The sequence below is a fragment of the Geobacillus sp. YHL genome, assembly GCF_022341265.1.
GTDB lineage: Bacteria > Bacillota > Bacilli > Bacillales > Anoxybacillaceae > Geobacillus > Geobacillus thermoleovorans.
This window is the reverse complement of the sequence record NZ_JAEIGB010000023.1, coordinates 1-46067: the sequence shown is the minus strand read 5'-3', so window position 1 is coordinate 46067 and position 46067 is coordinate 1. Positions and strand designations below refer to the sequence as shown.

At 49.8% G+C, this 46067-nt stretch carries 38 protein-coding genes and 5 pseudogenes; 32 read left to right on the top strand and 11 right to left on the bottom strand.

Annotation, left to right across the window (positions count from 1 at the left end):
- The first annotated feature begins 290 nt into the window (after positions 1-290).
- From JCR24_RS15185 to JCR24_RS15165, 5 genes are all read left to right on the top strand, one after another.
- Positions 291-1985 (top strand): M3 family oligoendopeptidase, encoded by a 1695-nt coding sequence (locus tag JCR24_RS15185; RefSeq protein WP_011230464.1) that lies wholly within the window; start codon positions 291-293, stop codon positions 1983-1985.
- Positions 1986-2205: 220 nt separating this feature from the next.
- Entirely contained in the window at positions 2206-2724 is a 519-nt protein-coding gene (locus JCR24_RS15180; RefSeq protein ID WP_011230465.1) for a GNAT family N-acetyltransferase, read from the top strand.
- 129 nt (positions 2725-2853) lie between these two features.
- Positions 2854-3582, top strand: coding sequence for an ABC transporter ATP-binding protein (locus tag JCR24_RS15175; protein ID WP_033024957.1), 729 nt, complete (start codon positions 2854-2856; stop codon positions 3580-3582).
- Entirely contained in the window at positions 3579-4604 is a 1026-nt protein-coding gene (locus tag JCR24_RS15170) for an ABC transporter permease (RefSeq protein ID WP_238980900.1), read from the top strand. The genes JCR24_RS15175 and JCR24_RS15170 overlap by 4 nt, the downstream gene beginning before the upstream one ends.
- 11 nt (positions 4605-4615) lie before the next feature.
- Positions 4616-5269: a TetR/AcrR family transcriptional regulator gene (locus tag JCR24_RS15165; protein WP_033015860.1), complete on the top strand. Its 654-nt coding sequence runs from the start codon at positions 4616-4618 to the stop codon at positions 5267-5269.
- Between the two features lie 27 nt (positions 5270-5296).
- On the opposite strand, the gene hepT is transcribed toward JCR24_RS15165, so the two are convergent.
- The 4 genes from hepT to JCR24_RS15145 form a co-directional block, all read right to left on the bottom strand.
- Entirely contained in the window at positions 5297-5716 is a 420-nt protein-coding gene (gene hepT / locus JCR24_RS15160) for a type VII toxin-antitoxin system HepT family RNase toxin (protein ID WP_238980899.1), read from the bottom strand.
- Positions 5706-6101: a type VII toxin-antitoxin system MntA family adenylyltransferase antitoxin gene (gene mntA, locus JCR24_RS15155; protein ID WP_238980902.1), complete on the bottom strand. Its 396-nt coding sequence runs from the start codon at positions 6099-6101 to the stop codon at positions 5706-5708. Before mntA ends, hepT begins: the two co-directional genes overlap by 11 nt.
- 198 nt (positions 6102-6299) lie before the next feature.
- Positions 6300-6899 carry a hypothetical protein gene (locus JCR24_RS15150; RefSeq protein ID WP_238980898.1) on the bottom strand — a complete coding sequence of 200 codons (600 nt, stop codon included), beginning with the start codon at positions 6897-6899 and terminating at the stop codon, positions 6300-6302.
- A gap of 360 nt (positions 6900-7259) precedes the next feature.
- Complete coding sequence (locus JCR24_RS15145; RefSeq protein WP_238980897.1) at positions 7260-9395, bottom strand: ATP-dependent Clp protease ATP-binding subunit; 2136 nt, start codon at positions 9393-9395, stop codon at positions 7260-7262.
- A 267-nt stretch (positions 9396-9662) separates the two neighbouring features.
- Here JCR24_RS15145 and JCR24_RS15140 point away from each other — a divergent pair, with 267 nt between their 5' ends.
- The gene (locus JCR24_RS15140; protein WP_015374266.1) at positions 9663-10409 is read left to right on the top strand and encodes a FixH family protein; all 747 of its coding nucleotides are present in this window, start codon (positions 9663-9665) and stop codon (positions 10407-10409) included.
- Between the two features lie 171 nt (positions 10410-10580).
- Positions 10581-11621, top strand: coding sequence for a YkvI family membrane protein (locus JCR24_RS15135; protein ID WP_081212641.1), 1041 nt, complete (start codon positions 10581-10583; stop codon positions 11619-11621).
- Between the two features lie 58 nt (positions 11622-11679).
- Here JCR24_RS15135 and JCR24_RS15130 read toward each other — a convergent pair whose 3' ends face one another.
- The gene (locus JCR24_RS15130; RefSeq protein WP_238980896.1) at positions 11680-13290 is read right to left on the bottom strand and encodes a methyl-accepting chemotaxis protein; all 1611 of its coding nucleotides are present in this window, start codon (positions 13288-13290) and stop codon (positions 11680-11682) included.
- Between the two features lie 140 nt (positions 13291-13430).
- On the opposite strand from JCR24_RS15130, the gene JCR24_RS15125 reads away from it, so the two are divergent.
- The 8 genes from JCR24_RS15125 to JCR24_RS15090 all read left to right on the top strand — a co-directional run bounded on the left by JCR24_RS15125 (position 13431) and on the right by JCR24_RS15090 (position 20480).
- On the top strand, positions 13431-14945 hold the full coding sequence (locus tag JCR24_RS15125) for a spore germination protein (RefSeq protein ID WP_238980895.1): 1515 nt from the start codon (positions 13431-13433) through the stop codon (positions 14943-14945).
- Positions 14946-14956: 11 nt separating this feature from the next.
- Positions 14957-16042 carry a Ger(x)C family spore germination protein gene (locus tag JCR24_RS15120; protein ID WP_238980894.1) on the top strand — a complete coding sequence of 362 codons (1086 nt, stop codon included), beginning with the start codon at positions 14957-14959 and terminating at the stop codon, positions 16040-16042.
- 26 nt (positions 16043-16068) lie between these two features.
- Entirely contained in the window at positions 16069-17181 is a 1113-nt protein-coding gene (locus JCR24_RS15115; protein ID WP_238980893.1) for a GerAB/ArcD/ProY family transporter, read from the top strand.
- A 178-nt stretch (positions 17182-17359) separates the two neighbouring features.
- Positions 17360-18025: a 7-cyano-7-deazaguanine synthase QueC gene (gene queC, locus JCR24_RS15110; RefSeq protein WP_238980901.1), complete on the top strand. Its 666-nt coding sequence runs from the start codon at positions 17360-17362 to the stop codon at positions 18023-18025.
- On the top strand, positions 18022-18459 hold the full coding sequence (gene queD, locus JCR24_RS15105; RefSeq protein WP_238980892.1) for a 6-carboxytetrahydropterin synthase QueD: 438 nt from the start codon (positions 18022-18024) through the stop codon (positions 18457-18459). Before queC ends, queD begins: the two co-directional genes overlap by 4 nt.
- On the top strand, positions 18459-19193 hold the full coding sequence (gene queE / locus JCR24_RS15100) for a 7-carboxy-7-deazaguanine synthase QueE (RefSeq protein ID WP_238980891.1): 735 nt from the start codon (positions 18459-18461) through the stop codon (positions 19191-19193). The genes queD and queE overlap by 1 nt, the downstream gene beginning before the upstream one ends.
- 52 nt (positions 19194-19245) lie before the next feature.
- Positions 19246-19743, top strand: coding sequence for a preQ(1) synthase (queF, locus tag JCR24_RS15095; protein ID WP_011230479.1), 498 nt, complete (start codon positions 19246-19248; stop codon positions 19741-19743).
- A 53-nt stretch (positions 19744-19796) separates the two neighbouring features.
- Entirely contained in the window at positions 19797-20480 is a 684-nt protein-coding gene (locus tag JCR24_RS15090; protein WP_014195299.1) for an NAD-dependent epimerase/dehydratase family protein, read from the top strand.
- 30 nt (positions 20481-20510) lie between these two features.
- Here JCR24_RS15090 and JCR24_RS15085 read toward each other — a convergent pair whose 3' ends face one another.
- The 3 genes from JCR24_RS15085 to JCR24_RS15075 form a co-directional block, all read right to left on the bottom strand.
- Positions 20511-20690 (bottom strand): YkvS family protein, encoded by a 180-nt coding sequence (locus tag JCR24_RS15085; RefSeq protein WP_013145942.1) that lies wholly within the window; start codon positions 20688-20690, stop codon positions 20511-20513.
- 303 nt (positions 20691-20993) lie between these two features.
- Positions 20994-21578 (bottom strand): cell wall hydrolase, encoded by a 585-nt coding sequence (locus tag JCR24_RS15080; RefSeq protein WP_014195301.1) that lies wholly within the window; start codon positions 21576-21578, stop codon positions 20994-20996.
- Positions 21579-21778: 200 nt separating this feature from the next.
- Positions 21779-21973, bottom strand: coding sequence for an abortive phage infection protein (locus tag JCR24_RS15075; RefSeq protein WP_238980890.1), 195 nt, complete (start codon positions 21971-21973; stop codon positions 21779-21781).
- 170 nt (positions 21974-22143) lie between these two features.
- Here JCR24_RS15075 and JCR24_RS15070 point away from each other — a divergent pair, with 170 nt between their 5' ends.
- The 5 genes from JCR24_RS15070 to JCR24_RS15050 all read left to right on the top strand — a co-directional run bounded on the left by JCR24_RS15070 (position 22144) and on the right by JCR24_RS15050 (position 26964).
- Positions 22144-22818: a hypothetical protein gene (locus JCR24_RS15070; protein ID WP_238980889.1), complete on the top strand. Its 675-nt coding sequence runs from the start codon at positions 22144-22146 to the stop codon at positions 22816-22818.
- A 269-nt stretch (positions 22819-23087) separates the two neighbouring features.
- Positions 23088-23837 (top strand): SDR family NAD(P)-dependent oxidoreductase, encoded by a 750-nt coding sequence (locus tag JCR24_RS15065; protein WP_013523280.1) that lies wholly within the window; start codon positions 23088-23090, stop codon positions 23835-23837.
- Positions 23838-23902: 65 nt separating this feature from the next.
- Positions 23903-24148, top strand: a complete 246-nt coding sequence (locus JCR24_RS15060; protein WP_011230486.1) for a YueH family protein — start codon at positions 23903-23905, stop codon at positions 24146-24148.
- Between the two features lie 55 nt (positions 24149-24203).
- Entirely contained in the window at positions 24204-25496 is a 1293-nt protein-coding gene (locus JCR24_RS15055; RefSeq protein ID WP_238980888.1) for an ATP-binding protein, read from the top strand.
- 319 nt (positions 25497-25815) lie between these two features.
- Positions 25816-26964: a cation:proton antiporter gene (locus JCR24_RS15050; RefSeq protein ID WP_014195304.1), complete on the top strand. Its 1149-nt coding sequence runs from the start codon at positions 25816-25818 to the stop codon at positions 26962-26964.
- A gap of 188 nt (positions 26965-27152) precedes the next feature.
- On the opposite strand, the gene JCR24_RS15045 is transcribed toward JCR24_RS15050, so the two are convergent.
- Positions 27153-27974: an alpha/beta fold hydrolase gene (locus JCR24_RS15045; RefSeq protein WP_238980887.1), complete on the bottom strand. Its 822-nt coding sequence runs from the start codon at positions 27972-27974 to the stop codon at positions 27153-27155.
- A 142-nt stretch (positions 27975-28116) separates the two neighbouring features.
- Between JCR24_RS15045 and glcT the strand changes: the two genes are divergently transcribed.
- The 4 genes from glcT (at position 28117) to ptsP (ending at position 33319) form a co-directional block, all read left to right on the top strand.
- A complete protein-coding gene (gene glcT / locus JCR24_RS15040) occupies positions 28117-28974 on the top strand; it encodes a glucose PTS transporter transcription antiterminator GlcT (protein WP_011230491.1) in 858 nt (285 codons plus the stop codon).
- 232 nt (positions 28975-29206) lie between these two features.
- Positions 29207-31225, top strand: coding sequence for a glucose-specific PTS transporter subunit IIBC (gene ptsG / locus JCR24_RS15035; protein WP_238980886.1), 2019 nt, complete (start codon positions 29207-29209; stop codon positions 31223-31225).
- Between the two features lie 106 nt (positions 31226-31331).
- Positions 31332-31598, top strand: coding sequence for a phosphocarrier protein HPr (locus tag JCR24_RS15030; RefSeq protein WP_011230496.1), 267 nt, complete (start codon positions 31332-31334; stop codon positions 31596-31598).
- A complete protein-coding gene (gene ptsP / locus JCR24_RS15025) occupies positions 31598-33319 on the top strand; it encodes a phosphoenolpyruvate--protein phosphotransferase (RefSeq protein ID WP_238980885.1) in 1722 nt (573 codons plus the stop codon). Before JCR24_RS15030 ends, ptsP begins: the two co-directional genes overlap by 1 nt.
- Before the next feature lie 84 nt (positions 33320-33403).
- Here ptsP and yyaC read toward each other — a convergent pair whose 3' ends face one another.
- Together yyaC and JCR24_RS17620 are read right to left on the bottom strand one after the other, a co-directional pair.
- Complete coding sequence (gene yyaC / locus JCR24_RS15020; protein WP_063192288.1) at positions 33404-33955, bottom strand: spore protease YyaC; 552 nt, start codon at positions 33953-33955, stop codon at positions 33404-33406.
- A 159-nt stretch (positions 33956-34114) separates the two neighbouring features.
- Positions 34115-34225: pseudogene (locus JCR24_RS17620) on the bottom strand (GNAT family N-acetyltransferase); the annotation flags it as partial.
- Between the two features lie 391 nt (positions 34226-34616).
- Here JCR24_RS17620 and JCR24_RS15010 point away from each other — a divergent pair.
- The 8 genes and pseudogenes from JCR24_RS15010 to JCR24_RS14985 all read left to right on the top strand — a co-directional run.
- On the top strand, positions 34617-41606 hold the full coding sequence (locus tag JCR24_RS15010) for a DNRLRE domain-containing protein (protein WP_238980884.1): 6990 nt from the start codon (positions 34617-34619) through the stop codon (positions 41604-41606).
- A complete protein-coding gene (locus tag JCR24_RS15005; RefSeq protein WP_238980883.1) occupies positions 41596-42336 on the top strand; it encodes an immunity 26/phosphotriesterase HocA family protein in 741 nt (246 codons plus the stop codon). The genes JCR24_RS15010 and JCR24_RS15005 overlap by 11 nt, the downstream gene beginning before the upstream one ends.
- A gap of 54 nt (positions 42337-42390) precedes the next feature.
- Positions 42391-43308: pseudogene (locus JCR24_RS15000) on the top strand (RHS repeat-associated core domain-containing protein); the annotation flags it as partial.
- A 58-nt stretch (positions 43309-43366) separates the two neighbouring features.
- The gene (locus JCR24_RS14995) at positions 43367-43846 is read left to right on the top strand and encodes a hypothetical protein (RefSeq protein ID WP_015374290.1); all 480 of its coding nucleotides are present in this window, start codon (positions 43367-43369) and stop codon (positions 43844-43846) included.
- A 180-nt stretch (positions 43847-44026) separates the two neighbouring features.
- Positions 44027-44254: pseudogene (locus JCR24_RS17615) on the top strand (RHS repeat-associated core domain-containing protein); the annotation flags it as partial.
- A gap of 750 nt (positions 44255-45004) precedes the next feature.
- Positions 45005-45376: a hypothetical protein gene (locus tag JCR24_RS14990; RefSeq protein WP_238980882.1), complete on the top strand. Its 372-nt coding sequence runs from the start codon at positions 45005-45007 to the stop codon at positions 45374-45376.
- Between the two features lie 143 nt (positions 45377-45519).
- Positions 45520-45780 (top strand): annotated as a pseudogene (locus tag JCR24_RS17605) (RHS repeat-associated core domain-containing protein); the annotation flags it as partial.
- Between the two features lie 108 nt (positions 45781-45888).
- Positions 45889-46067 (top strand): annotated as a pseudogene (locus JCR24_RS14985) (IS982 family transposase); the annotation flags it as partial.

Below are 46067 nucleotides of genomic sequence, written 5' to 3'. Positions count from 1 at the left end.
TTACGATATTAATTCCTGAAAATGGTTCGCTAACTAGTGATTGACAACGCCCGTAGTGAACCGAAAAAATGTTCTCCACAAAGTCTTGACTGACTCATACCAGACATGATCATTGCTTCGTATTGTTTGTGTGGGGTAAAATGGAAGTGTATTTAAGGGGTTGGAAAAGGAGGATATTTTTGAAGTTCGACGAATATACAATTGGTCAGTGAAACATGGAAAAGGTTCATTTCACTGGGGATGGATCTTTTCCCATCATCATATTCCGTGAAAAAAAGAAGGGGATGAGCATGAAGTTTTCTGAGTTTCGTTATGAGCGGCCGGACATCACTCAATTGCAGGCATCGTTTCAAGAAGCGCTTGATTCGTTCCGCCGTGCGGGGAGCGCCGCCTTGCAACACGAGGCGATGAAGCGGATCAATGAGCTGCGCCGCCGCTACAGCACGATGGCGAACCTTTGCCATATTCGCCATACGATCGATACAAACGATGAGTTCTATAAGAAAGAACAAGACTTTTTCGATGAAACGGAGCCGATCGTCAAGGGGCTTGTCAACGATTATTACCGCGCGCTTGTTTCCTCGCCGTTCCGCGCTGAATTGGAACAAGTGTGGGGGAAACAGCTGTTTGCGTTGGCCGAAACACAGCTGAAAACATACGCACCGGCGATTGTAGAGGACTTGCAAAAAGAAAACAAGCTGGCAAGCGAATATACGAAGCTCATCGCATCGGCGAAAATCATGTTTGAAGGGGAAGAGCGGACGCTTGCCCAGCTGCAGCCGTTTGTTGAGTCGCCGGACCGCGCGATGCGCCAACGGGCGAGTGAGGCACGATTTTCGTTTTTCATGGACTATGAAAAAGAACTCGATGAATTGTATGATGAGCTTGTCCACGTCCGCACGGCGATCGCCCGCAAGCTCGGTTTCCAAAACTTTGTGGAACTCGGCTATGCCCGTTTAGGCCGGACCGATTACAATGCCGATATGGTCGCAGGCTACCGCCGGCAAGTGAAAACGCACATCGTCCCACTCGCAGCAAAGCTGCGCGAGCGCCAGCGGCAGCGGATTCAGGTCGACCGGCTTACGTATTATGATGAGCCGTTCATGTTTCCGAGCGGCAACCCGGCGCCAAAAGGGGACGCCGCTTGGATTGTTGACAACGGCCGGCGCATGTATGAAGAGCTGTCGCCGGAAACAGGCGAGTTTTTCCGCTATATGGTCGAACATGAATTGATGGACCTCGTCGCCAAAAAAGGAAAGGCGGGCGGCGGCTATTGCACCTATATCGATGACTATAAGGCGCCGTTTATTTTCTCGAACTTTACCGGAACGTCCGGCGACATTGACGTACTGACCCATGAAGCGGGGCATGCGTTCCAAGTGTATGAGAGCCGCCATTACGACATTCCGGAATACAACTGGCCGACGCTTGAGGCGTGTGAAATCCATTCGATGAGCATGGAATTTTTCACATGGCCGTGGATGGAGCTCTTTTTCGGCGAAGACGCCGACAAATACCGGTTCGCCCATTTGAGCGACGCACTTTTGTTTTTGCCGTACGGCGTTGCGGTCGATGAATTTCAGCACGCTGTCTACGAGAACCCGGATATGACGCCGGCTGAGCGGAAGAGTGTCTGGCGCAACATCGAAAAAGCGTATTTGCCGACAAGAGACTACGCCGGCCATGACTACCTTGAGCGCGGCGGATTTTGGCAGCGGCAAGGGCACATTTACACCGACCCGTTTTATTACATTGATTATACATTGGCGCAAGTGTGCGCGTTCCAGTTTTGGAAGCGGGCGCAGGAAGACCGGGAATCAGCCTGGCGCGACTATGTGGCGCTTTGCCGATTGGGCGGCAGCCGGCCGTTTACCGAGCTCGTCAAAAGCGCCAACCTAAAGTCGCCGTTTGCTGACGGGGCGGTCGCTTCGGTCGTCGGCCATATCGAGCGGTGGTTGGACAGCGTCGATGACAAAGCCTTGTAAAAAGAAGCAAAGAAGGCGGGCGGGAACAGCACCGCCCTGCTTTTCTTTATCATCTCGCGCCGAGAAGACCCCCACTTCCACGTGTTGGGCGGGGATGGCTTGGTTGACAGCCTGCTGTGGGGCGGGTGTTTCCAACAATCTCTCACCTCAAAGCTCAAGCGTAGGTGGGAGAGCGTTCAATTTGAAAACTTCTATCAAACTGGGGAAAAGGGGGAAAACGATGATCCGTAAAGCCACATGGGTCGACGCACTGGCCATCGCTTCGGTCCACGTCGAAAGTTGGAAGACGACGTACAGCGGCATCGTGCCGGACGCGTACTTGGAGACGTTGGCAGTGGGAGAAAAACAAACGTTATGGGAGAAGGTGCTCAGCCAATCGGACCATTCCGTGTTTGTCGCTGAGGAAAACGGACGCGTCGTTGGATTCGTCTCCGGCGGACCAAATCGGGCAGCCGACGGTCTGATAGCGAAGTATGACGGGGAGCTGTATGCGATTTATTTGCTTAAAGAGGTGCAAGGAAAAGGGCTCGGCCGGCAACTCGTTCAAGCGTTGATCCGCCATTTGGCGCAAAAAGGCATTCATTCGCTGGTCGTCTGGGTGCTTGCCGACAATCCGTCACGCGGTTTTTACGAACGGCTTGGCGGTGAAAAACTGGCCGAGGAAAGGGTGGAAATCGGTGGAAAAGCATTATGGGAGTGGTGCTACGGCTGGCGAGACGTCCAATTGATGGAACAGTAGGTGGACTGCCGAACCGTCGGCAGCTTAAAAAATGTATTTTGTGAGTGATTACTCACTTTACAAAAAGGTTTATCTTTTTTATACTATATATGAGTGATTACTCACTACTATGCAAAGGGGAGAAAAGCAATGACCGCCAATCCATGTATTCAAGTCGAGCGTGTCTCCAAGCGGTTTGGAAAAAAAGTGGTCATCCACGATGTGTCGTTAGATGTCCGCGCGGGAGAAATTTTCGGTCTGCTCGGCCCGTCGGGTGCAGGAAAAACGACGTTGGTGCGCATGATCGCCGGCATTGATCAAGCGAGTGAAGGGACGATTCGCGTGCTCGGCGTGAATATGCCCAATCTTGGCGCCATGAAGCGGATCGGCTTTATGGCCCAGTCGGATGCCCTGTACGGAGAATTGACCGCGCTGGAGAACATGCAATTTTTTGCTTCCATCTACGGGTTGCGAGGGAAAAAACAAAAAGAGCGGATCGATGACATGTTGGCGCTTGTCAACTTAACGAATGATCGAAAAAAGCCGGTGCACCAATATTCAGGAGGGATGAAGCGTCGGTTGTCGCTGGCGATCGCCTTGCTTCATGAACCGGACGTGCTTATTTTGGATGAGCCGACGGTCGGCATCGATCCGGTGCTGCGCCAATCGATTTGGGCGGAGCTTGAGCGGATTCGCCAGCGCGGCACAACCATTGTCGTCACGACCCATGTGATGGATGAAGCGGAAAAGTGCGGGCGGCTTGGCATGATTCGCGAAGGCCGTCTGATCGCCGTCGGCCGCCCGGATGAATTGAAACAGGAAGCAGGCGCGGAAACGATTGAGCAAGCGTTTTTGACGTTTGGAGGTGTCCGTCGATGAGAGTGTTGGCCATTGTCGTCCGCATCATCCGCCAGTTTTTCCGCGACAAGCGCACGCTGGCGCTCATGATTGTCGCGCCGATGTTCGTCTTGTTGTTAATGGATTTGGTGTTTAATGGCGAAGAATACAAACCAGCCATTGCCGTCAGCGAACACGTGCCTGAGGTGGTTGTTGACAAGTTGAAAGAAGCAGGAGCGAACGTGAAAGAGCTGTCAGCAAAACAAGCGCGAAAGCAGCTGGACGATCAAGACATTGACGCGTGGCTTGACATGAGCGGAAGCGCTCCGCACCTTACGCTGGAAGGAAGCGACCCGACGGCCAATCAGGCGGTGATGGCCGCGGTGCAAAAGGCGTTTCAGTCCATGGCGCCCAAGCCCCCGTTTCAGCTGAAAACAACGTATTGGCACGGATCAAGCGACATGGCGTCATTTGATTATTTCGGCCCCGTGCTGATCGGCTTTTTCGTCTTCTTTTTTGTCTTTTTGATTGCTGGAGTGTCATTTTTGCGCGAGCGGACGAACGGGACGCTCGAGCGGCTGATGGCGACGCCGCTCAGGCGCTGGGAAATGGTCGCCGGCTACATGATCGGGTTCGGATTGTTTACCACGATTCAAGCGAGCTTAATTTCATGGTTTGCCATTGATGTGTTGGACATGATGATGGAAGGTTCGTTTTGGTATGTGCTGCTCATTACGTTTTTGCTGGCGATGACAGCGCTGGCGCTTGGGATGCTGCTGTCGGCGTTCGCCAACAACGAGCTGCAAATGGTGCAGTTTATCCCGCTTGTCGTCGTGCCGCAAGTGTTTTTCTCCGGCTTGTTCAATCTTGACACGATGGAAGAATGGCTTCGCTCGCTGAGCGTCATCATGCCGCTCACCTACGGGGCGGATGCGCTGCGCGATATTATGGTGCGGGGAGAGGGCTTTGGCGCCATCGCCGTGGATGTGTACGTGCTGCTTGGCTTTACGATGCTGTTTATGCTATTAAATGTAGTAGCATTGAAAAAATACCGCAAGCTGTAAGGAGTAGAGTCATGAGCGAGCATTCATGGATTCAGGAATTGCTGCAAATCGGCGGCAAGGAAGGGCAGTTCAGCGAAAAGCAGCTAAAAATTTTGGAAGCTGCCGTTGAAATGTTCGCCGAGAAAGGCTATGCGGCGACTTCCACGAGTGAAATCGCCAAAAAGGCCGGGGTGGCGGAAGGCACGATCTTCCGCCATTATAAGACGAAAAAAGATTTATTGCTGGCCATCGTCACGCCGACGTTGTTTCATTCCGTCGCCCCGTTTTTGGCGAAAGAATTCGTCCGCGAAGTGTTTGACAACGAATATGAGACGTACGAACAGTTTTTGCGCGCGGTGCTCGCCAACCGCTACACCTTTGTGAAAACGTATTTGCCGGCGATTCGCGTGCTTTGGCAGGAGGTTGCCTTTCATTCCGAGATTAAACAGTGCTTTCAACGCGTGTTTACCGAGCACGTGTATCCAAAATTCGCCCGCATTGTCCGCCATTTTCAAGAAAAAGGTGAGTTGGCCGAGCTGCCGGTTGATTCGGTCATCCGCTTGACGATCACATCGCTCGCCGGCTTTTTGGCCGCCCGCTTTCTCCTTTTGCCTGACCACAATTGGGACGATGAGGCGGAAATGGAGCGGACGATTCACGTGTTGATGAACGGTCTGCGGCGCTAACCGGCCGGCTTCCGCACTGAAGCCGGCCTAGTTGTTTTCTTTCGCATAACGGAGGATAGCTTCGGCAAATTGTTTGAAATCATCAAGATGGTGTTCGACGATGGCTTGCAAGATGCCAAGGTTCAGTTGTTGATAGTCGTGAACGGCGATGTTGCGGAATCCGACCATGGCCTTCATGTTTTTGCTTATGGCAGGAGAGATTACGCCGTACTCTTCGAGGAGAGCGAATGCATCGCGGCTATGCTGCGGCAATCCGAATTTCTGCTCGGCCACAATATGCATGGCCAAATCGATGCATGCCTCGCACGCCCGCTGTAAATTCAGAACGATCGAATCTTGTTTTGTGTAATTTTGTAAATTTTTTGGATCGCCGTTATATTCTTCACGAATTCGTTTCAGGCAGCGTTCGATCACGCTGATCTTGTTTAAAATGACATCACTTTTCATATATGCTCCCGCTTTCCGTAATTTGTTTTAACACCGGTGCTCTCTCTTCGTTTAGTTTCACATACATTTTCAATGTTTTCATTTCGAACTCAGCCCGTTTCCGCTCGTCGCGGCAATCAATGGCTTTTCCCGTCGAGACGACTTGCGCTTGAAACACGGTGCTGGCTTGGCGCAAATCGACAAGATCGACATCTCGCCCTAACTTGTCAGCCAAATGCCCCGCGAGCCGAAACAGCTCATACGGATCATGCGGTTCGCCGTCGCTGACAAAGGCGATATCGACATCACTGTCCGGGCGCATCGCCCCACGGGCGGCTGAACCGAACAGGTAGATGACGAACGGGTGAAGAGCCGGGCGGAGCGTCTCAACGATGATCGTCTCCATTTCGTTTGGCAATCGCGATGCCCCCTTGCGTTTTTCTTCATTATAGCAAAATTTTTTCGTTCCTGGAGAAAAGACGGAAAAAGAAAAGGAGGCGATGGCGACCGCCCCTTTTTACAGCGAAAAACCTTTATTCGCGCAAAAGAGTTTGACCTCAAGAAACGGACGCGCGGCCGGTGAAAACGTTTGAGCGAACGACCGTCATTTTTTTGCACCACCGTCTTCCGACATGACGCTCGATCCTTTGTTTGGATCGAACGATTGGTACCATTGGACATCGTTGAAAATATGCACGAGGAACCGTTCTTTGTCCAAAATGACAAGATTATACCGCAAATCTCCGTGATTGATTCGATCGATCAGATCCTTTGGTATATCGGTCGCCCAGGTGGAAGTCATTGTGATGGCATACGACAGCCGCCCGTTTGCCGGCAAAGGGCCTTTGACAGCGTTGGAACGGTCAACATGGGTCAGACGCGAGAGTTCCTCTGGATATTGAATGACGAAATAGTAATCTTGATACTGTTCAAGCAAGCGGTACAGCTGTTGTGAGATGGTGTAATGAATCGTCAGCTCGATCGATCGGCTTGTCGCCTTCGCAGTGAATTGGTTGACTAGAAAATGCGGAGGGAGAAATTTTTGTTCCAGCGACAGCGGCTTTTGTTCCGTCTCCACTTGTTCATGTTTCTGCTTCGCTTTCTCTGCCGGATGCGGCGCAACAGGGGCGGGGTTGTGTCCGCGTTCGCACGCTGCCAGCAAGAGAAAGACGACAAAAAGGGGATAGAGATATTTTTTGTTCATCACAATCACCATTCATCAAAATTGTCTACTTTTGCTTAATGCTGTCAGAATACCCTTCGTATGTCCATTGTCCGCTGACGGTTTTCGAGCTGATGAGAGTTCCTCTGGAATTGGACTAATGGTTTGAATCATCTTTCTTTTCAACATTGCAATCCCTCCTAAAATTTAGAATTTATAACTTATTTTTAACAAAAAATTTCCATGTCAATAATATTTTGAAAAAATAATTTACAAAATATTCAATCCGATGTGAAAAGTGTGCGTGACGGAATCGAGATGAAAAATCGGCTTGATACACCGTCTATTAAAGAAAGATCCGCCGAAACCAAAATCCGTGTTCGGCGGATCCTTCTTTGTCAGTCATGATTCGATTTTTGCCACAATGGCGTCCCCTTCTACGTCGATGCGGATTGCGCGCACCGATTGATCTGCGTCAAGCAGGCAGTCGGCGATGTTGTCTTCGACATGCTCTTGGATGACGCGGCGGAGCGGGCGGGCGCCGAAGGCCGGATGGTAGCCGAGTTCGGCCAGTTTTTCTTTCGCCGCTTCGGTCACTTCGAGTTCAATGCCTTGTTCGCGCATCGCCGCTTTGACGTCAGCGAGCATTAAGTCGACGATCTCAAGCAAGTGCGTTTTTTCAAGCGGCTTGAACTCGATGATGGCGTCGAAGCGGTTCAAAAATTCCGGCTTGAAGTAGGCGCTCAAAGAGTCAAGGACGCTTGTTTGCCCGTTGCCCTCTTTTTCAAAGCCGACGGTGATTTTTTTGTCGGTCACACCGGCGTTGCTTGTCGCGATGATGACCGTGTCTTTGAAGCTGACGGTGCGGCCTTGGCTGTCGGTTAAGCGGCCGTCTTCCAAAATTTGCAGGAAGATGTGCTGCACATCCGGGTGCGCTTTTTCAATCTCGTCAAGCAAGATGATGCTGTATGGGTTGCGGCGCACTTTTTCCGTCAGCTGTCCGGCTTCTTCAAAGCCGACATAGCCCGGCGGCGAACCGATCAGCTTCGAGACCGAATGTTTCTCCATGTATTCGCTCATATCGAGGCGAATCAAGGCGTCTTTTGTGCCAAACAGCTCCTCGGCGAGCGTTTTGGCGAGCTCCGTTTTCCCGACGCCGGTCGGGCCGACGAACAAGAACGAACCGATCGGGCGGTGTTTCGCTTTCAAGCCGGCGCGGCTGCGGCGAATGGCTTTCGCGACTTTTTTCACCGCTTCCGCTTGGCCGATCACTTTTTTCGCCAAGTTTTCTTCGAGATGTTTCATTTTTTCTTTTTCATCGGCTTGCAGTTTGCCGACCGGGATGCCGGTTTTCTCGGCAATGATTTGCTCGATGTCCGCCACATCGACTGTTGGGCGTTCTTGGGTGACGCCTTGCTCGAGTTGTTTTTCAAGCTTCAGCTCTTCAGCGCGCAGTTTCGCCGCCAATTCGTAGTTTTCTTCTTTCGCCGCTTGTTCTTTTTCTTTTGCGATTTGCATCAGCCGCTCTTGCAGCTGCTTTTCATCGGTCGGGCCGAGGCGCAAGTTCGCTTTCGAGCCGGCCTCGTCAAGCAAGTCGATCGCCTTGTCCGGGAGGAAGCGGTCTTGAATGTAGCGGTGCGACAATTTCACGCACGCTTCGATCGCTTCGTCCGTATAGCGGACATGATGGAATTGTTCGTATTTTGGCTGAATGCCTTTTAAGATGGCGATCGCTTCCTCAACGGTCGGCTCGTGGACGATGACCGGTTGGAAGCGGCGCTCAAGAGCCGCGTCTTTTTCAATTTGCCGGTATTCTTTGAGTGTCGTCGCCCCAACGACTTGCAGTTCCCCGCGGGCAAGCGCCGGTTTTAAAATATTGCCGGCGTCCATCGAGCCTTCAGCGGCTCCAGCACCGACGAGCAGATGGATTTCGTCAATGAACAAGATGATGTTTTTCCGCTCTTGCAGTTCGGCGATGAGCCGCTTCATCCGCTCTTCAAATTGACCGCGGATGCCGGTGTTGGCGACAAGCGACGCCACGTCAAGCAAGTACACGTCTTTGTTCAATAGTTTTTCCGGCACTTGCCCTTCGGCGATTTTCAGCGCGAGCCCTTCAACGATGGCTGTTTTCCCGACACCCGGCTCCCCGATCAACACCGGGTTGTTTTTGTTGCGGCGGTTTAAAATTTCGATCACGCGGGCGATTTCTTTGTCGCGGCCGATGACCGGATCGATCAAGCCCGCTTTCGCCATTTGCGTCAAGTTGCGGCCGAATTGATCCAAAAATCCACCGCCATGGCTTTGCGGGCGCTTCGCCATCGTTTTCGGCGCGCTCATTCCGGCGTTGGCGGCTGTGAACGGGCTAGTAAAGAAGTCATCAAAGGAAAACGGTGAAAAGCCGAAGTTCATCGGAATGGACAGTTGTTGTTTTTGCTTTTCATAGCATTCATGGCACAGGTGAAGTTGTTGTTTTTCCCCGTTCCATTGCAAGTTGACAAACACTGTTGCTTCACGTTGTTGGCATGCTTGGCATAGCATGAGACATACCCCCTTTTCTCTTATTCGGGATTTGACTTTGACTTTCTTTGACTTTCTGACTTTATTATACTTTGACCTTTTTTGACTTTCAAGTGTTTTGTACAAAAAAATTGTAATAACGATGAAATGTTTTTGAAAAAATGGTGAATACTAATGTAGGTGCGGCAAAGCTATGATAAAGTGAAAAACAGAAAAAGAGGCGGAAAAGACTCCGTCTTTGGTGCTCATGATGATCATGAATTTGAAGGAAAAAGGAGAAAGGTGAAGATGAGAAGACAGGTTGGTTTCGCGTTTGCTGTTGTACTTTTGGGGATGATGATCATGGCTGCTTGTACAAATCACAACAAGCAAGCCGAGACGCCGGCCGTGCTTGACGTGAAAATCGATGCGCCGGATCATATCGATTTGAACAAACCGACCAAGCTCGCCTGCGTCGTGACGTACGGCGGCGAAAAAGTAGACGATGCGAACGAAGTCAAGTTTGAAGTATGGAAGCATGGAAGCGACGAGCGGGAAATGCTTGAAGCGAAGCATGACGGCGACGGCCGATACTCGGTGGAAAAAACGTTCACCGAAGCGGGAACATATTCGGTGGTCGCCCATGTGACGGCGCGCGACATGCATAACATGCCGAAGAAAGATATTGTCGCCGGCAGCCCGGAACAGGCGGCGACGGCTGACGGTGCGCGCGAAAATTCCCAAGGCAGTGCTGAAGAACACCATCATGGCGCCGTCGCCATTTCGCTGTCGTCCCGTTCGTTCGAAGCCGGAAAACCGGCGGCATTGACCGTTCACCTCACCAAAGATGGGAAGCCGTTTACGAACGCCACCGTTCGCTTTGAAATTTGGCAGGCGGACAATAAGCATGAATTTGTGGATGCAGATGAAAAAGGAAACGGCGAATACGAAGCCATGGCCACGTTTGCCAACAAGGGAACGTATTCGGTGAAAGTGCACGTCGAAGGAAGCGGCGGGCTGCACGAACATCAAGTCGAACAAGTGACGGTTCATTGATGGAAACGCGATTTCACATCGCACGTCATATTCATGAAATGAAGAGAGTTTGCGGTGTGTGAGAAGGCATCTTGTCTCGGATGCCTTCTTTTTTCGTTCTGTCGTCTTTCTTGTCCATGCCGGACATATATATGGCAATAAAGCAACGGACAAGAGAGGGAGATGGAGGATTTGGGCAAGAGACACGAGTGGTCGGAAGCATGGCAAATCGCCGCTGTTTACGTCGGCACGGTGATTGGAGCGGGATTTGCGACTGGCAGGGAAATTATTGAATTTTTTACCCGCTACGGAATGGCTGGGACGATCGGGGTGGCGGTCAGCGGCGTTTTGTTCACATGGGGCGGCGCGCGCCTGATGGTGATGGCGCGCCGCATTGGAGCCGCGTCATATGATGAATTGAATCGCTATTTGTTCGGAAGAATGTTGAGTCCGTTTGTGACGCTTGTGATGACGGCGATGATCGCGGGGGTGACGGCGGTGATGATCGCCGGGGCGGGTGCCGTGTTTGAAGAGCAGATCGGCTGGCCGAGGCAGGCGGGCGTCACGCTGACGCTCGGTTTGGCGCTTCTTGTCATGTTGTTTGACCGCAAAGGGCTGTTTGGCGTCAACGTGTTTGTCGCGCCGATGATGGTGCTGTTCAGCGCCATCGCCTTTGTGAAAACAATCGTGGCTGGCGATTTGTGCCGTCCGGACATGGCTGCGGTGGACTATTCCCTCAAGGCGATGTTGTCCCCGTTTTCCTATGCGGCCTTTAACTTGGCGATGGCCCAAGCGGTGCTTGTCCCCATCGCCCGCGAAGCGACCGATGAGCGAGCGGTGAGGCGCGGAGCGATGTTAGGCGGAATGGTGTTGACGGTTTTGCTGCTGTTGAACCATATGGTGCTGCTGTCGTTTCCACACAAGGACGATTATGATATTCCAATGGCCGAAGTCGTTCATACGTTTTTTACTGTGTTGTATTGGCTTTATGTCGTCGTCATTTACGGAGAAATTTTTACATCGGTCATCGGCGGCATGTTTGGACTTGCACGCCAAGTGCGCGTTTGGGCGCCGCTTGGCGGGAAATGGCTGGGCGTGCTGCTCGTTTTGCTGTTTGCGGCGGTCAGCCCGTTTCATTACGGGGAGCTGCTGTCATTCATCTATCCGCTGTTTGGTTATATGAGTCTTGTGCTTTTGTGGCTTCTTTGGCGCCGGCAGCTGCCGCGCCGGTAAATGAGCCCTTTCGTTCCCCAAAGTTTTTGGTGAAGGGGGACGAAAGGGCTTCGTTTCGTTATGAGTGGAAGCGGGCGATCATTTTTTCTAAATCGCGCGCTGCTGCAGCCAACGTGTCGGCTTCCCGCGCCAACTGGTGAAGGGCGAGCGTCTGTTGCTCAAGCCCCGCCGCCGTTTCTTGCACCATGTTTGAAAAATCGGCGGCGACGGTGCGTACGTCTTCCATCAGTCCGCCGAGCTGCTCGCCGTCGGCGGTGATGTCGTTGACATATGATTCGTTTTGCTGAAGCAAGTCGTTCAGCTGGGCGAACATGCCTTGAAACGATGTGAACGTTTCCCCTGTTTTCCAAAGAGAGTCTTTCGTTTTTTCGACGTGGCGGCCACTTCCTTGCATCGCATGCACGGCTTCTTTGAGCGCGTTCGTCATGGCGTCGAGCGAGGCGAAAATTTCAGCGGCGAAGGCGTTTGTATCTTCGGCAAGCTTCCGGACTTCTTGGGCGACGATGGAAAAGCCGCGGCCCGCTTCACCCGCCCGCGCCGCTTCGATCGAGGCGTTGAGGGCGAGCAAGTTCGTTTGCTTGGCGATCGTGCGAATGGCGGCGATCATCTCATGAACGCGCGCCGCTTCATTGGCTGCTTTGTCGATGAGGGCAGTCATTTCGCCGATGCCGCGCTGCATCGCGTCCATGTTTGTTTTCGTTTCCTCAATGAGGCGGATGCCTTCTGCTGCTGACGACCAAGCGTCGCCCGCTTGCCGTACGACGCGTTCAACGGCGGCCCGCATGAGTTGCACGCGTTCCACCATCTGCCCGATGACGTCACCCGCTTGTTCGACAGCGGTCGTTTGTTGTTTCGCCCCTTCGCGGAACGTTTCAACAGCAGCGGCGATTTCGTCAAACGATTCAGAGAGGCGGCGCATTTCCATCTGCTGTTCAACGCTCACATCATGCACCGTTTTGGCCGCTTTGCCAAGCTCATGGATGATCGTGCGGATGCCGAGAATCATTTTGTTGATTTCGTAGGCGATTTGATGAAATTCATTCCGTTTTCCCGTCGTTTTCACTTCTGTCTGCAATTGGCCTGAGGAGACGGTGCGGGCGACGCTGTACCAATGGCGAAGCTCGGCGGCAATGGCCCGATGCCAGGCGGCGCCAAGCCCAAGCCCAGCGAGAGCGGCGCACAGCGCGGCCAAAACGGGCGGCGCCCCTGCGATGGAAGCGGCCAGCCCAACGGCTGCGGGCGCAATGGCGACGCTTGCTAACACCCATTGCAAATACGGGCGGTGCATGAGCCGCCCCATCCGCAAATTGAACCGCCTTCCGCCTGGCTCCGTCCAAAACGGGCAGCTGGCGTCAATCAGCACCTCGCCCGTATCGCGTTCGTACACTTGCAAGAGCGGTTCATTCGTGCGGGCGGCAGCCAGCCCGACTGGGTCGGCAAACACCCTTCCCTCGCGGAGGCGGTTCGTATGGACAACTCCGTATCCGCTTTCATCGACAAGAACAAAATATTCATCATGGCCAAGCTGTTCATCCAACAAGGCGCGGATGCGGTCGAGCTGCTCTTCAAGCGGACGCGTTCGGTCGATCATCTTTCGCAGCGCTTCCGCCGTTTCTGTCACTTTTTTCAACGCTCGTTTCGACCGACGCTGTTTCGTCAGTTCGCTCATAGACGATTCTCCTTTTTTCATTTGTCTATTTTCAATAATATATAGAAGATTTTGTCGAATCAATAGGATGAAAGGGGGATGCATAAAAATATCGATCGGTTGGGAGACTATTCCGTAAACGGAAAGGCGAGGGGATGTTCGTGGGTTTATTCTCATTTTGGAAAAAAAAGAAAAAACGCCCCCCTCAGCGGCCCATTTCGCAGCTTTGGGAAACGCTGCGGCAATCGAGCGATTTTGTCGAAGTGTCGTTTGTTGTGGGAGGCAAGGAGCTGTCGATTTATTATTTTGATTCACTCGTCGATCCGCAAGTGCTGCAAGAGCGGATTCTTTGCCATTTGCAAAACGACATTCCAAACCATCCAACTGTCCGTTTGGAAGACTTGCAGCAAATCGTGCCGATTCAGCGCATTGAAGTGAGCGAAGACACGGCGCTGATTGAAGAGAAGGTGCTGAAAGGGTTTGTCGCTGTTACATTCCGCGAGCAACCGAACAAAGCGGCGCTCATGGGCGCCGCGGCTGAAAATTTGGGGCTTCGGGAAAACAATGATTCGGAAAACGAATTCAGCGTCGTTGGGCCCAAAGTCGGATTTGTGGAAAATGTCGGCGTCAACTTGCATCTCATCCGCCGGCAAGTGGTGACGCCAAATCTTGTGTTTCGGGAAATGTCGATCGGTTCGATGTCGAAAACGAAAGTGGTCATCGCCTACATCGACGGTGTCGCTAATCCGGAAGTCATTCAAACGGTGACGCAGCGGCTTGAGTCCATTCATTTTGACGTCGTGTTTGACAACGCGATTTTGGATCAGCTGCTCGCGGACAATTCGTGGACACCGTTTCCTCTTTTTATCTCGACCGAGCGGATCGACCGGGCCATTTATGCGCTTGTGTCGGGGCAGGTGGCCATTTTTTGCGACGGCTCCCCGTATGCCGTGATTGGCCCCGCCGCTCTCTTCGATTTTTTTACGTCGCCGGAAGACTATTATTTGCCATGGGTGCTCGGCACGTTTTTCCGGCTCATCCGGTTTTTCGGCGTTGCGTTTTCGGTGTTGGCGTCGCCGATTTATGTGGCGGTGCTGACGTATCATTATGAAATGATTCCCGAAGACTTGCTCGGTCCGATCATTTATTCCCGCTCGAACGTACCGTTCCCTCCGGTGCTCGAGGTGCTGTTTTTGGAAATTACGATTGAGCTGTTGCGCGAGGCCGGGGCGCGGCTGCCGACGAAAGTCGCACAAACGCTCGGGATTGTCGGCGGGATTGTCATCGGGCAAGCAACCGTTGATGCCGGGCTGACGAGTACGATTTTGTTGATTGTCGTCGCGTTGGCGGCGCTCGCTTCGTTTACAACGCCGATTTTCAAAATGTCCAACACGATCCGGTTCATTCGGTTTCCGTTTATTTTGTTTGCTGCATGTTGGGGCGGGATCGGCATTATCTTTGCCGTCTGCGGGCTGCTCATTCATTTAGGGCGGCTGCAGTCGTTTGGTTATCCGTATTTGCTGCCGTTTTATCCATTTCGTGTTCGCAGCTTCCGCGATACATTCATTCGTTCGCCATACAGTGAAACGGCGGAGCGGCCGATGTTTCTTCGTCCGCGGTCGCGGTTTCGTTACGATCCGAATGCGGCGAAGCAAAAACGCGACATTGATGAGTAAGGGGGATCATGATGAGGCGTGGGCTCGCATGGGTCGGTGCGCTGCTGTTGCTTGGCGGCTGCGCCAGTTCGCGGCCGATTGATGAAATTCAAATTATTCAACAGATGGGGTATGATTTCGAGAACGGCCGCTACACGGGCACCGCGGTGTACCCGACGTTCAAGCAAGGGCCGATGACAAAGCCGAATATGCTGACGACGACGTCGCCGACGGTCTACGACTTGATTCCGCGCCTGTCATCGAAATCCGCGCTGCCGGTTGAGGAAGGGCAGCTGCGCTTGATTTTGTTCAGCAAGGAGTTTGCTCGGCGGGGGGTGACGCAAATTACGCACAGCCTCGCGCGCAACAACAAAGTCGGCAGTCATTTGCTGCTTGGCGTAGCGGAAGAAAGCGCGAAGGAGCTGCTGAAAATCACGGCGAAAACGACGCTGAGCGATACGTTGTATTTGCCGAATCTGGTGGAGCAGAATGAGCAGTCGATGAACTTGCCGAAAACGAATTTGCACTTGTTTTTGTATCGCTATTTTTCCCCAGGCAGCGATCCGTTTTTGCCGTATTTTGAAAAAAAAGGAGATTTCGTCAAGCTTGAAGGGGTCGCGTTGTTTCGCGACGACCAATATGTCGGGCATGTGAGTTTGCGTGATTCGTTTTTAATGAAAATTTTGCTTGGAGAAACGAAAAACGGCGTCTACCAGCTGAAGGTTGGGAATCGCGGGAAACAGGGCGAGGATCGGGTGATGCTGCAAAACTTATGGGCGAAGTCGAAATATGAATGGAAGCGTGATGGAAGCCGCCATGTGCTTGATGTGTTCGTCCATATCCATGCGTCGGTGCGGGATTACCCGTCATGGCTCGATCAGCCGGGTCAAGATTTGTTTGCTGATGTGAAGAAAAAAATGCAAAACGAATTGGAGCATAATATGCGTCGGTTATTCCGTTATTTTCAGAAAAAACGGATTGACCCGCTCGGCATCGGCGATTTTGTTCGCAGTGTGACAAGACATTGGGATTCCGACGCGTTTTACCGTGAATACCCGGATCTAGACATCCGCCCGCACGTCACGGTGGATATCGTCCATACCGGCATTGGCGAATAAGACGGGGAACATGAGGAGGGATTAGGATGAAGCAGGCCATTCAGGAACGGTTTCTCATCTCCCCGTTTCTTGTGTTTTTTGTCATTCATGCTACGCAAGTTGGGGTCGGGGCACTCAATTTTCAGCGTCCACTGATGAAAGAGGCGGGGCAGGATGCCTGGATGGCAGTCTTAATGGCCGGGCTGGCGGCGCACGTGTTGATTTGGCTGATGTATCGGCTGCTGTCGCATTTGCCATCAGGCGGAGACCTCGTGTCGCTTCATGAACAGTACTTCGGGCGGTGGATCGGCGGGGTGCTGAGCCTTGGACTTCTTTTTTACTACGCGTTGGCGGCGTTTATGGTGCTTCAATCATACATTGAAATCATTAAAGTATGGGTGTTCCCGTTGATTGGGGTGTGGCAGTTCAGCCTCGTGTTTTTGCTGCTGACGTATTATGCCGTCTCCGGCGGGTTTCGCGTCGTTGTCGGCTTATGCGTTTGGGGGGTGGTGATTCCGCTGTTGACGATTTTTCCGATGGTTTTCTTTCCGCTTGAGTATGCTCAATACCGGAACTTATTGCCGGTGTTCGACCATTCGTTTGGGCAATTGGCAAAAGCATCGAAAGAGATGGTGCTGCAATATTTAGGGTTTGAAATGCTGCTTATGTATTACCCGTTTTTAAAAAATGCTCCGTCCTCGCAAAAGTGGGCGCATGCGGCCAACGCGTTTACGATGTTCATTTATTTTGTTTTGATCCTCATTTCCGTCGTGTTTTATAACAAAGAGCAAATCCAGCATATTACATGGCCGACGCTGACGCTGGCCAAAATTCCAGAAGTGCCGTTTATCGAGCGGATGGAGTATATTGTCATCTCGATTTACGTACTCGTTGTGTTCCCGATCATCGCGGTCTCTATTTGGGCGGCGACGCGCGTGGTCAAACAGCTGTTTGCCGTTCAGCAACGCCGTTCGCTTCCAGTGTTGCTCGCTTGCTTGTTTGTCGGGACGCTGTTTTTCCAAGAGAAGACAGACATTGAGCAGTTGACGGAATGGACAGCGAAGGCAGGGTTTTATCTTGTCGCGGTGTATGTTCCGCTCCTGTATGTGTACGTATGGATGGCGGAAAAAGTGAAAAAGGCGCTACAACAAAAGCCATAAGTATGGTATAGTAAAGAAGAAAAACAGAAGAATCACAATTCCGTACGCTTGTACGGGAGAGGTTTCTAGCAAAACCCTCTATAAAAAACTAGGGACGGCTGTATCCTAGGGGTATGGCCTTTTTTGTTTTGGAAACCTCTTCTTCTGCTGATTCAGAAGGAGGTTGATCATGATGAAGATGAGTGAAGAAAAGGCGGTCGTCGTCTTTAGCGGCGGCCAAGACAGCACGACGTGTTTGTTTTGGGCGAAAAAACAGTTTGGTGAAGTGGAAGCGGTGACGTTTGACTACGGCCAGCGCCATCGCCGGGAAATTGACGTCGCTCAAGCGATCGCTGACGAGCTTGGCGTCCGTCATACGGTGCTCGATATGTCGCTGCTTGGGCAATTGGCGCCGAACGCCCTAACGCGCCGGGACATCGCCATTGAACAAAGGGAAGGCGAGCTGCCGACGACATTTGTGGACGGGCGCAATTTGTTGTTTTTATCATTCGCCGCGGTGTTTGCCAAACAGCGGGGCGCGCGCCATCTCGTCACCGGAGTGTGCGAAACAGATTTCAGCGGCTATCCGGACTGCCGCGATGTGTTTATCAAATCATTGAACGTCACGCTGAATTTAGCGATGGATTACGAATTTGTCATTCATACGCCGCTCATGTGGCTGACGAAAGCGGAGACGTGGAAGCTCGCGGATGAGCTCGGGGCGCTCGAGTTCATTCGCACGAAGACGCTGACGTGCTATAACGGCATCATCGCCGACGGCTGCGGCGAATGTCCAGCATGCGTGCTGCGCAAGCGCGGGTTGGATGAATATTTGCGGGAAAAAGCGGGGGTGGAAGCACAATGATGCATCAGCTCTATCCTCAAGTTTGTCACGATTACCGGTATGAGTTGAACAAAGATATGCACATCGCCGCCGCCCATTTCATCCCGCACGAAGCGGCCGGAAGCTGCGCAAACGTGCACGGCCACACGTACATCGTCAATGTGACGGTCGCTGGCGATGAGCTTGATGAGAGCGGTTTTTTAGTCAACTTTCAAACGTTAAAACAGCTCGTTCATCGCAAGCTGGACCATACGCTGCTCAACGACCATAGCGATTGGTTTGACGGTCATGACCCGAATCGGTTTCCGACGTCGGAAGTGGTGGCGCGCACGATTTATGAAACGATTCAGCGCTATTTGGATACGCTGCCGCACAAGCCGAAATGTTTGCAAGTGTTTGTCCGCGAAACGCCGACAAGTTATGTCGTCTACCGGCCGAAAGCGGGGGAGCGGTGATGGCGCGCACGATTCCGGTGTTGGAGATTTTTGGTCCGACCATCCAAGGAGAGGGAATGGTGATCGGCCAAAAGACGATGTTCGTCCGCACAGCCGGCTGCGACTACCGCTGCCGCTGGTGCGATTCGGCGTTTACGTGGGACGGATCAGCGAAAGACGAGATCGAGCAGTTGACGGCAGACGACATTTGGCGGCGGCTTGAAGCCATGGGCGGCCGCCGCTTCCGCCACGTGACGATTTCAGGCGGCAACCCGCTTCTCATTGCCGCTCTTGGAGAGCTTGTCGCCCTTCTTCACGAAAAAGGGGTGCGCGTTGCGGTTGAAACGCAAGGGAGCCGCTGGCAAGACTGGCTGCTCGATGTAGACGATGTCACCATTTCCCCAAAACCGCCAAGTTCGGGGATGGACACCGACTGGTCGGCGCTCGACCAACTCATCGGGCGGTTGCAGAAAGATCAAAACCGGACGCGGCGCGTCAGTTTGAAAGTCGTCGTCTTTGATGACGCCGATTTGGCGTACGCGAAAGAGGTGCACCGCCGTTACCTAGGCGTTCCGTTTTACTTGCAGGTAGGCAACGCCGATGTGGCCGATTCAGATGTGGATGCACTCCGCACAAAGCTTCTCAGTCGGTTGGAATGGCTGGTGGAGCAAGCCGCCGATTCGGAGGAGCTGGCCGACGTCCACATCTTGCCGCAGCTGCACACGCTTCTTTGGGGAAACAAGCGCGGCGTGTAAAGCGGGGTGCGGCGATTCGCCCGGCAATGAATAATGAGGGAGGAATGAACGAATGGCAGGAAGAAAAGAGGAAGAATTGAAAGACTTGACGCTGCTTGGCAATCAAGGGACAACGTATTCGTTTACGTACAATCCCAATCTGCTTGAAGTGTTTGACAACAAACATCCTGACCGGGATTATTTCGTGAAGTTCAATTGTCCGGAGTTTACGACGTTGTGTCCAAAAACCGGACAACCGGACTTCGCAACGATTTACATCAGCTACATCCCGGACAAAAAATGCGTCGAAAGCAAATCGTTGAAGCTGTATTTGTTCAGCTTCCGCAATCATGGCGACTTTCACGAAGACTGCGTCAACATCATTATGAACGATTTGATTAAAGTCATGGAACCGCGCTATATCGAAGTGTGGGGCAAATTCACCCCGCGCGGCGGCATTTCCATCGATCCGTACTGCAACTGGGGGCGCCCGGGGACGAAATACGAAAAAATGGCGGAATACCGGCTGCTCAATCATGACTTGTATCCAGAAAAAGTCGACAACCGCTAGAGATAAAAAAAGAGGTAGTTTTTTCGCTCCAACTCCTATATAATGAACAATGAATGTTTGCCTTGGAGGTTTTGGCGTTGGAGCGAAGAACAGCTCTTTTGCTTGGAGCGAGCGGTTTGGTCGGCGGAGAGTTGCTGAAGCTGTTGCTGCAGTCGGATTTGTACCGCTGTGTGACGATTTTCGTCCGCACTCCGCTGCCGGTGGAACATGAAAAGCTGCAGCAAGTCGTCGTCGATTTTGCGCGGCTTGAATCGTACGAACGATATTTTTATGTGGACGATGTGTTTTGCTGCCTTGGGACGACGCGCAAAAAGGCGAAAACAAAGCAGCAGTTCATTCAAGTCGATTATGAATATACGCTGCGCGCGGCGGCGCTGGCGGAAAAGTGCCGTGCGAAAAGCTTTTTGACCGTCTCTTCGGTCGGCGCCAACCCGTGCTCGCCGTTTTTTTACCAGCGAGTCAAAGGAGAGACGGAAGAGGCGTTGCAGCGGCTTTCCATTCCGTCGCTCCATATTTTTCGTCCGTCGCTGCTTGTCGGCAAGCGCCGGGAGTTCCGCCTTGGCGAAGCGTTAGGCGGGTGGTTGTTATGCCGTCTTCCGTTTTTGTTCGTCGGCAAATGGAAAAAGTATAAGCCGGTTGACGCCCATCAGCTTGCTTTGGCGATGTTTTACCGGGCGGCGTCAGCAACGAGCGGCGTCCATATCTATGAATGTGATGAACTCGCCCGCATTTCGTAAACAAAAAAGAGGCTCTTGGCAGCCTCTTTTTTATTCGATGATCTTATAGTTTTTATGATTGACGACTGTCCGTTCTTGCAAATCGAGTTCACGGTAGTTTTCCATATACGTTAAATCCACGATGACGGAGTTTTCATTCACCTTCTCCACAATGCCGCGCAGCCCATTTTTAAATTCGATAATATCTCCGACTTTCGCTTTTTTGATCATCATCATTCTCCTTTAATCAAAATGATGGACGGACCGCTCAAGCGAACGGCCGCGGGAATCGAGGCTTGCCTGATTCCGTCGCCGCTCCCCGGTCGGCGGGGATTAGGCGCTTTTTTACTAGTGTGCCTTATTTTTATGCGCAAGTAAAGAGATTTATTTCCTAAATATTTAAAAAAGGTGCCCTGAAAAAGAGTTTGGGCACCTTCCTTATGGGTGCATATATGCATCCAATATGCTCAAAAGACCATATATATGGCGCCTCGCTTAGGAGAAAACGGTCTTTTGAGGCAGCCTATCCTTCTTTTACTTGGCGAAGACGTGGTTGCCGATGACGACGGTCACTGGACGCGAGCGCAGCCATTTGCTTTTCGCCGTTTTCGGATTATAGAAATAGAGCGAGCCGTTTCCTAAACCGCGAAAAGCAAGTGCTTCTTCAACGGCGCGGTATGATTCACGGTCGGCCGGTTCGTTGATCGATCCGTTTGCGACCGGCGTGAATGCATAATGGCCGCCAGAGCGCTCATAAATGACAGCGCGGATCGTATCCGGAAAATCCGGATGGTCGACGCGGTTGAGCACGACCGTTGCCACGGCCACTTTCCCGGCGTACGGTTCCCCTTTCGCCTCGGCATGGACGAGGCGAGCGAGCAAATCTTTCTCCGCCGCCGTGATGCCGGCATCAGGGATGACGAGTTTTTCACCAGGATATAGCCAATCGCCTTTGCGGTTTGTCTGCTGCAGTTGTTTCAGCGGCACACCGTATTGTTTCGCGATTTTCCAAAGCGTATCGCCGCGCTTGACGGTGTGGATCATCGCCGCATCGGCATGGCCGGCAAAGAAAAATATGCCGCACAACATAGCCGTCACCCATGCTTTTGCTTGTTTCATCCACATCCCTCCTTTTGTCTTGCAAACTCGCTACTAGAGTAACAAGGATCACGCGATGAGTCATTATCGAAATGATGGAAAAAACGCGCGAGGCATTGAAATGACTAGTTTCATAGAGAGGGATGGAAAATTCTCCGTGAGCAAAAACACCCGGCTTCCAGGACGGAAAGCCGGGTGTGAAGCCATGGGGACAGGAGCTTTTAGCTGCGTGGAGCATCCATATAGTGGTAAATAACGTGGCCGCCGCGCTGGGCGATGCCGCGAAATCGTTTGAAGTCGGGCTGTTTGACGAGCACGGCACGAAAAACAGGGAAGTCCTCTTTTTTCACCAACAGTTCGGAGATGATTCCGTTGCGCAATTCATCGATTTGCTTGGCCGCCAGTGCTTCATTCATTGCGCATCCCTCCAAGCATCGTTTGGTGTCGTCACCGTTATTGATCGTATCACATACGCCTGTTGGGTTAAATACCTATATTTTGGCCGGGCAAACACCCTTTGCTTGTTCTGACATACAATATGGGTGGGTACGCGCCCCGAGAATATAAGCAAGAAAGGGAGAGAACAATGAATCATTGGGATCCGTATATGAATGGTCCGTTTTCAACCTCTTCCGGCCATGACAATGAAGCCGGGTGGATGGAGAATAACGTGCCGCCGATGGCTCCGCTATCGGCAACGACGCCAAATGAAGCGACGCCGACTCAAGTGATGCCGATGGCGTATTATCCGCCGGCAGCGCCTTATGGCTATTGGTGTCCACCGGTTGCGCCGCCAGTGCCGCTTGTCAGTCCGGTCCATCTTGACAGTCCAGACAGTCCGGACAGCTCCGATATGATGCTGCCGGCGCCGCCGCTCGGTTTAGGAGCCGGGCCGAATATGGCCCATGCTTCCGTTTGGCCGATGGGTGGGAAAGAAAACACGCCGCCGATGACGCCTGATGACGCCGCTATTCCGTATGGCATGACGGCCCCATATGCAGAAAACGTCCCCCCGGCTGGCAGCACGGCTCCCGTGGCCGTTCCTGGCACGCTGTCTGGAATGGCTGCTGGTGCAACACCAGGTTTCGTTCCTGGCGCACATCCGTATGCGCCGCTGTACTATCCACCGATGGCGCCGCAGCCGTATGCCCCGGTGATGCCGTATGGCTATGGCTATCCTGCCGCGCCGCTGCCTCCATATTATGGCGGAGGAACCCCGTATGCGCCTGGCTTTCCAATCTCGTATGGCCCCTATCGGTAAGATGCCAAAAAAGACCGCCGAATGGCGGTCTTTTTCACATCTCGAGCCGAGAAAATCCTCACTTCCATGCGTGAGCGCAAGTGGGGGATGAATCGGTATCTTTCCTCATCCGCCTTTCTCTTGCATCAAGAAAACGAAAGGTATAAAATGGTCATGAATAGAACAAACGTTCCTTATCGTAGGAGGGAAGGCCATGCATAAAGCCTACCTCTTTCGGTTGGATCCCACCCGAAAGCAAACGGAGCAAAGGAAGGGAGAAGAGATTGCACATGAGCATGGAACAGAAAACAGCCATTGTCACCGGTGGAGCGAATGGGATCGGCAAGGCGATCGCTAGAGCATTCGCAAAACAGGGAGCGAACGTCGTGATCATCGACCGCGATATTCAAAACGGTGAAGCGTTCGCCGCGCAATTGCAGTCGGACGGGTTCAAGGCGATCTTTGTGGCAGCGGATGTGCGGAAGGTGGACGATATTGAACGGTTTGTACAAGAAGCTGCCGGCCGCTTCGGCCGCATTGACTATTTGATCAACAATGCTGGCGTCTCACGCTGGAAGTCGCCGTATGAGCTGACGGTTGAGGAGTGGGATGACGTGCTGTCAACGAATTTGCGCAGCGCTTTTTTTGCTTCTCGAGAAGCAGCGAAATATATGCGCCGCAATGCAAAAGGCGGAGCCATCGTCAACATTGCCTCGACAAGGGCGCTCATGTCCGAGCCGAATTCCGAGGCGTACGCTGCATCGAAAGGCGGCCTTGTCGCTTTGACCCATGCGCTGGCGGTGTCGTTTGCGGATGATCGCATTCGCGTCAATTGCATCAGCCCCGGTTGGATTGAAACGGGCGATTATGGGCAACTGCGAGACATTGACCACCGGCAGCACCCGGCCGGCCGCGTCGGCAAACCGGACGATATCGCCCGCGCTTGTCTGTATTTATGCGATGAGGAAAACGATTTTATCACCGGGGTAAATTTGGTCATCGACGGGGGAATGACCAGGAAAATGATTTATATTGAGTAGGGAGCGGGCGTTTGTTAAAATAAACAAAATGGAGACGGTTTCAAAGGAAAAGGTGGGACGGAAAAATGAAAATCCGCAAAACGCCGGTGATGGACGGACAAGCTCCGGCTAATGTCTACATTTACGAAAATCGAAAAGAAGAATATATCGTGATTGCCATTCCGGCGCTTGAGTGGTCATTTTCGTTCGCCTATGAGGAAGAGGCGGAGGCGGTGGCCGAGCGGCTTGAGGCATCGCTAAAAAAGCGGCTTGACCATGAGCGCGCCGCCCTCTTGGCCGTGCGGTTGCTCGGCTGGGCGCGGGAAATGTAGCCTAGAGGGCGACCGTGGCTGCCGCGACTTTGCATGTTAGGGGTTCGATGACAACGTGGTCAACAAAACAAAAGTAATCGCAGTATATATCATAGGCAGCATTTTATGGATTGCCGCCACCGACACCCTGCTCAATATGCTGTCGATCAGCCGCGCTGTATATATGGCGCTTGGCGCCGCCAAAGGGGCCGTGTTTATTTTGCTCTCGGCTATTTTTTTGTACCAGCTGTTAAAAAAACGCGAGCAGCTGGAAAAGATCGAAGAAAATGAACAACAGCTGCTTACGCTCATCAATTCGATGCCCGATTTCGTTTGCTTTAAAGACAGCGAGGGGCGATGGCTGCGCGTCAACGATTTTGGCCGGCGGCTGTACCGCCTCGAACAGATCGATTATATCGGGAAGACGGACCGCGAGCTTGGCGAGCTTGTCCCGTTTTTTAAAGAAGCGTTTGCGCAGTGCATTGCATCAGACCGCGAGGCGTGGGAGAGCGGAAAGGTGACGCGCCGCGAGGAGTCGTTTGCGACGCCGGATGGGGAAGTGAAGACGTTTGACGTCATTAAAGTGCCGCTCTTTGACGAAAATGGAGCGCGCAAAGGGCTACTGACGATCGGCCGCGACATTACCCAGCAAAAGCTTGCCGAGGAGCTGCTCTTGAAAAAAGAAAAGCTGTCCGTCCTTGGCGAGCTGGCCGCCGGCATTGCCCATGAAATCCGCAATCCGCTCACCTCCATGAAAGGATTTATTCAGATGATGCAAGAAACGCGCGAAGTGAATGATCATTATATGCGCATTATGTTAAGTGAACTCGGCCGCATCAACCAAATTGTGAGCGAGCTGCTGGTGCTCGCCAAGCCGCAAAGCCACGATTATCGGCCGTTTTTGCTAGACGAGGCCATTTCGTATGTCATCAGCTTGATTAGCCATGAGGCGACGTTGAACAACGTTTCCATTTCCGTCCATAACACCGCTCCGAAAGCTTGTGTGTACGGCGATCAAAACCAAATTGTTCAAGTGTTGTTGAACGTTATGAAAAATGCCGTCGAAGCGATGCCTGATGGAGGAATTTTATACGTCCACGTTGCGGAAGGGGACGGGAAGATCTATGTCGATGTTGCCGACACCGGCGTCGGCATTTCGAAAGAGCGGCTGCAGAAAATCGGTGAACCGTTTTTCACTTTGAAAGAAAAAGGAATGGGGCTCGGGCTGACGACAAGCATGAAAATCGTTCAAGAACATAAAGGAACGATGCGGATCGAAAGCGAGGTTGGGAAGGGAACGACTGTTCATTTGACGTTTCCGTCCGGCGGCGTCAAAGCCGCAAACGGCCGGCAAAATGCGCTGTCATAACAACAGGCGTCCACGCAGAGCGAGGATGTCTGTTTTTTTTTGGCTAACGTCTCAATCGATGGCTGATAGACAGTCGAGTTGCACGGCGGGCAGAGGCCGATGCTTTGCCGATCACCATAGGCAATGTCGGCACATAGCGGTTTGGAACATGAAACGCTTCTTTGTTTGCCGGCTTGGCCCGGCGCGGCGTCGATAGCGGTAAGACAACTAAGGGAGATGTTTCGTTTTGGCCTGAATTCGGGAAATGATAAAAGTGAAACCTTCCACGCATGATAAACGTAATTCGAAAAAGAGACTTAAAGCGAAGGAGTGTGAAGGGATGTTGATTGCCCAACTGGCGGTCATTTTGTTCGCCGCCAAACTTGCCGGTGATGCGGCCGTGCGCCTTGGCCAGCCCGCCGTGCTCGGCAAGCTGCTCATCGGCATTGTGCTTGGCCCGAGCGTGTTCGGTGTGATCGAGGATACGGATCTTTTGCAGGAGTTAAGTCAAATCGGCGTCATTTTGCTTATGTTTATCGCCGGCCTTGAGACGGATATGGACCAGTTTCGGCGCACTGGAAAAGCTGCTGTGGCGGTCGGAGTGCTTGGCATTCTCGTTCCGCTGCTCGCCGGGTATGCGGCCGGCGCAGCGTTCGGCATGGAAACCGGCACGGCTCTTTTCCTCGGACTTTTGCTGTCCGCAACGAGCGTCAGCATTTCCGTGCAGGCGCTCAAAGAGATGGGACAGCTGCAATCGAAGGAAGGATCAGCGATTCTTGGCGCGGCGGTCATCGACGACGTGCTGGTCGTCATTGCCTTGGCGTTTTTATTAAGCCTAACTGGCGGCGACGTCGAGCTTGGTGCGGTCGTGCTGAAAAAAGCTGTTTTTTTTGCCGTCGCCATTTTGCTCGCTTGGAAAGCCATCCCGCTCGTATTAAAGTGGTTTGCCCCGTTGCGTGTGACAGAGGCGGTTGTCTCGGCCGGGCTGGTCATCTGTTTTGCATTTGCCTATTTTGCTGAGGCGATGGGGGTGGCGGCGATCATCGGCGCCTATATGGCCGGGCTTGGCGCGAGTTTTACGGACTATCGGGAAGAAGTATTTGAGAAAGTGGAAACGATCGCCTATTCTTTGTTTGTCCCTGTCTTTTTTACCTCCATCGGGGTTGCGGCCGACTTTTCCGGCATCGTCGAGCATTGGCCGCTGATTGTCGGTTGGAGTGCGCTCGCGATTTTGACAAAGCTTGTCGGCGCCGCGCTGGGGGCAAAATGGGCCGGATTTTCGTGGGGAAGCTCGCTGGCGGTCGGCGCTGGCATGGTGTCGCGCGGTGAGGTGGCGCTCATCATCGCCGGCATCGGCTTGGAAGCCGGCCTGCTTGATGGGAACATGTTTGCGGTCATGATCATCGTCGTATTGGTAACGACTGTTGTGACGCCGCCGTTATTGAAGATGATTTTCAGCCGTCTTCATCCGGTGCGCCGGACGGCCTAGTCGCCGTCGAAGTGGGCAGCCGGGCCGATGGCCGGCGCTATAGCGGCAAAACAGCGGGGCTGTCCCCAAAAAAGGGCAGCCTCGCTGTCGCTACGAGCGGTTCTTTTTCGCTTGCTTGGCCGTATCCACGCTGTCTTTGGCCATTTCTGCCTCCGCCTTGGAGACGGTCGGGTTGGCTACTTCTTGGCTCACCTTGTTTTGTCTTCCTTTGTTCGACATGCGATCCCCTCCTTTCGGCCAGTTTCGCTCCGCTTGCCGTATGCCCGCAAAATGCTGTTTAGTTCGCTGCTATGTTTCGTCGGAATTTGATGGCGGGCCTGGTCAATAAACACAATATCTGCATGCGGCACATAACGTTGGAACATAGCGATATACGGATGGATGTAACGATCGCGTGCTCCATAAATAAGGAGCACGGGCAAGCGGAGGGAAGACAGTTGTTTTGTGCATCCATAAACAAGCCCAGCCTGGTACATGGCGTTTAAATCCCGTTTATGGGTCAGCCGGGCGTACCGCCGCAACAGCTGCCATTCGCGCCAGTTCGTTTTGTGCCCCCAAGCAAGAGCCGTCGCAAGCAGCGGGATGGCCCCAAGTTTGGCGGCGGAAATGCCAAGCCAAAACTCACCCCACAGCAGCGGGGTACACACTTCAGGAAATCCGCCAATCAAAATAAGTTGCTTCACATGCTGTGGATAGCGAAGGGCGAAATCAAGTGCGACCGACCCGCCGCTGGAGTAGCCGCAAATGATCGCGCGCCCGATGCCGAGGGAGCGAAGCAACACCGAGACGTCATCGGCGAGCAGCGGCACCGTAATCGGTCCATCCGACGGACTGCTTCGCCCGTTGCCGCGCATGTCGTATAAAATGAGGCGAAAATCGCGGGCGAGCGGCTTTTGGCGGCAAAAAACGGCATGCCCCATTCCTGGGGGATGGATGAACAAAAGCGGTGTTCCTTCTCCTTTTTCCTCATAGTAAAGGCGGACTCGTTGGTTGATCGATACGTATGGCATATTCTTTCCTCCCTCCCATTAGTATGTCGAGAAGAGCGGCGTCCCATCCAAAAAACGTCATTGAGAGCGATGGCCCATCCGGTTTATAATGTAGTCTGCATAGACTAGCGGCAGACGATGGGTGCGGAAAGGAGGGAGGCTGATGGAACAGCCGTTTCGCGTCGAAAAAACGCTCAACAACAACGTGTTAATCGCTTCCCATCCGGCATATGGCGAAGTCGTTTTGCTCGGCAAAGGAATCGGCTTCGGCAAAAAACGGGGGGACGAGATTGCCAAGAGCGCTGTGGAAAAATGTTTCGTTCTGAAAAACGAACGCGAACAAGAGCAATACAAAAAGCTGCTTCCGGAATTGAGCGAAGAATTCATCGCCCTCATGAGCGAGGTGGTTCAACATATTCAGCAACGCGTGGGCGCGCCGCTCGACGAGCACATCCATGTGGCGCTGACGGACCATATCGCTTTTACATTAAAGCGGCTTGAACAAGGATTGGATGTCAAAAACCCGTTTTTGGCTGAGACGAAAAGCTTGTATCCGTTGGAATATGAAATTGCCAATGAAGTGGCCCGCATGATTGAACAAAAGCTCGGGATTGTGCTGCCTGAAGGAGAGGCAGGCTTTATTGCCCTTCATATTCATAGCGCGATTTCCAAGCAAAGCGTGTCGGAAGCGAATCGATATTCCCAGCTCATTGCTGATCTTGTCAAGATCGTCGAGCAACAGCTTGGCGTTGACATCGACCGCGAGAGCGTTCATTATTTGCGGTTTGTCCGTCACTTGCGCTATGCGATTGAGCGGATGAAAAAAGGCGAAAAAGTCGAAGAACCAAAAAATTTGTCGAAAATCTTGAAGGAAGCGTATCCATTATGCTATAATCTAGCATGGAAGTTGGTCAAAGTCATGCAGCAAACGCTTCATCTGCCGGCGGACGATGCCGAGGCGGTCTATTTGACGTTGCATTTGCAACGGCTGGCGGAGAAAAAGAACAATACAACTGCATAGGTTGTCTCGCTTTACGTGTTACTGACTCGATCAGGCATGAGTAAAGAGGGCAAATAAGGCGGCAACAGCTGCGAATTCATCTTTGCGCTGTTGTAAGCGTTCTTTTTGTCTCTCTTTAGTCATGCCTTTTTTATTGCGCCGGCTCCCTCGGAAACGCCCGCTTCATTTTCGGTACATGAATCGGTCGTTTGCTGTAAAACTTAAGAAAAGGAAACTAAAGGAGGTTATGAAGATGAAACGAGCGTTTGGCACGCTGCAAAAGGTCGGGAAAGCGCTCATGCTGCCGGTGGCGATCTTGCCGGCGGCCGGGATTTTGTTGGCGCTTGGCAACGCCTTGAAAAACCCGGCGCTCACTGACAAAATTCCGGCGCTCAAAGCCGACTGGGTCGTGCTCATCTCCAATGTGATGGAGCAAGCAGGCGGCATCGTCTTCTCCAACTTGTCGCTCTTGTTTGCGGTTGGTGTGGCGATCGGCCTTGCCGGCGGGGACGGGGTCGCGGGCTTGGCGGCGATCATCGGCTACTTGATTATGAATGTGACGATGAGCGTCATCTTGGGCGTGACTTCCGATATGATCGGCGCCGACCCGTCGTACGCCAACATTCTCGGCATCCCGACGCTGCAAACCGGCGTATTTGGGGGGATTATCGTCGGGATTTTGGCAGCGTACATGTACAACAAATACTTCAATATCGAACTTCCGCAATATCTCGGCTTTTTCGCCGGCAAGCGGTTCGTGCCGATCGTGACGGCGGCGTCCGCAGTCGTGCTTGGCATTCTCATGACATTCGTTTGGCCGCCGATTCAGCACGGGCTCAATGCGTTTTCGCACAATATGATCGATGCGAACAAAACGTTGGCCGCGTTCATTTTCGGCGTCATCGAACGGGCGCTCATTCCGTTTGGTTTGCATCATATTTTCTATGCACCGTTTTGGTTTGAATTTGGCGAGTACGTCAATAAAGCCGGGCAAGTGGTCCATGGCGATCAAAAAATCTTTTTCGAGCAACTGAAAGACGGGGTCAAATTGACGGCCGGCACGTTCATGACCGGGAAATTCCCGTTTATGATGTTCGGTCTCCCGGCAGCGGCGCTCGCGATCTACCACGAAGCGCGACCGGAAAACAAAAAAGTCGTTGCCGGCATCATGGGGTCGGCCGCGTTGACATCGTTTTTGACCGGGATTACCGAACCGATCGAATTTTCGTTCTTGTTCGTCGCCCCGGCGCTGTTTGCCATTCACTGCGTCTTTGCCGGCTTGTCGTTTATGATCATGCACCTGTTGAACGTCAAAATCGGGATGACCTTCTCCGGCGGGGTCATTGACTTCTTGCTGTTTGGCGTTCTGCCAAACCGGACGGCATGGTGGCTTGTCATTCCGGTCGGCTTGGTGTTTGCCGTGATTTATTATTTCGGATTCCGCTTTGCGATCCGCAAATGGGATTTGGCGACGCCGGGCCGGGAAAAAACGGTCGAGGAAGCACCGAAAGCCGAGGCAGCCGCCGCTGGCGATCTGCCGTACGAAGTGCTCGCCGCCCTTGGCGGAAAGGAAAACATCGAACATTTGGACGCATGCATTACGCGTTTGCGCGTTTCGGTCCATGATATCGGCCGGGTCGATAAAGACCGGTTGAAAGCGCTCGGCGCCGCAGGGGTGCTTGAAGTCGGCAACAACGTGCAAGCGATTTTCGGTCCGAAATCGGATATGTTAAAAGGGCAAATTCAAGACATCATGCAAGGAAAAGCGCCGGCCCGGGCGGAAGAGAAACCGAAAGCAGCGGCCTCGGAAGCCGCGAAGTCCGAAACGATTGCTTCGCCGATGTCAGGAGAGGTCGTTCCGCTCGCTGAAGTGCCGGACCAAGTGTTTTCGCAAAAAATGATGGGCGACGGCTTCGCGGTCATGCCGACGGACGGCACGGTCGTCTCTCCGGTTGATGGCAAAATCATCAACGTATTTCCGACGAAGCACGCCATTGGCATTCAGTCGGCCGGCGGGCATGAAATGTTAATCCACGTCGGCATCGACACAGTGAAGCTGAACGGCCAAGGGTTTGAAGCGCTTGTCAAGGAAGGCGACGAAGTGAAAAAAGGGCAGCCGATTTTGCGCGTCGACCTTGATTATGTAAAACAGAACGCGCCATCGATTGTCACGCCGGTGATTTTCACGAATCTCGAAGCCGGCGAAACGGTTCACGTCAACAAGCAAGGCCCGGTTGCTCGAGGAGAAGACGCTGTTGTGACGATCAGCTAAACTGCTTATTCGCGGCGGGGCGGGACCAAGCATTTTCCGTTGCCTCCCCGCCCCTGCATTTGATATGATGGCAAAGAAAAAATTGAAGAAAAGGGGAATGATGAACATGGCAGAAAAAACGTTTAAAGTCGTTTCTGATTCCGGCATCCACGCTCGTCCGGCGACGATTTTGGTGCAAACGGCGAGCAAATTCAACAGCGAAATCCAGCTTGAGTACAACGGCAAAACGGTGAACTTGAAATCGATCATGGGCGTCATGTCGTTAGGAATTCCGAAAGGGGCGACGATCAAAATCACGGCAGAAGGGGCCGATGCGGCAGAAGCAATGGCGGCGTTAACCGATACGTTGGCAAAGGAAGGCCTTGCGGAATAATGGAAAAGACGATTCATGGCATCGCCGCTTCAAGCGGCATCGCCATCGCCAAGGCATACCGCTTGGAAACGCCTCATTTGGCGGCCGAAAAACGGACGGTCGCCGACGTCGAGGCGGAAATTGCGCGGCTTGAGGCGGCGGTCGCGAAAGCGAAAGAAGAGCTGGAAGCCATCAAACAGCATGCCTTGGAAAAGATTGGTGAAGACAAAGCCGCCATTTTTGCCGCCCACTTGCTTGTGCTTGACGACCCAGAATTGCTGAACCCGATTAAGGAAAAAATCAAAACAGAACAAGTGAATGCGGAATATGCGCTCCATGAAACGGCATCGTTTTTCATTTCCATGTTTGAAGGCATGAACAATGAGTATATGAAAGAGCGGGCCGCCGATATCCGCGATGTGACGAAGCGCGTCCTCGCCCATTTGCTTGGCGTGACGATCTCCAATCCGAGCCTCATTTCCGAAGAGGTCGTCATTATCGCTGAGGATTTGACGCCATCCGATACGGCGCAGCTGAACCGCCAATATGTGAAAGGATTTGCCACCGACATCGGCGGGCGAACGTCGCACTCGGCCATTATGGCCCGCTCGCTCGAAATCCCGGCTGTCGTCGGCACGAAGGCGATTACGGCGGAAGTGCAAAACGGCGACATTGTCATCGTCGATGGACTTGACGGTCAAGTCGTCGTCAATCCGTCCCCGGAGCTGCTTGCGCGTTATGAAGAGAAGCGGGCTCGCTATGAGGAGCAAAAAGCGGAATGGGCGAAGCTTGTCGATCAACCGACGGTTACCGCTGATGGCGTGCACGTTGAGCTGGCGGCCAATATCGGCACGCCGGACGATGTGAAAGGAGCGTTAGCCAACGGGGCGGAAGGGATTGGGTTGTATCGCACGGAATTTTTATACATGGGACGATCAGAGCTGCCTACGGAAGACGAACAGTTTGCGGCCTACAAAACGGTGCTTGAAAAGATGGATGGCAAGCCGGTCGTCGTCCGGACGCTTGACATTGGCGGCGACAAAGAGCTCCCGTATTTACACTTGCCAAAAGAGATGAACCCGTTTTTAGGGTTTCGAGCCATTCGCCTTTGCCTGGAAATGCAAGACATGTTCCGCACGCAGCTGCGCGCCTTGCTGCGGGCGAGCGTGCACGGCAATTTGAAAATCATGTTCCCGATGATTGCGACGCTCGATGAATTCCGCCAAGCGAAAGCGATTTTACTCGAAGAAAAAGAAGCGCTCCTCCGCCAAGGCGTCCCGGTCGCCGATGACATTGAAGTCGGCATGATGGTGGAAATCCCGGCTGCCGCCGTCATGGCGGACCAGTTTGCGAAAGAAGTCGATTTCTTCAGCATCGGAACGAACGACCTGATCCAATATACGATGGCGGCCGACCGGATGAATGAGCGTGTTTCGTATTTGTACCAGCCGTACAACCCGGCCATTTTGCGGCTCATCAGCCACGTGATCGATGCCGCACATCGCGAAGGAAAATGGGTCGGGATGTGCGGGGAAATGGCGGGCGACCCGATCGCCATTCCGATTTTGCTTGCCCTTGGCCTTGATGAGTTCAGCATGAGCGCCACCTCGATTTTGCCAGCGCGCGCTCAGTTGAAACAACTGGCGAAAGAAGAGGCGGCCCGCATCAAAGAGACGGTGTTGTCGCTCGGCACGGCTGAGGAAGTAGTGTCGTTTGTCAAACGAACGTTCCATATGGCTTGATCATAGCGAAAGGTGCAGCGGCATGAATCGGCCGCTGCGCCTTTTTTTGCCTTTAAAGGCAAGACATATGTTTCCGCGCTCTGTTCAAGCCAACAGCGGTGTCGATGATTCATAGCCATACCGCTGCCGGATCGTAAGTGAAAGGCCTAAAGCGATGACTTTCGCCATTTGGTAAACAATGTGCAAATTCGTGTACGGAAGTGCGCTCATATCGGCGGTATCTTCCATCACGACGCCCATCATGCTGATGTCGCCAATCGATGGCAGCGATTTGCCAAGCGCAGTGCCAGGGGAAAGGGCGCCAGGGCGGATGGCGATCGTATGGACAAACGGCTGCGGCCCGACAATGCTGTCGATCGCCACTACATATGCTCCGTGTTCGTTTTGCAATTGTTCGGAAACGCGTCGGATGTTTGTCGCATCGACGGGTTGCCTGAGCGTGCCGATGACGGTCAAATGATCCGGATAAGCGTTTTCCAGCAGCGTGCCGACGAACGGCCCTAAGCTGTCGCCGTTGATGCGATTGCTGCCGATGCAAACGACGGTCAGATGACGGATGTGCGCCGGCAGCAAGGAAAACAGTTCATTGCGAATGAGCAAAGGAGCGAGCGGATCGCTGTAGGAAATCGTCCTCATCAATCGCGATTCCTTTCTGTCTATAGTCTCCTTTTCTTATTCGCGGCCGCTGCCGGCGATTCCTTTCTTTTCAGGGTTGCAAATTTTTCCTTATGTTTGCTTAAACGGGTTGCGCCATTCCATTAACACGGCATGGTTGAGCGATTCTTCGTCTTCTAAACTTTCTTGCTGCACGCGGATGAGATCAGCAAAGTCGTCTGTCGTATAGTTGCGGATGACCGCTTCGCGCGGGGTGTTGCCGTCAAAGACGTATAAACGTTTATCGTACATGCCGATCCCCCTTTCGTTCGTTTTACCCTCATCATAACCGAAACCTAGAAAAAGCGCCAAGAAAGGTCCATGGACAAGTTTGCCCTCGACCCGGGGATGAAAATCACCGCTTGCCGACGGGATTTTCACGGAAAGCGGGTAGCTTGGTGTTCAAATAAAACGATCATTTACAGCCTTTCGCTAAGTGATCAAGATCACCATCGCAAGCAACCACTGGCAATCTTCGTTTAGGACTCTTTCTCCATTTCACATACAAATTGGTTTACTCGCAAAAGCTTCCGAAGAAAATGAAAAACCATGTCGAACTTTGTCTGTCGAAAATGATGGATGGCAGGGAGGAGGAAAGATACAATTTGATTGTAAAAGTAATGGAAATCGAGAAGGAGAGCATATGAGAAACATTCGTTTGCGACGATGGTTGGTTTGGATGATCGTATGGGCTTTAGTGATGTCAAGCGTCCCGACAAAGGGGCTTGCCGAAACGATCCGATCAGGGGTTGACCGTGTGGCGCCAAAAGAGGGGCCGCCAAAGGTGCCGGAAGCTCTGAAACGTGATCTCAAGCCAGGGGAAATCATAGAGGAAAGAACTGAGAATACAAAGGTTTACTACAACGGCGATGGCACGTTTACCAAGAAGATTTACTTTGAGCCTATTCATGTGAAGAAAAAGGGACAAAAACTATTTGAGGAAGTATCTTCTAGCCTAACGGATAGCACCAATAATACGAATTACGTTGAAACAGAGAATACCATTTTGGAGACAAACTTTTATAAAAAGATGGTCGATGGAGAATACGCCACGTTCCATTACAATGGATATTCGATTTCCTATTCTATTTTAGAGGCGGCAGGCAATAACGCACAACCGATAAAAGCGAAGGATGTTGCCGCCGTCTATAAGAAAAAAGACAACAAAATTGTTCACAAAAACATTTTTCCGAGCATAGACCTGCAAAATATTGCATTTAACGAGTCAACAAAAGAAGATTTGGTTCTTCATTCGTTTGCTGGCTATCATATTTTCAAATTCCGTCTGAAAACGAATTTACATGCAGACATTCAAGACGATGGCTCCATTTTATTTACAAATAAAGAAAATGAAAGGGTTTTTGAGCTGCCGAAGCCGTTTATGGTGGATTCGAATGTCGATGAACGCTCTGGCGAGGTGCAGCGCTCAGAGAATGTAACGTATGAATTACAACAGGATGATCAAGGATATATTTTAACGATCAAAGCCGACCCGGAGTGGCTGAAGGATCCTAAACGTGTATACCCTGTTTATATTGATCCGAGTACTTCCATTAATGTGTCTACCGATGCATTTGTAATGAGCGCCTATCCCACAACCAACTATAGTTCCTCATCAAGCAAGTGGGACTCTGCACAGGGACAATACGTTTTGAAAGTGGGTTATTATGATGGAACAACAGGCACTTGCTATGGCTTTTTGAACCCAGATCTATCGAGCATCAAAAATATGAACGTGACGAGTGCCACATTCCATGTCTATGTCACCCATTCGTACTATGCAACGACGCCAACAGGTCTATGGCTAGATGTTGTCAACGGTCCATGGTCCGCGAGCACGTTAACATGGAGTAATCAACCTTCCTCCACCAACATTGGCAAGGTCGATGTCGCAAGAGACCAGTGGGCGCAATTTGATGTCACGAATACGGTAAAAGAATGGGCATCTGGTACAAAACCGAATTACGGATTGAAACTTCATACGAATGGCAATGGACAAACGTATTGGAAAAAAGTCGTTTCCACGACGAATAGCAGCTATAAACCATATTTGTCTGTTACGTATACGATACCCGTTCCCAATACGCCGACAGGAACGGTCTTCAGCAATGGGGATGGCACAGGATATATCAATTTATCATGGGATCCGGTTCCCGGCGCTGTGGGTTATAAGGTTTGGATTTATAACGGGAAATCATATGAAGCGTTTGATGTAGGCAATGTTACTTCCTGGAGTACAAAAGGGAAAAAAATTTGGCCGACCCCTTCTGAAATTAGTGCTGGAAGATATGACCTGCATCAAGATCAGTTAGGGACGGAGTTGGCTGTCGATCCTTCCCCAGTCTATCGAAATTCAGGCGGAAGCTATCCAAACAGCAAGAACTACTGGTTCCGAGTCAGTGCGATTTTTTCTCAAGGCGAAAGCGCCATGTCAGGCGCGTATATGCCGACCATTCCGAATTTGGCAAAACCATCTGCTCCGACGGGGGTAAGTTATACAAACGGAAATGGAACAGGATATATCGATTTCAAATGGAATCCTGTGAGTGGAGCGACGGGGTATAAAATTTGGATTTTTAACGGTTCCTACTATGAATCGTTAGATGTCGGGAACGTCACTTCTTGGACAACGAAAAACAAAAAGTATTGGCCAACATCTACGGAAATTCAAGCAGGTAGATATAAGTTGCATGTAAACGATGGTCTTGGCACGGAATTAGCTGTTGACCCGTCTCCGGTCTATGCCAATGCAGGAACCAAATACGCAACAGCTGCGAACTACTGGATTCGAGTAAGTGCCTATAACTCTCAAGGGGAAACCGTCTTTTCTGATGCGTATATGCCTAGTATTCCAGATTTGCCAGTGCCATCAGCGCCTTCCGGATTTGCTTACAGCAATCAATCGGGGAGCAACTCTGGCTATGTCATGTTAAACTGGGATAAGATTCCTGGAGCGACAGGGTATAAAGTGTGGATTTTCAATGGACTTTACTATGAAGCATTTGATGTAGGAGACGTGGACCATTGGACGACACAAAACAAAGGAATTTGGCCAACTCCGGAGGAAATCCAACAGGGGGATTCCAGCACCTTAACGTTGCATCATGATGGAAAAGGATTGGAACTTCCGAAAGATCCTTCCCCCATGTATGCGAAAATGGGGACAAAATACGCCACAAGCACCAATTACTACTTCCGACTCAGTGCATACAATGCGGATGGGGAAACAGTATTTTCCAGTAATGCATTGACGGTGAAAATTCCGGAGGCGAATGAGTATTTAGGAAAAGAAGAGTACTGGTCCATTATTGATGTTCCGTATGGCAGCGTGAATGCCGCTACCGGTAATCTGATTATAGACGAAGACGATGTTTCGATTTCCGGAAGAGGACCGGGGCTTGAAATCACAAGAACTTACAATAGTTTATCCACATCGGTTGGATTGTTTGGAAAAGGATGGCATAGCGATGCGGAAATGAACATCGTTGCCCAAGGAAATGAAGCAAGATTTACGGATGAAGATGGCACGCTCCATATATTCACGAAATTATCCGACGGCACGTATAAAGCCCCGACAGGTGTTTACTTGGAGTTAAGCGAAACAACCGATGAATATATACTGACGACAAAAGATCAAACGAAAATCCACTTTCAAAAAAGTGACGGCAAGTTAACTAAAATCGTAGATGGACATGGGAATGCCACTACCTACAGTTATTCTAACGGAAAGCTAGTGTCGATTACCGATGCGTCGGGCAGAAAACTGAGTATGGAGTACAACGCAAGCGGCAGAATCCAGAAAATTACCGCCCCAATGAATCGGACAATCACGTATGAGTATAACAACGACTTGTTAACAAAAGTAACCCAGACGGGCGGGGAAGTAACGAGATACCAATATAATGAACTTGGTCGATTAGAGAAAGTATTGGAACCGACGCATACGGAAGCAAAACCGGTCGTTAATCAGTTCATTTATCATGGCGACAGGCTAAGCCAAGCGATTGATCCTGAAAACCGCATCTATACGATGAACTATGACCAAACAAAACGACAACTTGTCGTAACGCAACCGAATGGCCGTAAAATTCAGTATAAATTTAATGAAGCAGCGAACCCAATTCAAATTATCGAAGACGTAGATGGCTTAAACATTACGACAAGCTATGTTTATGAGGGAAATAATCTAGTAGAATCACGGGATCCGAATGATCAAAATGCAGCGAATCCTACTGAATCATATACGTATGACGCCAAGGGGAATGTGTTAACGGCGAAAGATCGTTATGGTACGGAAACATACGAGTATAACAAAAATAATGATGTCATCTCCATGACAGATACGGAAGGCGATACAACCACGATTGCCTATGATGGCTTAAATCCTGTATCCGAAACGGATCAATCGGGAAAAACGTCTTCTGTATCGAAGTACGATGCCTATGGGAATATCATTGAAGAAAGCGATACATTAGGCAGTGCGACGAATTTGCTCTCTAATAGCGGCTTTGAACAAGGAATCACAGCTTGGAATCTTCTCAGTCATTATGATTCTGGGCAATTACTGGAAGACACGAATGTCTATAATGGATTGACAGGGAGAAAAACGTTAAAAATCGTCGTTGACTCTACTTCTCCTAATACAGAACTTGGCTATGTAGCGGCTACCCAAGAAATCACAGTGAAACCAAATACCACGTATACGTTAAGCGGGAAGATCAAAACGAATTTAACGAAAGCCAATGCCTTTTTCAATGTTCAATTCATGAATAGTCAAAATCAAACGATTTCTTGGGCGGATCATCGTTATAGCCAACTTACAGGCACAAGACCTTGGACAGAGCGGCAAGTGACGTTTACTACTCCTTCGAATGCAGCCAAAATTCGCGTCTATTTAGAGGTCGATCATAAGTCTCCAGATGCTTCCGGAGAAGCCTGGTTTGATAATGTTCAATTGGAAGAAGCGCAGGTTTCTTCCAGCTACAACCCAGTTGTAAATAGTAGTTTTGAAGGAACCACCACGAATTGGAGTGGAACAGGAGGAAGCGTAGATTCTACACAATCATTTGATGGAGGGTACTCACTAAAAATATCTAGAACAAGCACCACGCAATCGGCAAGTGAGTATAAGCAGACCATCATCGTTGGCCAAACATCTGGTGATGCACCAATTAACCTTACGCTTACTGGGGTTTCGAAAGCTGAAAATGTAAAAGCCAATGGCACAGTGAGCGCAAGCGATTATTCCATTACGGCTAAAGTATACTTTGTGGATGGAACGACCCAAACGTATACCGCCGATTTCCCTACTGGCAATCAAGATTGGAACCGTGCCGCCGTTTCGATTCAACCTTCCAAGCCAATTGATAAAATCGACATATCCGCTGTCTTCCGTGGCAATTACACGGGAACGGTATGGTTTGACGCGATCCGTTTAATGGAAGGAAACGTGGTGACGAAAAACAAGTATGATGCAAGCGGAAATTATGTCACGGAAGAAGTGGATGAAGAAGGCTATGTGGCGAAAAAGAATTATGATGCCGTAGGAAACCTGTTAAGCGAGTACGATAAGAAAGGAAACAAGAAAGAGTACACGTATGATTTATCGGATCGCTTAAAACAGCTGTTGTTAGCGAACGGTACTTCCGTCAACTACGATTATGACTTAAATGGCAATATGACTTCAAAAGTCATTCGAACCAGCGACGGCCAGTCTCAAACATTTGCCTATTCTTATGATGCGACCGGTAAACTCATTAAAACCGTCGGTCCGTTGAATGATGTGACAACGAATGAATATGATGCCAACGGAAATAAAATCAAAACGGTTTTGCCGAAAGGAAACACGATTCAATGGACGTATGACGGAACGGAAAGGGTCAAAACGATTTCTTACAACAACGTTCCGTATTACGAATTTAGTTACGACAAAAACGGAAACGAACTTTCTGTACAATATTTAAAAGACGGTACGACCAAGACAAGAAAATTTGATTCCGCGAATCGTGTCATTGAACAATCCGACCGCGGAGGATTACAAAAGTGGACCTATCCGACGACATCGGATAAATTACAACAGTTCATGTTCTCACATGGGTCCTTTAGCCAAACGATCAATTACCAATATAATGCATTGGATCAAAATACGGTCGTCCAAGATGGAACGTATACGTACCGCTTTGACTATGACGAGAGAGGAAACGTTCGCACCTTCACGACGGGAAACGGAGCCGGTTCGACCTTTACGTATGATGACCGCGGCCTCGTGGAAAGCGTTTCGGTCGGTACGGCGGACGGAAAAGAAATTTTATCGGAAACGTACCGTTACGATGAAAACGGCAACCGGACGAAAGTGGAATCCCCAACGGGGGAAACGACCGTCTACCGTTACGATGCCCTAGACCAATTAGTGGAAGAGCAGCTGCCGGATGGAACAAAGATCGAGTATACGTATGATGGATTCGGCAATCGCACGCAAGTCGTGAAAACGAAGGATGGGCAGTCGACGACGACCACGGCTGATTATAATGCGGCGAATCAGTTGGTTCGTTTCGGTGACGAAACAATCACGTACGATGCGAACGGCAACCGATTGGAAGACGGCCAGTATCGATATGAATGGAACGCAGCCGACCAGCTCGTCTCCATCACAAGAAAAGGCGAAAGCACGCCGTTTGTGACGTACCAATATGATGAAGACGGTCGCCGTATTCAAAAGAATGTGAATGGTGTTATTACGAACTACCATTACCAAGGCGACAGCCTAAACGTTCTGTATGAAACCGATGCAAGCGGAAATGTGGTAAGATCGTATATATACGGAGAAAACGGTCAGCTCCTTGCCATGAAGAAAGGCACAGCAACGTATTTTTACCACTATAACGCCCATGGCGATGTCATCGCCCTGACGGATGAACAAGGAAACATCGTTGCCCGTTATCAATATGATGCATGGGGGAATATTCTCTCTCAATCCGGTGCCTTGGCGGAGGAAAACCCATACCGATATGCGGGATATCAATATGACAAAGAAACGGGTCTCTATTACTTAATTGCCCGATACTATCATCCAACGCATGGCGTGTTCCTATCTTTAGACCCAGACCCAGGGGATGCAGACGATATCCTCACGCAGAATGGGTATGCGTATGCGAACAATAATCCGGTGATGTTGGTCGATCCGGATGGGCACCTTCCTTGGTTGTTAATTAATGCAGGGTTTGCGGCGTATGAAGCGTATAAGGCATACAAATCGGGAAAGGGATGGAAAGGTGTCGCGGCTGCAGCGGCTATCGGTTTTGTCGGTGGAGGAAGGCTCAAAGCGGCAAAACACTCTGTTTATGTCTTAAAGAAAGGGAATGTAGTAAAATATGTCGGAAGAACTAAAAATATTAAGAAGAGAAGATATGCCCATAGTAAAAACCATCCTGATTTAGATTTTCAAGAAGTTGCTAGCAATCTATCCTGGGGACAAGCTCGTGGATTAGAACACCGCCTATATTTGAAACACGGTGGAAAAAGTAAGCTTAGAAACAAGATAAGACCTATTAGTAAAAGAAATAAAAATTATAGAAAATATATGAATGAATCTAGAAGTATTTATAAAGAAGTAATAAGAAGATATGGTTGGTGATACTATGTCATTCTGGGAAAGCATAAAGAACAAGGAAACAGTTGTTTTAAGTGATGATGCAATCGATTTGTTAAGTGATACGCTCTTAGAAATCAAAAAAATTTATCAAGAAGATTTAGAAAGAATGCCAACGGTAGCTGAATTGGAAGCATTAATCTTGGAGGCTTTACAACTTGATTCAAATATTAATGAACAATTAGGGGAAATGGAAATCGTCGATGTAAATTTTAAATTGAAAAAGAAAAGAAAGACGCCTAATATTGAACCAGGTATTGTATTCGCAATCCCGCTTAAAGAAATTGAAAAATATGCTTATGGTTTAGTAGTAAAAGGAAAAGGATTAAAGGATGACATCTATATACAATATTTCGATATCTTCACTAATGAAATATTAGATATAAAAAACTTTAGTAATCAATTTGAAAAACTTTCTGTTCTATATACTATTAACAGTGGAATATATGGAATCGTTAATAAAGAATGGAAAATTATTGGAAAATTGTCTAAAGGGAAATTCAACCCTGAAGAATATGAGTTACCTGATTTTGTGTTTTACAATGGCAAGGAATATTTTGTTAGTCGAGGGGATGCGAATACACCAATAGCAGAATTAGAGCCTATTTCTAAAGAGGAAGGGGAAAAAATAAAAAATCCAATTGGCTTGGTTGGTAGTAGTAATATAGTGGAGATGCTTATTAATTCATACTACGAGAAACAAAATCAGAAATAATGTATTTAGCTTTTTTAGGGTTATCCCGTGATTTAAGGGATAACCTTTTTATTGTACAGTGAAGACAGTCGGTACATCCAAAAGGATGTCAATGACGTCATTACGAATTACCATTATCAAGGCGACAGCCTGAACGTCTTGTATGAAACCGATGCGAGTGGAAATGTGGTAAGATCATATATATACGGAGAAAACGGGCAACTCCTTGCCATGAAAAAAGGCAATGCGACGTACTTTTATCACTATAACGCCCATGGCGATGTCATTGCCCTAACGGATGCGCAAGGAAACATCGTGGCCCGTTACCAATACGATGCGTGGGGCAACCTTCTGTCAAAATCGGGCGCTGTGGCGGATGAAAATCCATACCGCTATGCGGGATATCAATATGACAACGAAACGGGGCTCTACTATCTGATTGCTCGGTACTACCACCCAGAGCATGGCGTGTTCCTATCTTTAGACCCAGACCCAGGGGATGCGGACGATATCCTCACGCAGAATGGGTATGCGTATGCGAACAACAATCCTGTCAAGATGGTAGATCCTGATGGAAAATTTGCATGGTGGGCTGCTGCTGCTCTTAGTGGTGCAGTTATTGATGCAGGCATATATGCATGGGAAAATAGAAAAAATTACCGATCCAAAAGATTTTGGAAAGGACTAGGGAAGAGTGCCATAAGAGGAGCAATAACCAGTGTCGCTATTGGTGGAGCTGGAAAAATAGCTTATTGGGCCGCAAGAGGTGGAAGAATTATTAAAGTTGGAAAAATAGGAGAGTATTATGGTGTTAAATGGAGAACTCGTAAGGGTATAGGATACACATATAAATCATTCGAATTTCATCCCCCTCATAACGGTCATGGTTATCATTGGCAGTTAAATAGGTGGAGCTATTATCAGGGGAAATTTAGAAGAAGTAGTAAAGGAACTAAACGTTGGACATGGTATGGTAAACGTATTAAGGGATAACTTATAAATAAAGGTGGAACTCTGTTAAGTTCCACCTTTATATTAGGAGGAATTAGAGATGAAGAAAAAAAAGTTTAAGGCCGTCAAACTGGATGAATTATCAAAAACGAGAGTTTTCGAACTAGAAGAACAAATTGAAGAAATAATCGTGGATATACTTAACCAGTATCAGCAATTTTTTGTCCAAAATGGCTATATTTTAGATATTAAATTAGAACGAATTAATGAAGTTGATGCTTTGAAAGGTATTGAGGAGCATGGTATGGAAAAAGGTCAATGCTTTGAAACAAATTACTATTCTTTTGTTTGTTTAGCTATTAAAGATTCAAGTGGAAAATTAATTGGTAATGAAGAAGATGGGTATTTAATAGAAAATATCCATATTTGGAATGTCAACAAACCGTTTTTTTCATCAAAAAAGGGATATATAATCAATTTACCGCCTTTAGAAATAAAAAAGGAAATTGAAACAGTAATTAAAGATTTTGCGAGAGTTTTAAATATAAGCATTTCAGGGTCAAACACAATTAACAATTAATTCGAGCGCTGTTTTGTGTCAAATAATGGCGATTTATTAAGAAGTCCTTTGTAAAAGGCAAAAGATTTTAACTAAATGGAAATTTATAGGATGTATAACAATCTAAGTAGAGGACAGTTTATTTTGTTGGTATAAGAGTACCACATGCTAAATTATAGGAGTGTCGTCTGTATCATAGATGATAGAGACCCAGGGGATGCGGATGATATCCTTACACAAAACGGATATACGTACGCGAACAACAATCCAGTGATGTTGGTGGATCCAGATGGGCATTGGGTCTGGCTGGCCATCAATGCAGGGGTTGCGGCTTATAGTGCGTATAAGGCATACAAGTCAGGAAAAGGATGGAAAGGTGTCGCAGCTGCGGCGGCTATCAATTTTGTTGGTTTTGGTGGCAAGTTCAAAGCTGCTATATAAGTTGCAATAAAGATTTTCCGATTGTTCGATTCTGTTTTCCTTCATAACAAGTCATTTTGATAGAATGCGGTGGGCGCTCTACTGGATGTAAAACAAAGTTTCAACTTATATAGTAAAATTATTAAAGCTGTGCATGGTAATAGTCGATTCTCAAAGAGGATTCATCATGGGTATGAAATTTATGAAATAGTTAACGGTAAAAAACGTATAGTTAAAGTAGGTATTAGTGGTGCTAAGCTAAACAAAAACGGTACATCACCTAGGCTAACCGTCAGGTCAATAAGTGGAATAAAAAAGCGGGGTATCAAAGATACTATGCTCGGATTGTTAAGAGAAATATTTATGGAAGAGAGAAAGCTCTAAAGTGGGAGAGAGGAAGAGCTTATGCAGTGAGAAAAGCTGGGGGTAATATGTATCTTCATGTCAGACCGTGATAACATAAAGAAAGGGGTAAGCTATGTTACTGAAAACATTTCTATTATTAGGAGAAGAAGGGATATCCGACGTTAAAAAAAGTTTTTCTTTTCAAACTAGATGTATTACCAAATTGTATGAACGGGTCTTTGATAAAAAATATAAAACCGCTGATTGTAGGCAGTTAAATTTCCATTGTGGTAATTACCCCGAGATGAAACTATTAGGATGTTTTGATGGTTTTTGTCAAGTCTTAGTGCCATATAATATTCAAGAATTTCTAGAGTATCCAGATAACAAAAAAAAATAGAGATCCTAGAACTGTTGAAAAATAGCCTCGATTTTGTTATTAGAGGAAAAAATTGGGATCCTAATCCTTTTCAAGAAGCTTATGAGAGAGTAAAGGAGTTAAACTATATTAATGAGTTTATTTGGAACAAGCCTAAATTAAGTCCAAATAAAAAATACAAAGCTGAGGTACATTGTAATCACGATCTGTATGATTTTACAATAAAGATGGTGATTAAAGATAGAAAAGATAAAGTATTACTTGAAAAAAAAATAGTGTCAACTGAACCCGATGAACTTATTTACGATAGGTTTTTAGGTCATTTAATGTGGATAAGTGATGATGAAATAGCGCTTTACGAGAAAAATTCAAAGCGTTATACCTCTGTAAAATTAAGAGAAGCATAATGAATAGCTCTAAAATATTATCAAAGTTGAATCATTTTTCACCAGATTGACAGTTTAAAATTTTTCTTCAGAAGGACGCAAATTCGTCCTTCTGTTTTTTTATCCTATGGGGTTCCGTTAAGCAGCTTTCTTATTGTCTAGGGCACGGTGTGTTCCCTTCCTTGGATCCAGACCCAGGGGATGCAGACGATATCCTCACGCAGAATGGGTATGCGTATGCGAACAATAATCCGGTGATGTTGGTCGATCCGGATGGGCATTGGGTATGGTTGGCCATCAATGCAGGGTTTGCAGCTTATGATGCGTATAAGGCATACAAGTCGGGAAAAGGATGGAAAGGTGTCGCGGCTGCGGCGGCGTTAGGACTTATAGGCGGGGGACGGATTAAAGCTGCTAAGAAAATATCACATAACCCGTGGTGCTAGATAAACTCAAACAAGCATAAAAATAGCCCTTGCATGAGGATCCCCTTAAAATGAAAGTGCAACCAACCATTAAAAAGGAGGATCCCTATGCAAGAGCACTTTCATTTTACTACAGATCGGGCCAAGATTCAAAAGCAATATGCCGCCATTTTCGTTTTTGTTTCTGCTCAACTTTCATGCATTCAGGTGCATCTTCATCGTCGAAATCGCCATTTGGTCAAGCAAGAGGACGCTGTCATCATCGCCATTCATCTTTTAGGAAAGCT

What these genes read in the sequence shown, in the direction of transcription:
- JCR24_RS15185 (WP_011230464.1), top strand. Translation starts at nt 291, where the DNA reads ATGAAGTTTTCTGAGTTTCGTTATGAGCGGCCGGACATCACTCAATTG.
- JCR24_RS15180 (WP_011230465.1), top strand. Translation starts at nt 2,206, where the DNA reads ATGATCCGTAAAGCCACATGGGTCGACGCACTGGCCATCGCTTCGGTC.
- JCR24_RS15175 (WP_033024957.1), top strand. Translation starts at nt 2,854, where the DNA reads ATGACCGCCAATCCATGTATTCAAGTCGAGCGTGTCTCCAAGCGGTTT.
- JCR24_RS15170 (WP_238980900.1), top strand. Translation starts at nt 3,579, where the DNA reads ATGAGAGTGTTGGCCATTGTCGTCCGCATCATCCGCCAGTTTTTCCGC.
- JCR24_RS15165 (WP_033015860.1), top strand. Translation starts at nt 4,616, where the DNA reads ATGAGCGAGCATTCATGGATTCAGGAATTGCTGCAAATCGGCGGCAAG.
- hepT (WP_238980899.1), bottom strand. Translation starts at nt 5,716, where the DNA reads ATGAAAAGTGATGTCATTTTAAACAAGATCAGCGTGATCGAACGCTGC.
- mntA (WP_238980902.1), bottom strand. Translation starts at nt 6,101, where the DNA reads ATGGAGACGATCATCGTTGAGACGCTCCGCCCGGCTCTTCACCCGTTC.
- JCR24_RS15150 (WP_238980898.1), bottom strand. Translation starts at nt 6,899, where the DNA reads ATGAACAAAAAATATCTCTATCCCCTTTTTGTCGTCTTTCTCTTGCTG.
- JCR24_RS15145 (WP_238980897.1), bottom strand. Translation starts at nt 9,395, where the DNA reads ATGCTATGCCAAGCATGCCAACAACGTGAAGCAACAGTGTTTGTCAAC.
- JCR24_RS15140 (WP_015374266.1), top strand. Translation starts at nt 9,663, where the DNA reads ATGAGAAGACAGGTTGGTTTCGCGTTTGCTGTTGTACTTTTGGGGATG.
- JCR24_RS15130 (WP_238980896.1), bottom strand. Translation starts at nt 13,290, where the DNA reads ATGAGCGAACTGACGAAACAGCGTCGGTCGAAACGAGCGTTGAAAAAA.
- JCR24_RS15120 (WP_238980894.1), top strand. Translation starts at nt 14,957, where the DNA reads ATGAGGCGTGGGCTCGCATGGGTCGGTGCGCTGCTGTTGCTTGGCGGC.
- JCR24_RS15115 (WP_238980893.1), top strand. Translation starts at nt 16,069, where the DNA reads ATGAAGCAGGCCATTCAGGAACGGTTTCTCATCTCCCCGTTTCTTGTG.
- queC (WP_238980901.1), top strand. Translation starts at nt 17,360, where the DNA reads ATGAGTGAAGAAAAGGCGGTCGTCGTCTTTAGCGGCGGCCAAGACAGC.
- queD (WP_238980892.1), top strand. Translation starts at nt 18,022, where the DNA reads ATGATGCATCAGCTCTATCCTCAAGTTTGTCACGATTACCGGTATGAG.
- queE (WP_238980891.1), top strand. Translation starts at nt 18,459, where the DNA reads ATGGCGCGCACGATTCCGGTGTTGGAGATTTTTGGTCCGACCATCCAA.
- queF (WP_011230479.1), top strand. Translation starts at nt 19,246, where the DNA reads ATGGCAGGAAGAAAAGAGGAAGAATTGAAAGACTTGACGCTGCTTGGC.
- JCR24_RS15090 (WP_014195299.1), top strand. Translation starts at nt 19,797, where the DNA reads ATGTTTGCCTTGGAGGTTTTGGCGTTGGAGCGAAGAACAGCTCTTTTG.
- JCR24_RS15085 (WP_013145942.1), bottom strand. Translation starts at nt 20,690, where the DNA reads ATGATCAAAAAAGCGAAAGTCGGAGATATTATCGAATTTAAAAATGGG.
- JCR24_RS15080 (WP_014195301.1), bottom strand. Translation starts at nt 21,578, where the DNA reads ATGAAACAAGCAAAAGCATGGGTGACGGCTATGTTGTGCGGCATATTT.
- JCR24_RS15075 (WP_238980890.1), bottom strand. Translation starts at nt 21,973, where the DNA reads ATGAATGAAGCACTGGCGGCCAAGCAAATCGATGAATTGCGCAACGGA.
- JCR24_RS15070 (WP_238980889.1), top strand. Translation starts at nt 22,144, where the DNA reads ATGAATCATTGGGATCCGTATATGAATGGTCCGTTTTCAACCTCTTCC.
- JCR24_RS15065 (WP_013523280.1), top strand. Translation starts at nt 23,088, where the DNA reads ATGAGCATGGAACAGAAAACAGCCATTGTCACCGGTGGAGCGAATGGG.
- JCR24_RS15060 (WP_011230486.1), top strand. Translation starts at nt 23,903, where the DNA reads ATGAAAATCCGCAAAACGCCGGTGATGGACGGACAAGCTCCGGCTAAT.
- JCR24_RS15050 (WP_014195304.1), top strand. Translation starts at nt 25,816, where the DNA reads ATGTTGATTGCCCAACTGGCGGTCATTTTGTTCGCCGCCAAACTTGCC.
- JCR24_RS15045 (WP_238980887.1), bottom strand. Translation starts at nt 27,974, where the DNA reads ATGCCATACGTATCGATCAACCAACGAGTCCGCCTTTACTATGAGGAA.
- glcT (WP_011230491.1), top strand. Translation starts at nt 28,117, where the DNA reads ATGGAACAGCCGTTTCGCGTCGAAAAAACGCTCAACAACAACGTGTTA.
- ptsG (WP_238980886.1), top strand. Translation starts at nt 29,207, where the DNA reads ATGAAACGAGCGTTTGGCACGCTGCAAAAGGTCGGGAAAGCGCTCATG.
- JCR24_RS15030 (WP_011230496.1), top strand. Translation starts at nt 31,332, where the DNA reads ATGGCAGAAAAAACGTTTAAAGTCGTTTCTGATTCCGGCATCCACGCT.
- ptsP (WP_238980885.1), top strand. Translation starts at nt 31,598, where the DNA reads ATGGAAAAGACGATTCATGGCATCGCCGCTTCAAGCGGCATCGCCATC.
- yyaC (WP_063192288.1), bottom strand. Translation starts at nt 33,955, where the DNA reads ATGAGGACGATTTCCTACAGCGATCCGCTCGCTCCTTTGCTCATTCGC.
- JCR24_RS15010 (WP_238980884.1), top strand. Translation starts at nt 34,617, where the DNA reads ATGAGAAACATTCGTTTGCGACGATGGTTGGTTTGGATGATCGTATGG.
- JCR24_RS15005 (WP_238980883.1), top strand. Translation starts at nt 41,596, where the DNA reads ATGGTTGGTGATACTATGTCATTCTGGGAAAGCATAAAGAACAAGGAA.
- JCR24_RS14995 (WP_015374290.1), top strand. Translation starts at nt 43,367, where the DNA reads ATGAAGAAAAAAAAGTTTAAGGCCGTCAAACTGGATGAATTATCAAAA.